General features: G+C 65.4%; 44 protein-coding genes and 3 tRNA genes (2 of these 47 running past the window's edge). 23 read left to right on the plus strand and 24 right to left on the minus strand.

The features are described 5' to 3' along the window. A protein-coding gene (locus PWP93_RS05355; protein WP_421024042.1) for a DUF6013 family protein crosses the window boundary here: on the plus strand, positions 1 to 353 show its 3' portion. Its footprint begins 205 nt before the window's first position; 353 of the gene's 558 nt are visible here — the last part of the coding sequence; its start codon lies off the left edge, out of view; its stop codon occupies positions 351 to 353. Here the strand turns inward: PWP93_RS05355 and PWP93_RS05360 are convergent. Genes PWP93_RS05360 through PWP93_RS05370 form a run of 3 tightly spaced genes read right to left on the minus strand, consistent with a single transcriptional unit; the run spans position 350 to position 2,059 of the window. Beyond that, positions 350 to 475, minus strand: coding sequence for a hypothetical protein (locus tag PWP93_RS05360; protein WP_421043732.1), 126 nt, complete (start codon positions 473 to 475; stop codon positions 350 to 352). The genes PWP93_RS05355 and PWP93_RS05360 overlap by 4 nt on opposite strands. A gap of 10 nt (positions 476 to 485) precedes the next feature. Further along, positions 486 to 1,310, minus strand: a complete 825-nt coding sequence (locus PWP93_RS05365) for an ABC transporter permease (RefSeq protein ID WP_421043733.1) — start codon at positions 1,308 to 1,310, stop codon at positions 486 to 488. After that, entirely contained in the window at positions 1,307 to 2,059 is a 753-nt protein-coding gene (locus tag PWP93_RS05370) for an ABC transporter ATP-binding protein (protein ID WP_421043734.1), read from the minus strand. Before PWP93_RS05370 ends, PWP93_RS05365 begins: the two co-directional genes overlap by 4 nt. An 88-nt stretch (positions 2,060 to 2,147) precedes the next feature. On the opposite strand from PWP93_RS05370, the gene PWP93_RS05375 reads away from it, so the two are divergent. Further along, on the plus strand, positions 2,148 to 4,544 hold the full coding sequence (locus PWP93_RS05375) for an AsmA family protein (protein ID WP_421043735.1): 2,397 nt from the start codon (positions 2,148 to 2,150) through the stop codon (positions 4,542 to 4,544). 84 nt (positions 4,545 to 4,628) lie between these two features. On the opposite strand, the gene PWP93_RS05380 is transcribed toward PWP93_RS05375, so the two are convergent. Further along, positions 4,629 to 5,132, minus strand: a complete 504-nt coding sequence (locus PWP93_RS05380) for a hypothetical protein (protein ID WP_421043736.1) — start codon at positions 5,130 to 5,132, stop codon at positions 4,629 to 4,631. Between the two features lie 425 nt (positions 5,133 to 5,557). Here PWP93_RS05380 and PWP93_RS05385 point away from each other — a divergent pair, with 425 nt between their 5' ends. The 3 genes from PWP93_RS05385 (at position 5,558) to PWP93_RS05395 (ending at position 9,959) form a co-directional block, all read left to right on the plus strand. Further along, positions 5,558 to 7,237 carry a sensor histidine kinase gene (locus PWP93_RS05385; RefSeq protein WP_421043737.1) on the plus strand — a complete coding sequence of 560 codons (1,680 nt, stop codon included), beginning with the start codon at positions 5,558 to 5,560 and terminating at the stop codon, positions 7,235 to 7,237. Between the two features lie 43 nt (positions 7,238 to 7,280). Next, positions 7,281 to 7,865, plus strand: a complete 585-nt coding sequence (locus PWP93_RS05390; RefSeq protein ID WP_421043738.1) for a response regulator — start codon at positions 7,281 to 7,283, stop codon at positions 7,863 to 7,865. 87 nt (positions 7,866 to 7,952) lie between these two features. Beyond that, positions 7,953 to 9,959, plus strand: coding sequence for a response regulator (locus PWP93_RS05395; protein WP_421043739.1), 2,007 nt, complete (start codon positions 7,953 to 7,955; stop codon positions 9,957 to 9,959). Between the two features lie 57 nt (positions 9,960 to 10,016). On the opposite strand, the gene mscL is transcribed toward PWP93_RS05395, so the two are convergent. The 4 genes from mscL to mfd form a co-directional block, all read right to left on the minus strand. Next, a complete protein-coding gene (gene mscL, locus PWP93_RS05400) occupies positions 10,017 to 10,454 on the minus strand; it encodes a large conductance mechanosensitive channel protein MscL (RefSeq protein WP_421024034.1) in 438 nt (145 codons plus the stop codon). Between the two features lie 143 nt (positions 10,455 to 10,597). Then, a complete protein-coding gene (locus tag PWP93_RS05405) occupies positions 10,598 to 11,608 on the minus strand; it encodes a threonine/serine dehydratase (protein ID WP_421043740.1) in 1,011 nt (336 codons plus the stop codon). A gap of 52 nt (positions 11,609 to 11,660) precedes the next feature. After that, positions 11,661 to 12,902, minus strand: coding sequence for an acetylornithine deacetylase (gene argE / locus PWP93_RS05410; RefSeq protein ID WP_421043741.1), 1,242 nt, complete (start codon positions 12,900 to 12,902; stop codon positions 11,661 to 11,663). A gap of 126 nt (positions 12,903 to 13,028) precedes the next feature. Continuing rightward, positions 13,029 to 16,502, minus strand: coding sequence for a transcription-repair coupling factor (gene mfd, locus PWP93_RS05415; protein ID WP_421043742.1), 3,474 nt, complete (start codon positions 16,500 to 16,502; stop codon positions 13,029 to 13,031). Between the two features lie 280 nt (positions 16,503 to 16,782). Here mfd and ispD point away from each other — a divergent pair, with 280 nt between their 5' ends. The 3 genes from ispD to PWP93_RS05430 all read left to right on the plus strand — a co-directional run bounded on the left by ispD (position 16,783) and on the right by PWP93_RS05430 (position 19,317). Continuing rightward, positions 16,783 to 17,502: a 2-C-methyl-D-erythritol 4-phosphate cytidylyltransferase gene (gene ispD / locus PWP93_RS05420; protein WP_421043743.1), complete on the plus strand. Its 720-nt coding sequence runs from the start codon at positions 16,783 to 16,785 to the stop codon at positions 17,500 to 17,502. 56 nt (positions 17,503 to 17,558) lie between these two features. Next, complete coding sequence (gene ispF, locus PWP93_RS05425) at positions 17,559 to 18,038, plus strand: 2-C-methyl-D-erythritol 2,4-cyclodiphosphate synthase (protein ID WP_421024029.1); 480 nt, start codon at positions 17,559 to 17,561, stop codon at positions 18,036 to 18,038. Between the two features lie 139 nt (positions 18,039 to 18,177). Continuing rightward, positions 18,178 to 19,317, plus strand: a complete 1,140-nt coding sequence (locus PWP93_RS05430) for an acyltransferase family protein (RefSeq protein WP_421043744.1) — start codon at positions 18,178 to 18,180, stop codon at positions 19,315 to 19,317. A gap of 88 nt (positions 19,318 to 19,405) precedes the next feature. On the opposite strand, the gene PWP93_RS05435 is transcribed toward PWP93_RS05430, so the two are convergent. The 3 genes from PWP93_RS05435 to ompR form a co-directional block, all read right to left on the minus strand. Further along, positions 19,406 to 19,954 (minus strand): peroxiredoxin, encoded by a 549-nt coding sequence (locus PWP93_RS05435; protein WP_213295396.1) that lies wholly within the window; start codon positions 19,952 to 19,954, stop codon positions 19,406 to 19,408. 134 nt (positions 19,955 to 20,088) lie between these two features. Then, on the minus strand, positions 20,089 to 21,438 hold the full coding sequence (locus PWP93_RS05440) for an ATP-binding protein (RefSeq protein ID WP_421024027.1): 1,350 nt from the start codon (positions 21,436 to 21,438) through the stop codon (positions 20,089 to 20,091). 53 nt (positions 21,439 to 21,491) lie between these two features. Continuing rightward, positions 21,492 to 22,226, minus strand: a complete 735-nt coding sequence (gene ompR, locus PWP93_RS05445; RefSeq protein ID WP_027814652.1) for a two-component system response regulator OmpR — start codon at positions 22,224 to 22,226, stop codon at positions 21,492 to 21,494. A 263-nt stretch (positions 22,227 to 22,489) separates the two neighbouring features. Here ompR and PWP93_RS05450 point away from each other — a divergent pair, with 263 nt between their 5' ends. The 3 genes from PWP93_RS05450 (at position 22,490) to PWP93_RS05460 (ending at position 25,799) form a co-directional block, all read left to right on the plus strand. Beyond that, positions 22,490 to 22,792, plus strand: coding sequence for a hypothetical protein (locus PWP93_RS05450; RefSeq protein WP_421024026.1), 303 nt, complete (start codon positions 22,490 to 22,492; stop codon positions 22,790 to 22,792). Between the two features lie 154 nt (positions 22,793 to 22,946). Beyond that, entirely contained in the window at positions 22,947 to 24,410 is a 1,464-nt protein-coding gene (locus PWP93_RS05455; RefSeq protein WP_421043745.1) for a DUF1800 domain-containing protein, read from the plus strand. A 141-nt stretch (positions 24,411 to 24,551) separates the two neighbouring features. Further along, positions 24,552 to 25,799, plus strand: a complete 1,248-nt coding sequence (locus PWP93_RS05460) for a DUF1501 domain-containing protein (protein WP_421043746.1) — start codon at positions 24,552 to 24,554, stop codon at positions 25,797 to 25,799. A 60-nt stretch (positions 25,800 to 25,859) separates the two neighbouring features. Here the strand turns inward: PWP93_RS05460 and PWP93_RS05465 are convergent, their stop codons facing one another. Then, positions 25,860 to 26,708: a squalene/phytoene synthase family protein gene (locus tag PWP93_RS05465; RefSeq protein ID WP_421043747.1), complete on the minus strand. Its 849-nt coding sequence runs from the start codon at positions 26,706 to 26,708 to the stop codon at positions 25,860 to 25,862. A gap of 297 nt (positions 26,709 to 27,005) precedes the next feature. On the opposite strand from PWP93_RS05465, the gene PWP93_RS05470 reads away from it, so the two are divergent. Further along, a tRNA-Leu gene (locus PWP93_RS05470) sits at positions 27,006 to 27,092 on the plus strand. Positions 27,093 to 27,195: 103 nt separating this feature from the next. On the opposite strand, the gene PWP93_RS05475 is transcribed toward PWP93_RS05470, so the two are convergent. After that, positions 27,196 to 27,642, minus strand: coding sequence for a MarR family winged helix-turn-helix transcriptional regulator (locus PWP93_RS05475; RefSeq protein ID WP_421024022.1), 447 nt, complete (start codon positions 27,640 to 27,642; stop codon positions 27,196 to 27,198). 213 nt (positions 27,643 to 27,855) lie between these two features. After that, positions 27,856 to 29,016, minus strand: coding sequence for a glycerate kinase (locus tag PWP93_RS05480; RefSeq protein WP_421043748.1), 1,161 nt, complete (start codon positions 29,014 to 29,016; stop codon positions 27,856 to 27,858). Between the two features lie 518 nt (positions 29,017 to 29,534). On the opposite strand from PWP93_RS05480, the gene tig reads away from it, so the two are divergent. The 7 genes from tig to PWP93_RS05515 all read left to right on the plus strand — a co-directional run bounded on the left by tig (position 29,535) and on the right by PWP93_RS05515 (position 38,403). Beyond that, on the plus strand, positions 29,535 to 30,881 hold the full coding sequence (gene tig / locus PWP93_RS05485; protein WP_421043749.1) for a trigger factor: 1,347 nt from the start codon (positions 29,535 to 29,537) through the stop codon (positions 30,879 to 30,881). Between the two features lie 169 nt (positions 30,882 to 31,050). Next, positions 31,051 to 31,704 carry an ATP-dependent Clp endopeptidase proteolytic subunit ClpP gene (gene clpP / locus PWP93_RS05490; protein WP_035533252.1) on the plus strand — a complete coding sequence of 218 codons (654 nt, stop codon included), beginning with the start codon at positions 31,051 to 31,053 and terminating at the stop codon, positions 31,702 to 31,704. Positions 31,705 to 31,965: 261 nt separating this feature from the next. Then, positions 31,966 to 33,237 carry an ATP-dependent Clp protease ATP-binding subunit ClpX gene (gene clpX / locus PWP93_RS05495; RefSeq protein ID WP_421024019.1) on the plus strand — a complete coding sequence of 424 codons (1,272 nt, stop codon included), beginning with the start codon at positions 31,966 to 31,968 and terminating at the stop codon, positions 33,235 to 33,237. 190 nt (positions 33,238 to 33,427) lie between these two features. After that, on the plus strand, positions 33,428 to 35,857 hold the full coding sequence (gene lon, locus PWP93_RS05500) for an endopeptidase La (RefSeq protein WP_421043750.1): 2,430 nt from the start codon (positions 33,428 to 33,430) through the stop codon (positions 35,855 to 35,857). Between the two features lie 267 nt (positions 35,858 to 36,124). Further along, positions 36,125 to 36,200, plus strand: a tRNA-Val gene (locus PWP93_RS05505). Between the two features lie 80 nt (positions 36,201 to 36,280). Next, a tRNA-Asp gene (locus PWP93_RS05510) sits at positions 36,281 to 36,357 on the plus strand. A 102-nt stretch (positions 36,358 to 36,459) separates the two neighbouring features. After that, positions 36,460 to 38,403, plus strand: a complete 1,944-nt coding sequence (locus PWP93_RS05515) for a SurA N-terminal domain-containing protein (protein ID WP_421043751.1) — start codon at positions 36,460 to 36,462, stop codon at positions 38,401 to 38,403. Positions 38,404 to 38,521: 118 nt separating this feature from the next. Here PWP93_RS05515 and PWP93_RS05520 read toward each other — a convergent pair whose 3' ends face one another. Both PWP93_RS05520 and PWP93_RS05525 read right to left on the minus strand, forming a co-directional pair. Then, positions 38,522 to 38,860 carry a hypothetical protein gene (locus PWP93_RS05520; protein ID WP_421024017.1) on the minus strand — a complete coding sequence of 113 codons (339 nt, stop codon included), beginning with the start codon at positions 38,858 to 38,860 and terminating at the stop codon, positions 38,522 to 38,524. 153 nt (positions 38,861 to 39,013) lie between these two features. After that, on the minus strand, positions 39,014 to 39,727 hold the full coding sequence (locus PWP93_RS05525; protein ID WP_421043752.1) for an arylesterase: 714 nt from the start codon (positions 39,725 to 39,727) through the stop codon (positions 39,014 to 39,016). A 57-nt stretch (positions 39,728 to 39,784) separates the two neighbouring features. Between PWP93_RS05525 and PWP93_RS05530 the strand changes: the two genes are divergently transcribed. Further along, positions 39,785 to 40,567, plus strand: a complete 783-nt coding sequence (locus PWP93_RS05530; RefSeq protein ID WP_421043753.1) for an ABC transporter ATP-binding protein — start codon at positions 39,785 to 39,787, stop codon at positions 40,565 to 40,567. On the opposite strand, the gene pgi is transcribed toward PWP93_RS05530, so the two are convergent. From pgi to PWP93_RS05545, 3 genes are all read right to left on the minus strand, one after another. Next, positions 40,564 to 42,183, minus strand: a complete 1,620-nt coding sequence (gene pgi / locus PWP93_RS05535) for a glucose-6-phosphate isomerase (RefSeq protein WP_421043754.1) — start codon at positions 42,181 to 42,183, stop codon at positions 40,564 to 40,566. The genes PWP93_RS05530 and pgi overlap by 4 nt on opposite strands. Before the next feature lie 214 nt (positions 42,184 to 42,397). Continuing rightward, on the minus strand, positions 42,398 to 44,026 hold the full coding sequence (locus PWP93_RS05540) for an NAD(P)H-hydrate dehydratase (protein WP_421043755.1): 1,629 nt from the start codon (positions 44,024 to 44,026) through the stop codon (positions 42,398 to 42,400). A gap of 105 nt (positions 44,027 to 44,131) precedes the next feature. Beyond that, positions 44,132 to 45,427, minus strand: a complete 1,296-nt coding sequence (locus PWP93_RS05545) for an FAD-dependent oxidoreductase (RefSeq protein ID WP_421043756.1) — start codon at positions 45,425 to 45,427, stop codon at positions 44,132 to 44,134. A gap of 369 nt (positions 45,428 to 45,796) precedes the next feature. On the opposite strand from PWP93_RS05545, the gene purL reads away from it, so the two are divergent. Further along, the gene (gene purL / locus PWP93_RS05550) at positions 45,797 to 49,873 is read left to right on the plus strand and encodes a phosphoribosylformylglycinamidine synthase (protein ID WP_421043757.1); all 4,077 of its coding nucleotides are present in this window, start codon (positions 45,797 to 45,799) and stop codon (positions 49,871 to 49,873) included. Between the two features lie 274 nt (positions 49,874 to 50,147). Here the strand turns inward: purL and PWP93_RS05555 are convergent, their stop codons facing one another. From PWP93_RS05555 to PWP93_RS05575, 5 genes are all read right to left on the minus strand, one after another. Beyond that, a complete protein-coding gene (locus tag PWP93_RS05555; protein ID WP_421024010.1) occupies positions 50,148 to 50,927 on the minus strand; it encodes a peptidylprolyl isomerase in 780 nt (259 codons plus the stop codon). 35 nt (positions 50,928 to 50,962) lie between these two features. Next, positions 50,963 to 51,274, minus strand: a complete 312-nt coding sequence (locus PWP93_RS05560) for a BolA family protein (protein WP_213295460.1) — start codon at positions 51,272 to 51,274, stop codon at positions 50,963 to 50,965. Continuing rightward, positions 51,271 to 51,804, minus strand: coding sequence for a septation protein A (locus PWP93_RS05565; protein ID WP_421024009.1), 534 nt, complete (start codon positions 51,802 to 51,804; stop codon positions 51,271 to 51,273). Before PWP93_RS05565 ends, PWP93_RS05560 begins: the two co-directional genes overlap by 4 nt. Before the next feature lie 93 nt (positions 51,805 to 51,897). Then, positions 51,898 to 52,317, minus strand: a complete 420-nt coding sequence (msrB, locus tag PWP93_RS05570) for a peptide-methionine (R)-S-oxide reductase MsrB (RefSeq protein ID WP_213295467.1) — start codon at positions 52,315 to 52,317, stop codon at positions 51,898 to 51,900. A gap of 55 nt (positions 52,318 to 52,372) precedes the next feature. Then, positions 52,373 to 53,974 (minus strand): protein adenylyltransferase SelO, encoded by a 1,602-nt coding sequence (locus tag PWP93_RS05575; protein ID WP_421043758.1) that lies wholly within the window; start codon positions 53,972 to 53,974, stop codon positions 52,373 to 52,375. 174 nt (positions 53,975 to 54,148) lie between these two features. Here PWP93_RS05575 and PWP93_RS05580 point away from each other — a divergent pair, with 174 nt between their 5' ends. Together PWP93_RS05580 and PWP93_RS05585 are read left to right on the plus strand one after the other, a co-directional pair. After that, positions 54,149 to 55,828 (plus strand): 3-(methylthio)propionyl-CoA ligase, encoded by a 1,680-nt coding sequence (locus PWP93_RS05580; protein WP_421043759.1) that lies wholly within the window; start codon positions 54,149 to 54,151, stop codon positions 55,826 to 55,828. A 250-nt stretch (positions 55,829 to 56,078) separates the two neighbouring features. Then, positions 56,079 to 57,671, plus strand: partial view of a 3-hydroxyacyl-CoA dehydrogenase NAD-binding domain-containing protein gene (locus PWP93_RS05585; protein WP_421043760.1) — the 5' portion only. The gene runs 489 nt beyond the window's last position; 1,593 of the gene's 2,082 nt are visible here — the first part of the coding sequence; the start codon lies at positions 56,079 to 56,081; its stop codon lies beyond the right edge, outside the window.

Below are 57,671 nucleotides of genomic sequence, written 5' to 3' on the forward strand. Positions count from 1 at the left end.
TGCGTTCGGGCGACACCGACGACTTTACGTGGCGCACCACGCCGCCAGGCGGCGCGGTGCCGGCGGCGCAGAGTTGTCCCGATTACGCCTCGCTGCCGCTCGACGCGAACGGCGCGATGGTGCGCCAGACTCAGGTGCGTCTCGCGCCTATCGTCGCGGCGGACGGCACGGCGAACGTTCAGGTGAGCTTCCGGGCCCAGGCGCCGCGCACGGGCAAGTCGGCCGCCGGCGCGCAATGTCCCGAAGTGGTCGCCCATAGCGAGGTGCTGCACTTTTCGATGCCGACCAACGGCACCGCCAAAACGCTCACGCTCAGCGACGGCACGCAGTTGAGCATTTCGGCGCAACGTTAGATGGCTGCGTTCAGAACCGGGCCCACGTTGCGGTAGCGCGGAAACGCACTCGCGCGCGTTGCGGCGAGCGGCTGGAGGCCCTTGACGGCACGTGCGCCGCGCGTCCCGTCAAGGCGCTTCATGCCCGGGACGTCACGCGCGCGCTTTCGTGCGGGCCGGCCGCTCGACGAGTCGCGCGGCCAGGAAGCAATGCTCGGGCGAAAAAAGCCGCCGGTACGCGAGCACGACAGCGCCCACGGTGCCCAGCGCCGACGATGCCGCGATCAGGAACATGATCACGATTTGATAGCGCACCGCCTGCAGCGGCGATTGGCCCGCGAGCACCTGGCCCGTCATCATGCCGGGCAGGCTCACCACACCCACCACAGCCATCTGGTTGAGCGTCGGGATCATGCCCGCGCGCACGGCCTCGCGCGCGCTCGCCTGGGCCGCCTCCCAGCGCGTGGCGCCGAGCGCGAGGGCGCTTTCCACGCGGTCGCGCCGCGCCGTGAGTTCCTGCATCATGCGCTCGACGCCGAGCGACACGCCCGTGAGCGTATTGCCGAGAATCATGCCGAGGATCGGTATCGCATATTGCGGCTCGTACCACGGCCGAATCCGGATCACCACGAAAAGTCCCACAGCCGCCACGAGCCACGCGCTGACCCAGATCGATACGATGCTGTCCACGCGCTGGCCGAGATAGGTGCGAGCGCCGCGCTGCGAGCCCGCGATGCCGGCGATGAGCGTCATCAGTGCCATGAGCGGCAGCACCGCGTACCAGCGGTTGAACGCGAACACCCAGCCAAGCACGTAGCCGATGGCGAGCAACTGCACGACGGTGCGCACGGCGGCCCATGCGAGCTTGCGTTCGAGGTCGAGCTTGAGCAGCACCGAAACGGCGCCGTTGACGAATACCAGCAGCGCGGCGATGGCGACGTCGCCGATGCCGAGGTTCTGCAGCACGCCGGGGCTCATCGCAGGGCCCCCAGCGTGGCGTGCGTGGCGGCGGCCTCGTCGAGCACGCCCGCGCGCATCGTGATGTGGTGCGTGCCCACGCGTTGTGCCTGCGCAGGATCGTGCGAGACCCACACGGTCGCGCGTGCGGCGCGCTCGTGTTCGAACCAGTGCGCGATCAGCGTCTCGACCGCGCGCGCCGATTCAGGATCGAGCGAGGCGGTGGGCTCATCGAGCAGCAGCGCCTCGGTATCGAGTTGCAGCACGCGCACGAGCGCCACGATCTGCGCTTCGCCGCCGGATAGCTCCGCGGTCTCGCGCGCGAGGAAACCAGCCTCCCGGCCCGCCGCGTCGAAGAGCGCACGCGCGCGCGCGACGTCGAAGACTGCATCGCGATAGACCGCGAGCGAGAATGGATAGCGCAGATTGTCCTCCACCGTGCCGTCGATCAGCGCGGGCCGCTGCCGCACGTAGGCAATGTGACGCCGGTAGCGCGGAATCTGTGCGGACGCGATCGGTTGGCCATGCCAGTGCAGGGTGCCGCCGTCGAGCGGATCGAGCAGCGCGAGCGCACGCAGGAATACACTTTTGCCCGATCCGGACGGTCCCGTGAGCACGACGCGTTGATTCGCATGAAGCGCAAAATCGGTGGGCTGTAGCAAGACCTGGCCCCGCTGGGCATCGCGGCGCGTGATGCGTCTTGCTTCGATGAGCGGCGCGCTCGACTTCGGGTCAACGCCGGCCCGGCTCGAATCGTTGTGATGAGTCATCGGAGAATTACAGACAAATAGCAGCCACCGGGCACGCAGGCTGCTGCGCCATCGTTGGCGAAACAACAACGCATAACATGGAGTACGCATGACGTCACGGCAACCCCGCGGCTTGGGCCGCACGCTCGCCAAGATCTTCGCATGGCTCGCGGCCGGTGTCGTGGTGCTCGTCGCCGGGCTGGGCGTCTTCATTTACACCTTCGACTGGAATCGCGCCAGACCCTTTGTCAACGACAAGGTGACGCAAGCTATCGGGCGGCCCTTCGCCATCGTCGGCGACCTCAAGGTGGGCTGGCGCCGGCCGCCGAACGAAACGGGCTGGCGCGCCTGGGTGCCCTGGCCGCGCTTCTCGGCCTCGCAAATCGAAGTGGCGAACCCCGACTGGACCCGGACGCCGCACTTTGCCACGCTCGATTCGATCGATTTCGATGTGGCCGTGCTGCCGCTGCTCGCGCACGACATCGTGATTCCGGCGATTCACCTCGAGAATCCGGCCGTCGATATCGAACGCCTCGCCGATGGGCGCAACAACTGGACCTTCAAGCTGGCGTCGTCGGGCGGGCCTTCCACATGGAAGCTCGATCTGCACGACATCACGTTCTCTAGCGGCAATATCGCGGTGAGCGACCAGCAGACGAAAACCGATGTGAAGATCGCCGTGAATCTGCTCGGCAAGGGGATTCCGATTGGCGAGGTGATGGCGCAGCAGGAGGCCGCGTCGCGCCAGGGTTCCGCCGAGATGATCGGACGCGCCGGCGCGAACCGCCTCGCGCAGCAGGCGGAGAAGGCTCAGGCCTCCGAGGCGGCCGCCGCAAGCGCTGCATCTGCTGCGAGCGCCGCTAGTGCAGCTGGTGCCTCCAGTGCTTCGAGTGCTTCGAGTACCTCGAGTGCCTCCAGCGCTGCAAACGCTGCAAACGCTGCAAGCGCACCTGCGGCACGCAAGCCGAACGAGCCGTTCTACGTGATCGGCTGGACCGTCAAGGGCACCTACAACAAGACGCCGCTTTCGGGCGCCGGCAAGTTCGGCGGCGTGCTGGCGCTGCAAGACGCAAAGCGGCCGTTCCCGCTCCAGGCCGACGTGCACGCCGGCGACATGCATATCGCACTGGTCGGCACGCTGACCGACCCCATGCATCTCGCCGCTGTCGATCTGCGCCTGTGGCTGCAAGGCCGGAGCATGGCGCATCTATACAGGCTGACCGGCGTGACGCTGCCCGAAACGCCGCCTTACGCAACCGAAGGGCGTTTCGTCGGCCAGTTCCATCGCGGTGCAAGCGTGTTCCGCTACGAGAATTTCACGGGCCGTGTGGGCGGCAGCGACCTGAACGGCACGTTCGTGTACACGCAGCGCCAGCCGCGCCCGCTGCTGTCCGGCGAGCTCGTGTCGAACCTGCTGCAGTTCTCGGATCTGGCGCCGATCATCGGCGCCGACAGCAAGGCGAGCAAAGCGAAGCGCGGCGACACGGCCAGGCAGCCTGCCGGCCGGGTGATCCCCGTCGAGCCGTTCAAGACCGACCGCTGGACGTCCATCGACGCCGACGTGAAGTTCACCGGCAAGCGCATCGTCAAGCAGGGCAGCCTGCCGCTCCAGGACCTCTACACGCACGTGATCCTGACTGACGGCGTGCTCGAGTTCGAGCCGCTGCAATTCGGCGTAGCGGGTGGCCGGTTCGCCACGCGGCTCTCGCTCGATGGCAGCGGCGAACCGCTCAAGGCGCGCGGCACCATCACCGCGCGCCACCTGAAGCTCAAGGAGCTGTTCCCGAAATTCAAGTCGATGCAATCGGCGCTTGGCGAGATCAACGGCGACGCTTCGCTTTCCGCGACCGGAAATTCGCCGGCGGCCCTCGCGGCTACCTCCAACGGCGAGGTGAAGGCGCTGGTCACGCAGGGCACCATCAGCCGCCTGCTGATGGAAGCGGCGGGCCTGAACGTGGCGAATGTGGTCTACGAAAAGCTGTTCGGGAGCCGCGACGTGAACATCAATTGCGCGGCCGCCGATTTCGTGGCGACCAACGGCGTGCTCGATCCGCGCGTGTTCGCGCTGGACACCGACGATGCGGTGATCAACATCGACGGCCCCATCGATCTGCGCAACGAATCGATGGACATGAAGGTGCATCCGCACACCAAGGGTTTTCGGGTGTTCTCGTTGCGCTCGCCGCTCTACGTGAAGGGCACGTTCCAGAATCCGCACGTGGGCGTGGATGCCGCGGCGCTCGCGCTGCGCGGCGGCGCCATGGTGGGGCTCGGGCTCATCAACCCGTTTATGGCACTCTTGCCGCTCGTCGCGCCGAGCAACAACAAGCCGCTGCCGTGCGATCAGTTGTTCGCGCAGATCCGCCAGCGTCCGGCCGCACCGCCGCCGGGCCAGAAGATGCGTGCCTTGCCGCAGCCCGCTAGCGGGACGAAGGCGGTCTCGCCGCCTGCGTCACATGGCGACGCTGCGCAAACCGGCATACAGAGTCTCTACAAGGGCAGTTGAGGCAGATGGCCGACGCCGACGCATTGCAGCCGCGCAGATACAACAACGCCCGACGCTTGAGCGTCGGGCGTTGTTGAGAATGGCTCAGCGCAACTGTTGGCGCGGCGCGGGATCGCCGGTGGTGTCCTGGCGGCGTGCCACGTGCCGCAAGCTGATGCCGGGCCGCGTCCCGCCGAACTCGGGCAGGATTCGCCCGCGCGCCCGGCTCGCGAACACGAGAAAGCCGAAGCCGTCGGCTTCGTACCAGTAGCCGCCGTTCTCGAGCCCCTCGATCGGCTGCTCGAGTGCATGCGCGATCGATTCGATGCAGCGCCGGCGCAATTCGCTCGTGCCGGGATAGGGCGGATGCGCACCGCGGACGCTGCATAACAGCACATCGAGCCCAGGCAGCACGTGTGCATAGAGCACTGGTTCGTCCTGCGCGCGCGCACGTGCAATCTTGGTGTCGAGTTGACCAAACGGCTTGAAGTGGCTGAGTACGGCGAGAAACGACTCGTCGCCATCCGCCCTGATGCGTTTACGCTTTTTCGGGAAGGACATAAAAATTCGCCTGAAAAAGGTGGATTGCAAAAAACGCAGCGTTCCCATGCGACCACTCCCGGACTGGTGCGCCGCACGTCGATCCCTCAAGCATACCGATCTGCCAGTTCACGAGGACTCAGGCCCGTGAGGACCCTGTCGACACCCTCGTTGTGTCAGGCAAACGCCATGCCGGACCACACGTCGCGCTCATGTAGGTATCCCGGCGCTCTCTCGCTACCATTTACTTATCTCCGGTCTCAATAATAGACCTGCACGCGCGCGCAGTGTGACGATTTCTCTGGAAAATGCCGGCTTTTCTCACTACGTGGTGCGGGTCACCACATACGTTGTAATCTCATAATCGACCGGGGATAATGATTCGGCACGGGCGGCGCGGCCTTTTCGCGGCACGCGAGGACCTGGCCTGGGGTGGCCGGGCGGGGAGGTCCGGCGCGCAAGCGCGGCCCGGAGCGGCATCTAATCAGACAGACATGAAACTGTTCGCCAAGGGGCTTTTGCTGATCGCGATACCGAGCGCAATCGAACTCGCGCTGCTCGGCCTCGTATTCGATACGCAAGGCGAGGCCGCCCTGGCCGCGAAGAGCGCCGAGAACAGCAAGCAGATTCTCTGGCAGGCCGCGGGCCTCGCCCATCCGCTGTTGCGCGAGGCCGCGCGGGTCCGCACGGCGATCGTGCTCGAAGATCCCTCGTTCATCGACCGTCGCGCTGTCTGGGCCGAATTCTCCGACCGCATCGCGCTGCTCGAGCATATGGTGAGCGACAACCCCAGGCAGCTCGCGCGCATCCAGCGCATCAACGACTATGCGCGAACGTGGCGCGCGAGCTGTGGAAAGGTGGCCGACGCGCTGCGCGGCGGTAATGCCGGGAGCTTCACGTATACGGGCGGCATCGGCCTGCCGCCGGAAATCGACGCGGTGCGCAGCGAGCTGGATGCGTTCATCGCCGAACAAACGCGCTTTGACGAAACGCGCAGCGCCTCGCTGCGCAAGAGCCGCGAGCGGCAGCAGGATGCGCTCATCTTCGCGGTCGCCGGGTCGATGTTGGTCTGGGCCGCCACCGCAGCAGTGTTCGCGCGCAATGTGAGCCTGCGCCTTGCCACGCTGAGCGCCAATGCGCAACGGCTCAGCGTTGGCGTGGCGCTCGCGCCGCCGCTTGCCGGCAACGACGAAATTGCCTCGCTCGACGCCGTGCTCAACCAGACGAGCCGGCGCCTGAACGAAGCCGAGCATGAACAGACGGCGCTCAAGGCGCAATTGCAGGAGCGCGCCGCGGATCTCGCCGCCGCCAACGACAATCTGCGCCAGGAGAGCCAGGACAACGAGATGTTCATCTACAGCGTCTCACACGACCTGCGCTCGCCGCTCGTGAACCTGCAGGGCTTTTCGAAGGAATTGCAGGTTTCGTGCAGCGATCTGCGCGAGCAGATCGATCTGGCCGATCTGCCGCCTACCGAGCTCCGGCACATGATGGAAGTGCTGGACGGCGATGTCGACGAATCGCTGCAATTCCTGCGCCAGGCCGTGGCGCGCGCGGCAGCCATCATCGACGCGCTGCTGCGCATGTCGCGCGCCGGGCGGCTCGAGTACCGCTGGCAGCGCGTAAATGTGGGGCGAATTGTCGAGCGCGCGCTCGCCGGCCTCGCAGCGGGGCTCGCGCAGCAGGCGTGCATCGAGGTGCGCGAGCTGCCGCCCGCGTGGGGCGACCCCGCGGCGCTCGAGCAGATCTTCGGCAACCTGATCGACAACGCCTTGCGTCATCTCGATCCGGCGCGGCCCGGGCATGTGGAAATCGGCGCACTGGAGCTGGGCGAGGGCGCACAGGGCCGTGCGACGCTGTCCGCCACGTCGCTCGTCACGTCTTCCGCGATTGCCGGCGCCACCGCGCGTGATGCCTCGCGCATATCGGGCACGCGCACCCGGACCTATTATGTGCGCGACAATGGCATCGGAATCCCGGCTGCGTATCTGCCCAAACTCTTTCGTGCGTTCCAGCGTCTGCACGGCGGCGAGTCGGACGGGCAGGGCACGGGGCTCGCGCTCGCGCGCCGCATTGCGGAGCGCCATGGCGGCCGCATCTGGGCCGAGTCGACGGAAGGCGCGGGTTCCACTTTCTTCGTCGCGCTGCCCGACGAGCCGCTGCGTGCAGCATGAGGGCACGACCATTGAATCGCATGAGGAAACGTCGGAGAGCGGTATGAGAGAGGGAGAGAGGGCTGAAAAGAAGGCGGACGACAGCGCGGGGACGCAGCCGGATCCGCACCCGGGCGGCGCGCGAGCCGACCTGGCGGCCGAGCCGGGCGAGCCAGGGCGGCGCGTGAGCATCGTGCTGATCGAAGACGACGATGGGCATGCCACGCTGGTCGAACGCAACCTGCGGCGCTCGGGCGTGTCCAACGGCTTTTTGCGTTTTCGCGACGGCCAGGAGGCGCTCGATTACTTCTTTGGCACGCCGGGTGCCGACGCCGTTGCAGCGTCGAATTACCCGTCGCGGGAAGAACTGGCGAATTTCGTCGTGCTGCTGGATCTGCGCATGCCGCGCGTGGACGGCTTCGAAGTGCTGCGGCGGTTGAAGGCCGATCCCGTGACCGCTTCAGTGCCGGTGATCGTGCTCACCACGACCGACGATCCGCGCGAGATCGAGCGTTGTTACGAACTGGGCTGCAATGTGTACATCACGAAACCCGTCGAATATGACGCATTCATCGAGGCGGTGCGGCGGCTTGGATTTTTTCTCCAGGTCGTCAAGCTGCCGCCGGGGCATCGCTTCTTGCGTCCTTGATGTTTTCGATTCACGCAGGATCACCACGACAATATCGATACTGCCCGCGTCAGCGGCGCGGCGCCAGCCACAAGGAATGCTCGACGCATGAGCGGCATGAACGGCATGAATGATTTGAACGAAGGGGCGCCGATGTTGGCGGGCGCGCACGTGCTCGTCGTCGACGACGACGAGGGCATTCTGCGGCTCGCGCGCAAATCGCTCGTGCGGGCCGGCGCGCGCGTGGACACGAGCACGGGCGTTGGCGAGGCGCGCGCGGTGCTCGCGGCGCGCACGCCCGACGTGCTCGTGCTCGACTACCAGTTGGACGGCGCCGAGACCGGCCTCGACTTTTTCCGCCGTCTGCGTGCCGAGGACGTGCGCGTGCCGGCGATTCTCGTCACCGGTTTCACCGACGAATCGCGCGTGATCGCCGCGCTGCGCGCGGGCGTCTCCGACGTGGTGCCGAAGTCGGGCGATTACCTCGACTACTTGCCCGAAGCGGTGGCGCGCGTGCTCGCCCAGGTCGCGCTGCAGCGCGCCTCCGACCAGGCGCTGCTTCTGCGCGATCGCGAAGAGCACTACCGCACGTTGTCCGAAGCGCTGCCGCACCTCGTGTTCACCTGCGGGGCGGATGGCGAGTGCGATTTTCTTTCGAAGCAGTGGCGCGAATACACGGGCATCGACGCCGACACGACGCACGGCCTTGCGTGGCTCGACGCCGTGCATCCGGACGACCGCGACGAGATTCGCGACACCTGGCTCAAAGCCGTGCGCACCGCCAACGACGATTACCGACACGAACTGCGTATTCTGCGCCACGACGGCGCATACCGATGGTTCGACGTCCGAATCGTTGCCATGCGCGATCCACGCGGCGGCGTCAACAAGTGGTTCGGCAGTTGCACCGACATCCATGCGCAGCGCGAGTCGAACGAAGAGCGCGAGCTGCTGCTGGCCTCCGAGCAGGCCGCGCGCCAGGCGGCTGAAGAAGCCAATCGCGCAAAGGACCGCTTTCTGGCGATGCTTTCGCACGAGTTGCGCACGCCGCTTACGCCCGTGCTGGCTGGTACGCGCCTGCTCGAGCAGATTGACGGCTTGCCCGACGCCGCGCGTGCGGGCGTGCTGATGATTCGCCGCAATATCGAACTCGAGGCGCGCCTGATCGACGATCTGCTCGATCTCACGCGCGTCGCGAACGGCAAGCTGAGCCTCACGCTCGACACGGTCGACGTGCACGAGGTGATCGACGCGGTGCTCGAACTCTTTCACAGCGAAATCCAGATCAAGCAGCAGGACGTGCACGTCGAGCGACTGGCGCAGCATCACTACGTGCGCGGCGACCGCGCGCGAATGCAGCAGATGTTCTGGAATCTCGTGCGCAACGCGGCGAAATTTACGCCCGACGGCGGCCATATTTTCGTGCGCACCCGCGATGAGCGCATGCATGTAGTGATCGAAGTCGAGGACACCGGCATAGGTATCGCGCCTGACCAGATCGGCAAGCTCTTTCACGCCTTCGAGCAGGGTAGCCACAACATGACGCGGCAGTTCGGCGGCCTCGGCCTCGGCCTCGCGGTGACGAAGGCGCTGACCGAGGCGCATGGCGGCACCGTGAGCGCGAAGAGCCCGGGGTCGCATTGCGGCGCGACCTTCACGATCGTGCTGCCGACTGCGGCGCCCGCTTCGGGCGCCGCTCGCCCTGCGGACCACAGCGGGCCGCACCGTGCGGGTGCGCTCGACATCCTCCTGATCGAGGACCACGACGACACGGCCGAGGTCATGTCGCAATTGATTCGCACGCTCGGCCACGACGTTTCAGTGGCCGCGAGCGTGGCCAGCGCGCTCGCTCTCACGGCCGCGCAGCATTTCGATCTGGTGGTGAGCGATATCGGTTTGCCGGACGGCTCGGGCATCGACTTCATCCGTGCATTCCGCAAGGAGTCGGCGGCGCCGGCCATCGCGCTCACGGGCTTCGGCACCGACGACGATGTGCGCCGCAGTCTCGACGCCGGCTTCACCGCGCATCTCACGAAGCCCGTGAATTTCGAGCAACTCGAGCGTTTGATCGAAGCGACGGTGACACAGCGCGCAGGCGATGCATCGGTGGCGTGAGCATCGCCCGCGAGATCGAAAAAAAAGCCCGCGAAAGCGGGCTTTTTTTGACTGTCCTTACTTCTTGAGCGAGTCGCGAATCTCGCGCAGCAGCAACACGTCTTCGGGCGTGGGCGGCGGTGCGGCCGGCGCGGGCGGTTCCGACTGGCGCAGCTTGTTCACGAATTTCACCATCAGAAAGATGATGAAGGCGAGGATCACGAAGTTGATCAGCGCCGTGATGAACGCACCGTAGCCGAACACGGCCACGCCGGCGGTTTGCAGATCCTTGTACGAGTCGGGATTGCCCTTGAAGGTGTCGGGAATGTGGCCGAGCCGGACGAACAGGTTCGAGAAGTCGAGGCCGCCCGTGACGACGCCGATCACCGGCATGATGAGATCCTTCACGACCGAGTTGACGATGGTGGAGAAGGCGCCGCCGATGATCACACCGACTGCGAGATCCATCACATTGCCTTTGACGGCAAACTCCTTGAACTCCTTGATGATGCTCATGAGCGGGCTCTCCTTGAACGGGGCGGCAAAGGCCGGGGGGCGTAAGGGCACAATGGCGCAATGATAGCGAACGCATCTGCAATGCGGTAGCGATTTGACACTGCATGACATTGTGTCGATGGCCGGCCCCGCGTCGCGCGGCCTCAGTGAGCCTGCTCGATCTGCTCGCTAAAGCGTTGCGGGTCGGTATTGGTCCCGCACAGCAGGACGCCCACGCGCTTGCCCTCGAGCGTGTCGCGCAGCGGCCCGTAAAGGCCCGCGGTGGCTGTTGCGCAGGCCGGCTCGACGGCCAGTTTCAGTTCGTCGAAGAGCAGGCGCATCGCCGTGCGCAGGGCGTCGTCCGAGACCGTGACGACGCGCTCGACATGGCGGCGGCATAGCGTATAGCTGTACTGCTCGGTGTGCGGCGACATGAGCGAGTCGGCAATCGTCTGCATGTGGGTCATGCGCACCGTGTGATTCGCCGCGAAGCTGCGGCTCATTACGTCAGCGCCCTCGGGCTCCACGCCGTAGACACGCACGCGCGGGTTGGCGAGGCGCAGCGCCGTGGCGACGCCCGCGGCCAGCCCGCCGCCGCCGATCGGCACGATCACGGCGTCGAGATCGGGTGCCTGGGTCGCCCATTCGTAGCCGAGCGTCGCCGTGCCGAGCACGGTGCGACAGCCGTTGAACGGGTGCACGAAGTAGCGGCCTTCCTCGGCCTCGATGCGGCGCACGATCTCGAATGCCTCGCGGTTGTCGTTGGCCCGCACGATTTCGGCGCCCAGCCTTCGGCACTGCTCGACGCGCGCTTCGCTCACGCTGCGAAAGAGCACGACCTTCACGCCGATGCCAAGCCGCTTTGCCGCGTACGCGACGGCGATCGCATGATTGCCGCCCGAGACGCAGGTGACGCCCGCACTGCGCTGCGCCGCGCTGAGCGCGAGCAGGTGCGTGAACGCGCCGCGCACCTTGAAGCTGCCGCTCGCCTGCAGCAGTTCGAACTTGAAGTTGACGTGCGTGCCGCCGAGCGAGGGCAGGTCGTGGCGGTCGAACACCGGCGTGCGCAGCACCCACGGCGCCAGCATGAAGTGCTGCGAGGCGATCTCGTCCAGGGTTGGAACGGGTTCGCCGTCGATCGTGCGATCGGTGGGCAGCGGCGTGGCGGTTGACATGGCGTTGGACCTGCGCGCGGGACGAGTGTGTTGCGGAGGATGGCCTCGGTGACTACTGTGCCCGCGCCTGAACCGAAAGGCCGTGCACGAGCTTGCGCAGGAAGCCCTCGCACGCCGCGAGCTGGTCGAGCGAGACGAATTCGTTGGGCTTGTGCGCCTGCTCGATGTCGCCCGGGCCGCACACCACGCTCGGAATGCCTGCACGCGCGAAGAGGCCCGCTTCTGTGCCGTACGCTACCTTGCGCCGCGTGCGGTCGGCGGTGAGCGCGCGCACGAGCTGGGTGATCGCGGTTTGCTCGCTGTCGTCGAGTCCCGGCGCGGCAGCGATTTTCATGAACTCGATCGCGCCCGCTGCATTTTCGCGCTGCATCTTCGGCACGAGCGTTTCGCGCGCGTATTGCTCGATGCGCGCGAAGATCGCGTCGGGGTCGAGTGTGGGCAGGTTGCGGAATTCGAAGGCGAAGCGGCATTCGGCCGGCACCGTGTTGATCGCGTTGCCGCCTTCGATCGTGCTGGTTTGCGCGGTCGTGAACGGCACGTCGTAGAGCTCGTCGAATGGGCCCTTCGCGCGGAACTCGTCGGCCATATCGCGGATGTAGCAGATCAGGCGCGCCGCGTATTCGATGGCATTCAGGCCGCACGGCGTGAGCGACGAATGGGCAGCATGGCCGCGCACGCAGCATTGATACGCGTTGATGCCCTTGTGCGCCACGATCGGGCGCATGCTCGTGGGTTCGCCAACGATGCAGCCCTCCGGTTTCACGCCGCGCTTGACGAGATCTTCGATCATGAGCGGGGCGCCCACGCAGCCGACTTCCTCATCGAACGAGAGCGCGAGATGCAGCGGCTTCGCGAGTTTGATCTGCTGGATCTCGGGCACGAGCGAGAGCGCCGTGCCGATAAAGCCCTTCATGTCGCAAGTGCCACGTCCATACAGCAGGCCGTCGCGAATCTCGGGCTTGAACGGGTCGCTGTCCCACTTCTGGCCGTCGACGGGCACCACGTCGGTGTGGCCCGACAGCACGATGCCGCCGTCGGTCGAGCCGTCGTGGGCGGGCAAGGTGGCGAACAGGTTGGCCCATTTGCCGTTGTGGCCGTAGGTGAGCGTCGCTTCGATGCCGCGCGCGCGCAGGTCGTCGCGCACGGTCTCGATCAGCCCGAGATTCGGATGGCGGCTGACCGTGTCCATCGACACGAGGCGGGTGACCCAGGGGAGCGCAGCGGGGAGAGAGGTGGATGACGATGCTTGGGAAGACGGCGTGGACGACTGCGCTGAATCAGCGGCGATGGTCATGATGGACTCCAGCTTGCTTGTCTATCCATATTACCCAAAAAGAATCGCTCAAGCCAAAACGACCCGGGCGAAGCAGCCCGGGTGTGCAATGGCGCGGTGCAACATCCGCCCCGCGCCAAGGCGCATTCAGCGTGCCGCCGCCCGCGCCGGCGCGCCGAGCGCGCGCAGGGTCTCCTTGACCGTCGCCACGCGCACCGCGAGGTCGGGGCTGCGTGTTTCGATGCGCAGCTTGTCCTGCCCCGCGAGCTTGATGTGCTTGTGCTTCTGCACCATTTCGATGATGCGCATGGCGTCGACAGGCGGATTCGGCACGAACTGCAGCCCGATCACGGCTTCGCTCGCGTCGATCTTGGTGACGCCGAGCGGCTTGGCCGCGAGACGCAGCCGATGCGTTTCGATCAGCGCGTGCGCCTGCGGCGGCATCTTGCCGAAGCGGTCGATCAGCTCCTCCTGAATGCCGTCGATCGAATCGTCGTGCTCGCAGTTCGCGAGGCGCTTGTAGAGCGACAGGCGCTCCTGGACGTCGCCGCAATAGTCGGCGGGCAGGATCGCGGGCGCGTGCAGGTTGATCTCCGTGGTTGCGGCGAGCGGCGCGTTCAGATCCGGCTCGCGGCCGTCCTTGAGCGCCTTCACGGCGTCGTTGAGCATGTCGGTGTAGAGCTGGAAGCCGATCTCGTGAATTTCGCCCGACTGCTTGTCGCCGAGCACTTCGCCGGTGCCGCGGATTTCGAGGTCGTGCATCGCGAGATAGAAGCCGGCGCCCAGTTCCTCCATCTGCTGAATCGCTTCGAGACGGCGCTGCGCCTGCTTCGTGAGCCCCTGCGGATCGTGCACGAGCAAATACGCGTAAGCCTGGTGGTGCGAGCGCCCGACGCGGCCGCGCAGTTGGTGGAGCTGGGCGAGGCCGAATTTGTCGGAGCGGTGAATGAGGATGGTGTTCGCGGTCGGCACGTCGATGCCGGTCTCGATGATGGTCGTGCACAGCAGCACGTTCGCGCGCTGCGCCACGAAATCGCGCATCACGGCTTCGAGTTCGCGCTCGTGCATCTGCCCGTGCGCGACCGCAATGCGCGCTTCGGGTACGAGCGCTTCGAGCATCGCGCGGCGGTTCTCGATGGTCTCGACTTCGTTGTGCAGGAAATAAACCTGGCCGCCGCGCTTGAGCTCGCGCAGCATCGCTTCGCGAATCACGCTGTCTTCCTCGCGGCGCACGAAGGTCTTGATGGCGAGGCGCTTTTGCGGCGCGGTCGCAATCACGGAGAAGTCGCGCAGCCCTTCGAGCGCCATGCCGAGCGTGCGCGGAATCGGCGTGGCGGTGAGCGTGAGCACGTCCACTTCGGCGCGCAGCGCCTTCAGGGCCTCCTTCTGGCGCACGCCGAAGCGGTGTTCCTCGTCGATGATCACGAGCCCGAGGCGCTTGAATTGCACATCGGACGAGAGCAGCTTGTGCGTACCGATCACGATGTCGACGCTGCCTTCGTTGATCTGCTGGATCGCGCTGCTCACTTCCTTCGCGGACTTGAAGCGCGACAGCTCGGCGATGCGCACGGGCCAATCGGCGAAGCGGTCGGTGAAGGTTTGCGTGTGCTGCTCGGCGAGCAGCGTGGTGGGCGAGAGGATCGCGACCTGCTTGCCGCCCATCACGGCAATGAAGGCCGCGCGCAGCGCCACTTCGGTCTTGCCGAAGCCCACGTCGCCGCACACGAGGCGGTCCATGGGCTTGCCGCTCGTCATGTCGCCGATCACGGCCGCGATCGCCGCCGCCTGGTCGGGCGTTTCCTCGAAGCCGAAGCTTTCCGCAAACCTCACGTAGTCGCGCGGCTCGAGCGAGAACGCGTGGCCCTCGCGCGCAGCGCGGCGCGCGTAGAGGTTGAGCAGTTCGGCGGCGGTGTCGCGGATCTGCTGCGCGGCCTTGCGGCGCGCTTTTTCCCACTGGCCCGAGCCGAGCGCGTGCAGCGGGGCGCTATCGGGATCCGCGCCGCTGTAGCGCGAGATCACGTGCAACTGCGAGACCGGCACGTAGAGCTTGCTGGCACTCGCGTATTCGAGATGGAGGAACTCGGTGTCGCCTTCGCCGAGGTCCATCGTCACGAGCCCGTGGTAGCGGCCGATGCCGTGCTGCGCGTGCACGACCGGGTCGCCCACCTTGAGCTCGGAGAGGTCGCGCACCATCGAATCGACGTTGCTCGCCTGTTCCTGGCGGCGGCGTCCCGCGCGGCGCGCGAGCGGGCCGTAGAGCTCGGTCTCGGTGATGATCGCAAGGCCTTCGCCGGGCAGCGCGAACCCGGTCGAGAGCGGCGCCACGCCCAGCGCGAAACGCTCGTCGCTGCCGAGCCAGTCTGCGTAGCTGTCCGCGGAGGCGGGGCGCAGATGGTTCTCGGCCAGCAGTTGCGCGATGGTCTCGCGGCGTCCCGCCGACTCCACCGCGAACAGCACACGGTTCTTCGTGGTGTCGAGGTACCCGCGCAGCGCGGCGAGCGGGTCGTCGGCGTGGCGGTCGATCGCGAGGCTCGGCAGCGCGTTGGCCCAGCCGCCCGCACTCGTGGCCGGCAGCGCGAGGCGCGCGAAGGGCTTGGCGAGCGTGAAGAAGTCCTCGTCGGTCAGGAACAGGCGCTGGGGCTCGAGGATCGGCCGCTCGCGGTCGTGCGCGAGGAAGGCGTGGCGCTGCTTCGTGTCGGCTGTGAAGCGGCGGATCGAGGCGTCCAGGTCGCCAGAAAACACCAGTTGCGCATGCTCGGGCAGATAGTGGAACAGCGTGGCCGTTTCTTCGAAGAAAAGCGGCAGGTAGTACTCGATGCCCGCGGAAGGCACGCCGTTGCCGATGTCCTTGTAGATGGACGCGCGGCTCGGATCGCCTTCGAACACCTCGCGCCAGCGGCTGCGAAACGCCGTGCGCGCGGCCTCGTCGAACGGGAACTCGCGGCCTGGCAGGAGGCGCACGTCCTTGACCGGATAGAGGCTGCGCTGGTTGTCCGGGTCGAAGGCGCGGATCGAGTCGACCTGATCGTCGAAAAGGTCGATGCGGTACGGCAGCGGCGAGCCCATCGGGAACAAGTCGATCAGCGAGCCGCGTACGCAGTATTCGCCGGGCCGCACGACCTGGCTCACATGCTCGTAGCCGGCCAGCGTGAGCTGCGACTTGAGCTTCGCCTCGTCGAGGCGCTCGCCCTGCGTGAACGAGAACGTGTAGGCCGCGAGAAACGATGCGGGCGGCATGCGGTACAGCGCGGTCGTGGCCGGCACGATGAGGATGTCGCAGCGGCCCTCGCCGAGGTCGTGCAGCGTCGCAAGGCGCTCGGACACGAGGTCCTGGTGCGGCGAGAACGTGTCGTAGGGCAGCGTTTCCCAGTCGGGCAACAGGCGCACGCGCGCTTCGGGCGCGAAGAACGGGATTTCCTGGGCGAGGCGCTGGGCGTCCACGGCGCTCGCGCAGATCACGGCCAGAAGCGGGGCGCTTGCACGCGCGGCTTCGCGATAGCGGGCGATCAGGAGCGCATCGGACGAGCCGTGCGTGCCGTCGAAGGCAAAGCGCTGCCCCGGCTTGACGATGGCGACCGGGGACGAAGACGGCGACTGCTTGGGTGCGGCGATATCGGACATAGGGGCAACAGAGTGGCGAGGCGCTGCTTATCGTATGCGTCAGTGATGTGTCAGTAGCGGAGCGCGCGAGGCAACGCTCATGCGATCCGGTTATCGACAGCCATTCGTAAGGCAAAAGGGCGCGCGCAGCCTTGCGAAGGGCGGCCAACGTATCCGCCACGCCGGCCAGGCAACGCAGGTTGCGGCGCTGGCCGAGGGACTTGAGCGAGCGGCTGACGTGTGGTCAAAGGACCTATTATAAAATCCGTCCTTTACTTTGACTCATGCGGCCTGCAATACCGTGACCTCACGTCTTTTTGCCCTGATCCCCTGTGCCGGCACCGGCAGCCGTTCGGGATCGGCGATGCCCAAGCAATACCGGGCGGTTGCCGGACACGAACTCCTGCACTATACGCTCGCGGCATTTGACGCATGCAGCGAATTCTCCCAGACGCTCGTGGTTATTTCTCCCGACGATAGCCATTTCGACGCGCGCCGCTTCGCCGGCCTGCGCTTCGCGGTGCGCCGCAAGGGTGGGGCGTCGCGCCAGGCGTCGGTCTACAACGGCCTGATCGCACTGGCCGACTTCGGCGCCACCGACGACGACTGGGTGCTCGTGCACGACGCCGCGCGCCCCGGCATCACGCCCGCGCTGATCCGCTCGCTCGTCGAAGCGCTCAAGGACGACCCCGTGGGCGGCATCATGGCGCTGCCCGTCGCCGACACGCTCAAGCGCGTCGCGCCCCGGCACGTGCCGGGCGGCCCGCGCATCGCGCGCACGGAAGCGCGCGATGGCCTCTGGCAGGCCCAGACCCCGCAGATGTTCCGCATCGGCATGCTGCGCACGGCGATCGAGCGCGCACAGCAAGAAGGTCACGATCTCACCGACGAAGCGAGCGCCATCGAATGGCTCGGCCATTCGCCGCGGCTCGTGCAGGGCAGCCTGCGCAACTTCAAGGTGACCTACCCCGAGGACTTCGCACTCGCCGAAGCCATTCTCAGCCGCAATCCTGGCAACTGAGCAGGAAACCGGGCCGGCAATTGAGCCGGCCAACAGAGCTACACGGAAGACCTCATATGGATATCAGAATCGGACAAGGCTATGACGTGCACGCGCTCGTGCCGGGACGTCCGCTCGTCATCGGCGGCGTGACGGTGCCTTACGAGCGCGGGCTGCTCGGCCACTCGGACGCCGACGTGCTTTTGCACGCGATCACCGACGCGCTGTTCGGCGCCGCCGCGCTCGGCGACATCGGTCGCCATTTCCCGGACACCGACAAGCAGTTCTACGGCGCGAACAGCCGCGTGCTGCTGCGCGAGTGCATGCGCCGCGTGCAGGAGGCGGGCTTCACGCTCGTGAACGTGGACACCACCGTGATTGCACAGGCGCCGAAGCTCGCGCCGCATATCGAAGCGATGCGCGCATGCATTGCGGAAGATCTGCAACTGCCGCTCGATCGCGTGAACGTGAAGGCAAAAACCAACGAGAAGCTCGGCTATCTGGGTCGTGGCGAAGGCATCGAGGCGCAGGCGGCTGTCCTGCTCACGCGGGTCTAGCAGGCCGTGTGCCTGTTGCGGTACCCAGGGCGGTGATTGCATCTGCAATCACCGCCCTGGCTTTTCTTGTCGATTAATTTCCGTTTTTTTTCGCCGCATACTCAAGGCGGATTAAGTCGTACCGGAAGCGGAAAGGTTCATGACGAGACTCGAAAGACGCGTGAAAGGCCTCGACGGTCTCCGGGCACTGGCTGTGATGCTGGTGTTCCTCTCGCACAAGGCGCACGTCGACGCAATCGACGCAGGCAAGATCGGCGTGTGGCTGTTCTTCCTCATCAGCGGTTATCTCATCATCGGCGAACTGCATCGCAACCGCCTGCGCGTCGAGCAACGCACAGCGCGCCGCGATGCGGTGCTTTATGTATTTTTCGTCAAGCGCACGTTGCGCATCTTCCCGGTCTATTATTTGCTGCTCATCGCGCTGACGATCGCACATGCGTTCTTCTATCAACGCGATGTGGATCTCGGGCTCGCCTGGCATTACGTATTCCTCTCCAATTTCTGGATCGGCATTGTCCATGATGGATGGCCGGGCTCGGTCTCGCATTTCTGGAGCCTCGCGGTCGAGCAGCAGTTCTATCTGATCGCGCCGTTTGCGCTGCTGTTCACGCGCGCTTCATATCATCTGGCGATTTGCGTCGTCATGATCTGCGGCGCGGCGCTCGCGCATCTCGTGCTCTACGCGACTGGTGCGATCGAGCCGCTCGTCTATGCGTTCTCGCCGTGGAATTTCGCCTTGCTCGCGCTCGGCGGCGTGCTGGCCATCGGCGGCGCCCGCGTGCCGATCCAGGGGAGGGTGCGAAGCGGCGCCTGGTTCGTGCTCGCATGCGCGGGTCTCGTGACATTCGCGCTGGCGCGCGCCGATTGCGACACCTGTGAAGCGGCACAACGCGCCATCTTGCCCGGCTTGCTCGATATCGGCCTGGCGCTTTCGCTCGGTGCAGTATTTCTATGGCTCGTGCGACGCCAGGACAGCCTGCTCGCGACCGCGCTGGAAGCCAGGCCGCTCGCGTATCTCGGCACTATCAGCTACGGGTTCTATCTGTTCCACAATCTGGTGCCGTCGCGTCTGGGCGAGGCGCCGGCGTTCTACGCAAGCTTGCACGTGCCGCCGCTGGCGCAGGACCTGCTGTCGCTCGTCATGCAGTTCGCGCTTTCGGTGTTGCTTGCGCATCTGTCGTGGCAGTTGCTGGAAAAGCGCGTGCTCGAATGGAAGGAGCCGCTCGCCACGGCGATCCGTAGTCGCCTGCCTGCGCGCGCGGCCGTCGGGCGGACCTGAGCGGGGCGGCGTTGAGCCGCTCTCAGTGCGCACACTGCATATGCGGCCTGCACATGCAACTGTGCACGCGGCTTTCAGCATGCGTGCCTCAAAACGTCGCGCCGCCCACCTCGCGATCGCTCGGGCAGAGTTCGCCGGTTTGCAGCCCATCGAGCACGCGCAGGATTTCGGCGGCGCTGCGCCCGACGCTCAGGTTGTTCACCGAGACGTGCTGAATGACATTGTCCGGATCGACGATGAAGGTCGCCCGCAGCGCCACGCCCGCTTCCTGATCGCGAATGCCGAGCTGGTCGATCAACTCGCCTTTCACGTCGCCGAACGCATAGTGGTTCAGCCGGTCGAGCGCCTTGTTCTCGCGCCGCCACGCGAGCTTCACGTATTCGTTGTCGCAACTGCCACCCAACAGCACGGTCTCGCGGTCTTCGAATTCCTTGTGCAATTGCGCGAATGCCGTGATCTCGGTCGGGCAGACCGTCGTGAAATCTTTCGGATAGAAGTAGATCACTTTCCACTTGTCGGGAAAGCTGCGCTCGGTGAACTCCATGAACGCGGACTCGCCGTTTTCTTCTGGCTGGTTGAAGCCGGGTTTCGCGGCGGTGACCGTGAAGGCTTCGAGTTTGTCGCCAACGGTTTTCATGGCGTCGCTCCTTGAACGCGGGGCGCACGCGCGCCCCGTGCGCGCGCCTCATGGCCCGATGTTTGGGCTAATTGTGGCAGGGGCGGAGCGCGCGTGCCACCGGCGTGCGCCGGGACCGGGGCAAAGGCTGAAACTCAGGCGCCCTTGGCGAGCGGAAACTCGATGGTGACTTCGAGACCCGGCCCCGGCGCGCGATTGCGCAGGCGCAGCGCGCCGCGATAGCGGCCCACGAGGCGCTGCACGATGGCCATGCCGAGGCCCGTGCCGTTGGCCTGGGTGCGGGCGCTGTCGACGCGATAGAACGGCCGTGTGACGAGCGGAAGCTGGTCTTCGGGAATGCCGGGGCCTTCGTCGACCACCGAAAGCTCCACGCGCGAATGCGAGACGCGGGTTTCCAGCATGATGTGAGGAATGCCGTCGGACTCGCTCAAGCCGTACTTGCGCGCATTTTCGATCAGATTGCCCACCACGCGGCGCATGTCGGTGTCGTCGGCTTCGATCACGGCCGTGGGCGCAAGACGCGTGATCAGGCGAACGCCGTCCTCGGTGGCCATGCGCGCGGCCATTTCGCTCGCGATGACCGACAGGTCGACGCGCTCGGGCATGCGCTGCACGGGCCGCGCATAGTCGAGGAAACGGCCGATGATCATGTCCATCTGCTCGATGTCGTCGATCATCGCGTCCTTGGTCGCCTGGTCGGACGGACTCATTTCCGTTTCCAGCCGCAGCCGCGCGAGCGGCGTGCGCAGATCGTGCGAGATGCCGGCGAGCATGAGCGCCCGGTCGGCCTCCAGCTGCTCGAGGTCACGCACCATCTGGTTGAACGAGCGATTGGTCTCGGCGGCCACGCCCATGCCGCTTTCGGGCAGCTTCGCGGGCGATTGGCCCGAGCCCACCATGCGCGCGGACATGGCGAGCCGCGCGAACGGCCGGTTCACGAGACTCGTGATGAATGCCGCGCCGAACAGGGAGAGCGCGAGGGCGGATACGCCCCAGCCGACCCACTGGAGGCCCGTGACGTTGTCGAGCTGGTCGCGATCGAGCGCGACCCAGTAATCGTCGTCGTCGATCTTGAAGCTGATCCACACGCCGGGAATGCCGTTCACCGACTGCGCAATCACGGTGTCGTCGCCAAGACGCCCGCGGATGTCGTGCTCGATCAGGCGATTGAGCGATTCGTCAGGCTGAAGCTTGTATTTGTCGGTGGCCTCGCGCGGATAGACGCGCACGCCCTCGTTGCTCTCCAGGTCCTGGAGCAGCGCGCGGCGCAAGTCGGGATCGGAGTAGAGGAGCGCAGTGCGCGTGAGCTTGACGACGGCGACGAGCTGCAGCGCCACGCGCTGTGCGCGCGGCTCGCGCTCGATCACGCGAAAGCTCTGGAACCACGCGGCGAGACTGACTGCGATGAGAAGGGCGATCAGCAGGAAGGTGCGCCAGAACAGATCGCCAAACGCGAGCGTCAGCAAACGCCGGTCAATCCGCATGGACCCTTCCCGTTTCAACAAAGGCAGTGCAGACAACGAGACCCCGTCGAGTATCAGGCCGCACCGTCGGGAATGAACACGTAGCCGAGGCCCCAGACCGTCTGGATGAAGCGCGGGCTGCCCGGGTCGGGCTCGATCAGCTTGCGCAGACGCGAGATCTGCACGTCGAGGCTGCGGTCGAACACTTCGTATTCCCGGCCGCGCGCGAGCTCCATGAGTTTTTCGCGTGAGAGCGGCTGGCGCGGATGGCGCGCGAACACCTTGAGCACCGAGAATTCGCCCGTGGTGAGCGGGATTTCCTGGCCGGCCTTGGTGAGCGTGCGGGTGGCGAGGTTCAGCGCGAATTCGCCGAACTCGAACACCTCCGTGGTTTCCGAAGGCGCGCCCGGCAACTCGGACGGCGCCTGGCGACGCAGCACCGCATGAATGCGCGCAACCAGCTCGCGCGGGTTGAAGGGCTTCGGCAGGTAATCGTCAGCGCCCATTTCGAGGCCGACGATGCGATCCACATCTTCGCCCTTGGCGGTAAGCATGATGATGGGCGTGCGATCGTTGCTGCCGCGCAGGCGCCGGCAAATGGACAGGCCGTCTTCGCCCGGCAGCATGAGATCGAGCACCAGCAGATCGAAACGTTCGCGCACCCACAGCTTGTTCATCGCGGGTGCGTTTTCTGCCACATAGACGTTGAAACCCTGCTCGCCGAGGTAGCGGCGCAGCAGGTCCCGCAGCCGCGGGTCGTCGTCGACAACGAGAATTTTGGACGGGTTCTTGGTTTCCATGCCTGGCATCTTAGCGCGATTGAGAAGATGTGCGAGTTTGCAGCAATTATAAGGTTACAGTCAGTTACAAAATTTACCCATGCTGTGGCACGGGCTCAAGCACTGACAGATAGACTTCTTTGCGTAAAGCGGCCATTCGTTAGATACTTCATTCGAATTTCGAACCAGTGCCCGTATCGAGCCGGGTCCGTACATGAATTCGAGGTAGCCGTTTGCCGCGTCAAGAAGGGAACAAAACGATGGGAGGGGTCAGGCCGACAATGCGCCATAACATGATTGCACTGGCGTTGGCCAGTGGCGTCGTGGCTGCATTGAACACGGCGCCCGTCCATGCCCAGACGTTCCCGGAGGGTTCCCAGGCGTCCGCCGCCCATACTCGCCGCACTGGCGCGAAGCAGCCTGCGCGCAAGATGCGTACCGATACGCCCGCTGGCCCTGCATCTGACATCACGCAGCGCGCGGCGGTTCCCTCCGATCTCGACCAGCGCCGGCGTGACGGTCATATGACGCCCGACGAGCGCCGCCTCCTGCGCCAGCACATCGAAGACGCCGTGCGCGAACTTTACAAGCGCTGATCGGGCGGCCCGCCTATGCGTCGCTAAAGACGCCTCTCTCCATCGCTGAAAAATCCTGTAGCAACGCGCCGTCAACAGATGCGTCGCATGCATCGTTAGTTCGTTACCTTCGTCTCCTGGGGGCGCGCGGGCCGAACCTGCGTGTTTCAGTCCCATGTCAGTCACGCAACGACCTGCATCGGTTCCACCGGCGCGCCGTGGGCATCGTCATGGCGCGGCAAGCGCACCGGCTGTGTCCACAGCCCCGGACAGCGCGCTCCTCGACGCCGACGACGCCACTCATCTGCTCATCCGCACGGGCTTCGCGCCGGCGCCCGCCGAGATCGCGCCTTATGTCGGGCTCACGCGCGTAGCGGCCGTCGAGCGCGTTCTGGCGACGGCGCGCACCGATGCAGTGACGCCGCTGCCTGCATGGACCGCCGATCCCCCGTTGAACCGCGCGCAGCGCGAAACCCTCACCCCCGAGGCGCGTCGCGACGTGCAGCGTCAGCATCGCCTGCACTACGACGAACTGCGCGCCTGGTGGATGCGTGAAATTCTGGTCACGCCATCGCCGCTCACCGAGCGCATGACGCTCCTCTGGCACAACCATTTCACGTCGGGCCAGGACAAGGTTGGCGAGCCAACGCTGATGGCGCAGCAAAATGCGCTGCTGAGGCGCAACGCTCTGGGCAGCTTCGCGACGCTGCTGCACGAAGTCGCGAAGGATCCGGCGATGCTGCTGTATCTCGACGGCGCCAGCAACCGCAAAGGCAAGCCGAACGAGAACTTCGCGCGCGAGGTCATGGAGCTCTTCACGCTGGGCGAAGGGCAGTATTCGCAGCAGGACGTGACTGAGGCAGCGCGTGCATACACGGGCTGGGGCGTCGATCCCGACACGCGGCGCTACGTCTGGCGCCCGGCGCAGCACGACGAAGGCGTGAAGACCGTGCTGGGCAGGAGCGGCCCCTTCGACGGCGACGCCGTGCTCGATATCCTGCTGGGCGAGCCGCGCACCGCGAGTTTCATCTCGGCCAGGCTATGGCGCGAATTCGTTTCGGATACGCCGGACCCGGCTCGGCTCGGCATGGTGGCAGCACGCTTTCGCGCGAGTGGCTACGACGTCAAGGCGGCGCTCGGCGCGCTGCTCGTCTCGCCCGAGTTCTGGTACGAGCGCAATCGCGGCGTGCTGGTGAGCTCGCCGGTCGAATTCATCGCGGGCACCGTGCGCCGCTTCGGGGTGAGCTACGCGAATTCGACGATGTTCGCGCGCACTTCGGCGGCGCTAGGCGAGAATCTGTTCTATCCGCCGAACGTGAAGGGCTGGCCCGGCGGCGCCATGTGGATCAACAGCGCGACGCTGCTGGCGCGAAAGCAGTTCGTCGAGCAGCTTTTTCGCGCCACCGAGACCGCGCGTCCGCCCATGGGCGGCGCGATGCATGGTGGCATGCGCTTCGATCTGGACGGCTGGCTCGGGCACTTCGGCCTGACGGCCGACGCCGTGCCCGGTTTGTCCGCCCAGTTGCAGATGCAGCACGCCGTGCTGCCGCTCGCGCCCGTCGACGCGATTGCGGCGGGCAGCAGTGCGGGCGCGTATCTCGAAGCACTCCTGATGGACCCGGTCTATCAGTTGAAGTGACCCGGTAGAAGTGATCCAATGACGCCAGCGTCGAGCGATTGAAATGAACGCCAGCAATCACGATAGAAGCATCGGTAGCAGCATCGATTACCACGACAACCGCGGCGCGGCACGGCGTCGCCTGGACCCGCGAGGCCCGGCATGAAGCGGCGAGACTTTCTGGCCGCCGCAGCCGCGATGACGGCCGCGGGCGCTGCATCGTGGCTGCCCGCGGCGGCGCATGCGCAAGGCAACATGGCCGCGCAGCGTCGCGCTAGCGGCTACGACAATCTACTGATTCTCATCGAGCTCAAAGGTGGCAACGACGGGTTGAACACCGTCGTGCCATTCGCGGATCCGCTCTATTACCGCTATCGCGCGAACATCGGCGTGCGTCGCGATGATGCGATCCAGCTCGACGAACGCTCGGCGCTGCATCCCGCGCTTGGGCCGCTCATGCCGATGTGGCGCGAACACGAACTCGCCATTGTGCAGGGCGTGAGCTATGCGCAGCCGAATCTCTCGCATTTCCGCTCGATCGAGATCTGGGACACGGCGTCCAATGCCGACCAATACCTGCGCGAAGGCTGGCTTACCCGCGCGTTCGCAAGCGCGCCCGTGCCGACGGGCTTTGCGGCCGATGGCCTCGTGCTCGGCAGCGCCGAGATGGGGCCGCTCGCGAATGGCGCGCACGCTGTTGCGCTCGTCAATCCCGCGCAGTTCGCGCGCGCTTCGCGGCTCGTCACGCCGGTTGCGCTCAAGGAGCGCAATCCTGCGCTCGCCCATATCCTCGATGTCGAGAACGAAATCGTCCGTGCCGCCGACCAGTTGCGGCCGCGTCCCGGCCAGTGCCAGTATGTGCTGAAGACTGCGTTTCCGGGGGGCGCCTTCGGCACTTCGGTGAAAACTGCGATGCAGGCACTGGCCTCGGGCGCAACCATGACCGGCGCGCAAGAAGGGCCCGCGCCGGTGCCGGGGCGGGGTGTGGCCGTGATCCGGCTCACGCTCAACGGTTTCGATACGCATCAGAACCAGCCCCAGCGGCATGCGGATCTGTTGCGCCAGTTCGCGGCGGGGATGGTGGCGATGCGTTCGGCGCTGGCCGAGATGGGGCGCTGGGACCGCACATTGATCGTCACCTATGCCGAGTTCGGGCGACGCGTGCGCGAGAACCAGAGCCGTGGCACGGATCACGGTACGGCCTCAGCGCATTTTGTCGCGGGCGGGCGGGTGGCCGGCGGGCTTCATGGCGAGGCGCCGCAGCTCGCGCGCCTCGACGGCAACGGCAATTTGCCGGTCGCCGTCGACTTCAGGCAGATTTACGCGACGGTGCTGGCGAACTGGTGGGGGCTCGACGCGCAGGCGGTGCTGCAGCAACGCTTCGACACGCTGCCGCTGCTGCGCGCATAGCGCAAGCGTTCCAGCGCCGGCATCGGCATCGGCATCAGCGCCGGTCGGCGCATTGGGCAATCAGGCGCGGCGGGCGGCGCGCCAGGCGATCCAGAGCTTGCGAATCGGCGTGATCACGATCTGCTGGTGCAGCACCTGAAAGCCTTCGCGCTCCACTTCGTCGAGCAAGGCAAGCTCGAGCGCCGCGAGCGCACGCAAGGTGCGCTGATGGCCGCGCTCCGCAACGGGAATCGCCTCTAGCGCTGCGTTCACGGCTTCGCGCGCGCGGGCGGTCTGGAACTGCATGAGTTCCGTGAATTCACCGCTATAGCGGCGATTGATCAGATCGGCCGCGGTGACGTTGTAGCGCTGCAATTCATCGATTGGCACGTAGATGCGGCCATGGCGTGCATCGTTGCCGATCTCGGGCACGAATTGCGCCAGCATCAGCGCATTGCCGAGCGGCGCGGCCCAGCGCGCGGCGCCGGCGCGGGCTTCATCCGTGCGCGCGCCAACTTGGGCCACGAGCGTCGCGAAGGTGCCGCCCACACCATCGATATAACGGCGCAGATTCGGCAGGTCGAGATAGCGTGCCTGCTCGAAGTCCATTTCGAAGCCGGCGAGCAACTGCTGAAGCAGCGAATCGATCGCGATCGCGACCGTGCCGTCCAGATGGTGCGCGAGCGCCTGGGTTACGGGGTGCGATGCGTTGCCTGCAGCGAGCGCCGCCAGTTCCTTTTGCCACCATGCAAGCTTGGTGCGGCCCACCGTGGGGTCGCTCGTTTCCTTGGCGGTTTCCTCGAGCTCGCGGCGCAGCGCGAACAGGGCGGTGAGCAGCGGTTGACGGGCGGCGCTGGCCTGGCGCAGCGCGTAGTAGGTGCTCGATCCGGGCGGGGCCGCTTTTTGCAGGCAGTATTCGTCGAAATTCACGGCGTTCGGGGGCGAGGAAGGGCGGATTCGCCGGCGTCCCAACGGGGCGCGCGGAGCAAGTCGCTGCGGAGCGGCGATTCTAGCATCGGCACTTGTTTGCGGCGGGCCGATCGGAGGCGGCCGGATGCGCAGCCAGGGTGCAGACAAGCGCAAGGCAATCGGTTAGAATCTCGCGCTTGCGCTTTGCGGGTGGCTTATCCAGCCGTCGGAGGCGCAGTGCAGGTTTGTATCGCACGCGATGGATCCCACGTCCCACACTCACGTGAGCTCGCAGCGGTCCCGCCATGCAAGGAATTCGCGTGAGTGGCGAAATTGGTAGACGCACCAGGTTTAGGTCCTGACGCCCGCAAGGGTGTGCCGGTTCGAGTCCGGCCTCACGCACCAAAAGCAAAGGCCACGTACTTCCGGGTACGTGGCCTTTTTGTTCGACGCCCACGCGCTCGATCATGCGCACGGGCCATCTATTCCGTTTATCGCGCGTGCTGCATCACGATTCTTCCTGGGCTGCCGCAATGACTTTCTCCAGCGCGCGGTTGAGCAACTCGCGTTCCTTCTCGTCGAGACAGGCGAACAGGTCCACGTTCCACTTGCGCGCAACGGGCATGACCTTGCGATAGAGCGCGCGCCCGTCGGTTGTGAGCGAAACGAGTACGAGGCGTCCATCTTCCTCGCTGGCGTCGCGTTGCATGAGGCCGCGGCGCATCAATGCCTCTGCGGCGCGGCTGGCCTGGCTCTTGTCGAGATTCGCGTGACGCGCGAGTTCCATCACGGAAAACGGGCCGAACGCGCCCACGGCGGCAATGAGACGTGCCTCCGGCAGCGTGATGCCGAGCTTCGCCTGGTAGCGCTCGCTCGCACCGCGTTCGGACAGCTTGTTGAGGACATGGAGCCGATAGGTCAGAAATTGTTCGAGTCCGGCTTTGCTTGCCTTCATGGTCGTCCTGGTCTGGTCGCGTGAGGTCCGCGCGATCATGCCGCGCGTATCATGATTGTTGCCTCAACCAGCGCCCGGGTCAACGCGCAAGAACCCTCGTAGGCCCGTCCGGAATGGGCCTACGAATCTATTAATCCCTTACTGCGAAACCCGGCGAAAACGCGTACTAAAGTCAGACAAAACTTCGGGCTTGCGGCGCGTTATGGTGGTGCGTCAGCAGGCGTCGCGCGAACCGTACTTGAGGCGCGTGAGTTGCTCCGCTTCGTTCGCGAGCAGCGTGGCGGCTTCGCGGATGGCCGTGTCGAGCGTGATCGGGCCCGGCGCAGGCGAGAAGCAGCCGCTGAAGTGTTCGGCGAGACGCGGCAGGGCAGTGGGATCGACCGCGCCCGACAGCAGCGTGGCCGGCACGCCGGCGGCCTGCGCATGGCGGCATGCGATGAAGGGCGCCTTGCCGTGCAGCGTCTGCACGTCGGAACGGCCTTCGCCGGTGATGAGCCAATGCGCGCCCGCGAGCGCTGCGTCGAGGCCGATCGTGCGCGCCACGACTTCGGCGCCGGGCTCGAAGCTCGCGCCGAGCATGCGCAGCGCAAAGCCGAGACCGCCTGCGGCGCCCGCGCCGGCTTCGCTGCGCGCGCTGCGGCCGAGCGCCGCTTCGAGCAGATCGGCGAAACGCACGAGGGCGGCGTCGATCGTTGCGACCTGTTCGGGCTTCACGCCTTTTTGCGGGCCGAACACCGCGGTTGCGCCGTGATCGCCATTGAGCGGATTGTCGACGTCCGACATCGCAACGAAGCTGGCTTCGCCAAGCCGTGCGTCGAGCCCGGAGACGTCCACCCGCGCGAGCTGCGCCAGCGCCTGCGGCGTGGGTGCGAGCGCATTGCCGTTGGCGTCGAACAATTGCAGGCCGAGGCCGACCAGAAGGCCCGCGCCGCCATCGTTCGTGCTGCTGCCGCCGAGCGCGACATAGAAGCGGCGCACGCCTTCGTCGAGCAGTGCGCGAATGGCTTCTCCCATGCCGCGCGTGCTGCGTGCGTTGACCGGCACGCCCATGCCCACCGGGTCGGTAATACCGACGATCTCGGCGGTTTCGACGACGGCGCTGCCGTCGTGCAGCAGGCCGACGGCAGCGTCGCGCCGTGTGCCGGCCGCGCCTTCCACATTGATCACGCGGCGCTCGCCGCCTACGCTGAGCATCGCGTCGAGCGTGCCTTCGCCGCCGTCCGCCATCGGGCAGATGCGGATATCGGCGTCGGCGCGGGCGCGGCGAATGCCATCGGCGATCGCGGCGGCGACCCCATCCGCGCTGAGCGAGCCTTTGAAAGAATCGGGAGCAATGACGACGACGGGTGCGTCAGCAAACGACTGGTTGGGCATGGTGTCTCGACTGGAAGAGTTGTGTTGGCAGAGGCTGTTGCCGGCGGGGCGTCCGGCGCGAGCGCTAGCTTACCAGTGGTCGGGCGCCTGCTGGATACCTCAGGCGAGATAGCACGCATCGCAGCCACGTACCCACGCGCGAAATCCGGCCGTTTCATGGCCGCTTCATGGTCGCTTCATGGCCATCGTGTGGCTGTTTTGCGGCCGTTTTTGCGTCCCGGTCAGCGCCATCGTCCTGCAGGAACGGCAATTCCATTTGAGTGCGGCAATAGTTTGCTAAAATACCGGGCTCTTTTGACGGAACCGCACCGCAAACTGCTCGATCCGGCCCAATTTGGCCGATTGATAGCGGGATGGGTCTCGCGGATCCCGCAAAGGGCGCCGCCCCGTATCCCGGTCGGGCGCAAGCCGGCGGCGCCGACGAGGCACAGGCGAGACGCAAGCGATGCGGGTGACCCATCGGACTGCGGCAGCAAAGATTACTGAAACGCTCGAACAATTTTAGGACGATTGAAGCCATGGCTAACGTTGTAGAAAACCTCGGCAAGCTCGAACGCCGCGTGACGATTTCCCTGCCGAAGGACGCCGTGCAGAAAGAAGTCGACTCGCGCATCCGCCAACTCGCGAAGAACGTGCGCATGCCGGGTTTCCGCCCGGGCAAGGTGCCGCTCAAGATGGTCACGCAGCAGTACTCGGGCCAGGTCGAAGCCGAAGTCCTGAGCGACAAGGTCGGCAAGGAGTTCTTCGACATCAGCCGCGCCGAGAACCTGCGCGTTGCGGGTCAGCCGAGCTTCGCGCCGAAGGCCGAAGCTGCTGAGGGCGATTACGCGTTCGATGCGACTTTCGAGGTCTATCCGGAAGTGGCGCTGGGCGACGTCGCGAGCGCCGAAATCGAGCGCACGACCACCAGCATCACCGAAGCGGAAATCGACCGCACGCTGGACATTCTGCGCAAGCAGCGCGTGCACTACCACGCACGTGGCGAAGCAGGCGAGCACGGTGACGGCGGCGCCGACACCGCAGCGAAGGAAGGCGACCGCGTGACGGTCGACTTCGTCGGCAAGATCGACGAAGTCGCATTCCCTGGCGGCAGCGCCGAAGGCTTCGCATTCGTGCTGGGCGAAGGCCGCATGCTGCCGGAATTCGAAAAGGCGGCGATCGGCCTGAAGAAGGGCGAGTCGCGCGAATTCGACCTCGCATTCCCCGAGGACTACCACGGCAAGGAAGTCGCCGGCAAGACCGCGAAGTTCACGATCACGATGCAGCAGATCGAGTGGCCGCACCTGCCGGAGATCGACGCTGAATTCGCGAAGTCGCTCGGCATCGCCGACGGCGACCTCGTGAAGATGCGCGCCGAGATCAAGGACAACCTCGAGCGCGAAGCGAAGCGCCGCACCCAGGCCATCGTCAAGAACCAGGTCATGGACGCGCTCCTGAAGATCGCCGAACTCGACGTGCCGAATGCGCTCATCGAGCAAGACCAGCAGCGCCTCGTCGAAATGGCGCGCGCCGACCTCGCGCAGCGCGGCGTGCCCAACGCGAAGGACGCCCCGATCCCGGCCGAAATGTTCAAAGAACAAGCCGAGCGCCGCGTGAAGCTCGGCCTCGTGCTGGCCGAGCTCGTGAAGGCGAACAACCTCGAAGCGAAGCCGGAGCAGATCCGCGCTGAAGTCGACGAATTCGCGAAAAGCTACGAAGACCCGAAGGAAGTCGTGCGCTGGTATTATTCGAACCAGCAGCGCCTGGCCGAAATGGAAGCCTACGTCGTCGAATCGAACGTCGTGGACTTCGTGCTCGGCAAGGCCAAGGTGACGGACAAGCTGGTGAGCTTCGAAGAACTGGCAAGCGCAACGGCGCAGGCTTAAATCTGCCCGCTACGGCGTGCCGGCTGTCGGAGCGACCGACGGCCAGCACGCCGTTTTTGTATCCGCAGAATTTGGCCCCACTCGAGTTGTGGTTGATTTTTGCAGGGTCCGTCGCCATTGAGCATTATCAGGGTTACCAGAACAACTCTTCCAGACAAGGATGCACCGCATGACCATTCGCGCTCAATCGCTGGACACGTTGACCTCCCACGCCTCGCGGGATTTCGATCCGCAGGCGCTCGGGCTCGTGCCGATCGTCGTCGAGACGAGCGGCCGCGGCGAGCGCTCTTATGACATCTACTCGCGCCTGCTCAAGGAGCGTGTGGTGTTCCTGGTCGGCGAAGTGAACGACCAGACCGCGAATCTCGTTGTCGCGCAGTTGCTGTTTCTCGAAAGCGAAAACCCTGACAAGGACATCAGCCTGTACATCAATAGTCCGGGTGGCTCGGTTTCTGCTGGCATGGCGATCTACGACACGATGCAGTTCATCAAGCCTGATGTTTCGACCCTTTGCATGGGCCTCGCGGCCAGCATGGGTGCGTTCCTGCTTGCGTCGGGCGCGAAGGGCAAGCGCTTTGCGCTGCCGAACTCGCGCGTGATGATTCACCAGCCGCTCGGCGGCGCACGCGGCCAGGCGTCCGACATCGAAATCCAGGCGCGCGAAATCCTGTACCTGAAGGAGCGCCTGAACCAGTTGCTCGCCACGCACACGGGGCAGCCGGTCGAGCGCATCGCGCGCGACACCGACCGCGACAACTTCATGTCGGGCGACGACGCGCAGGCGTACGGCCTCGTCGACCAGGTGCTGCACAAGCGTCCCTGATCCGGTGCGCGTTTTTGCTGGCATTTTTGGTGCCAGTTAATGGTGCCAACTGAGGGTGCCAACCGAGGGCCCGCTCGCATCGTGCGCGATCCCAGTGAAAAACGGGATAGCCACGGGCGCGCGGACCATGTGAAATAATCGGCAAACGCGCTTCGCGGCCTGCGGCCCAACGCCGTCACAGCAAGCGGTTCACGCGCCCCCCGGCGGCGTCCGGGGGAAACGGCGTATCATGTAACAGAGTGTCCGGAGGCTCATTTATTCATGGCGGACAAGAAAGGTTCTAACAGCGAAAAGCTGTTGTATTGCTCGTTTTGCGGCAAAAGCCAGCATGAAGTAAAGAAACTGATTGCTGGTCCGTCGGTATTCATCTGCGATGAATGCATCGACTTGTGCAACGAGATCATTCGCGACGAGGCTGCCGGTGCCGGCATCGACGCTGCGCTGTCGCGCTCGGACCTGCCGAGCCCGCAAGAGATCCGCGACATTCTCGACCAGTACGTGATTGGTCAGGAGCGCGCGAAGAAGATCCTCGCGGTGGCGGTGTACAACCACTACAAGCGTCTGAAGCATCTCGACAAGAAGGACGACGTCGAGCTCTCCAAGAGCAACATCCTGCTGATCGGGCCCACGGGCTCGGGCAAGACGCTGCTCGCGCAGACGCTCGCGCGTCTTCTGAACGTGCCGTTCGTGATTGCGGACGCCACCACGCTGACCGAAGCCGGCTACGTGGGCGAAGACGTCGAGAACATCATTCAGAAGCTGCTGCAGAACTGCAATTACGAGGTCGACAAGGCCCAGCGCGGCATCGTCTATATCGACGAAATCGACAAGATCAGCCGCAAGTCGGACAACCCGTCGATCACGCGCGACGTGTCGGGCGAAGGCGTGCAGCAGGCGCTGCTCAAGCTCGTTGAGGGCACGATGGCGTCAGTGCCGCCGCAGGGCGGTCGCAAGCACCCGAACCAGGATTTCATCCAGGTCGACACGACCAATATTCTGTTCATTTGCGGCGGCGCGTTTGATGGTCTGGAAAAAGTCATCACGGATCGTACCGAGAAGACCGGCATCGGTTTCGGCGCGAGCGTGAAGAGCAAGCAGGAACGCGACACGGGCGAAGTGCTGCGCGAAACGGAACCGGAAGACCTGATCAAGTTCGGCCTGATTCCGGAGCTGATCGGCCGTCTGCCGGTGGTCGCGACGCTCGGCAAGCTCGACGAAGCCGCGCTCATGAAGATTCTGGTCGAGCCGAAGAATGCGCTCGTCAAGCAGTATCACAAGCTCTTCAACATGGAGCGCGTGGAACTCGAGATTCGCCCGGCTGCATTGCAGGCCGTCGCCCGCAAGGCGATCCGCCGCAAGACGGGCGCCCGGGGGCTGCGCTCGATCCTGGAGCAGGCATTGCTCGATGTGATGTACGAGCTGCCGGCCATGAAGGGCGTGAGCAAGGTCATCATCGACGACAACGTGATCGACGGCGACGGTAAACCGCTGCTGATCTACGAAGACGCACCAAAGGTTGCTGGCTCGAACTGATGGTGATGATCGGCTAAAGAGTTCCGGGAAAAAGCCGTTCATGCAATGGGATGAACGGCTTTTTCGTTTATCTTGTGGTCGATGGCGCACTTTTTTGGAGTCACTGAACTTTTCCCACTTGCGCGAGGCTTGCAATCGACTCTTGTGGCCTCACTTACCGAACAATTGATTCCACTCATGGGGAAATGAAATGTCAGGAACCCAACTCCTCCCGCCGGAACGCACCACGCTCCCGCTGCTGCCGCTGCGAGACGTCGTAGTCTTCCCGCATATGGTGATTCCCCTTTTCGTGGGCCGGCCCAAATCGATCAAGGCCCTCGAAGCGGCAATGGAAGGCGGCAAGCACATCATGCTCGTCGCGCAAAAGACTGCCGCCAAGGATGAACCCACCGAAAAAGACATGTACGAAGTGGGGTGTATCGCCAACATCCTGCAAATGCTCAAGCTGCCCGACGGCACCGTGAAGGTGCTCGTGGAAGGCTTGCAGCGCGCGAAAACGCTTTCCATCGAAGAGCAGGAAACGCAGTTCTCGTGCGAGGTCATGCCGCTCGAACCCGACCACGCCGATAGCGCCGAAACCGAAGCGCTGCGCCGTGCGATCGTTTCGCAGTTCGACCAGTACGTGAAGCTGAACAAGAAGATCCCGCCGGAGATCCTGACCTCGCTGTCGGGCATCGACGAGGCGGGTCGTCTTGCCGACACCATCGCCGCGCATCTGCCGCTCAAGCTCGACCAGAAGCAGCACATTCTCGAGATGTTCCCGGTGGTGGAGCGTCTGGAGCATCTGCTCGCTCAGCTCGAAGCCGAGATCGACATTCTCCAGGTGGAGAAGCGCATCCGTGGCCGCGTGAAGCGCCAGATGGAGAAGAGCCAGCGCGAGTACTACCTGAACGAGCAGGTCAAGGCGATCCAGAAGGAACTGGGCGAAGGCGAAGAGGGTGCCGATCTCGAAGAGCTCGAGAAGCGCATCACCGCGGCGCGCATGCCGAAGGAAGCCAAGAAGAAGGCCGACGCCGAGCTCAAGAAGCTCAAGCTGATGTCGCCGATGTCGGCCGAAGCCACCGTCGTGCGCAACTACATCGACACGCTGATCGGCCTGCCGTGGCGCAAGAAGAGCAAGGTCAACAACGACCTCTCGAACGCCGAAACCGTGCTCGACGAAGACCACTTCGGTCTCGAGAAAGTGAAGGAACGCATTCTCGAGTACCTCGCGGTGCAACAGCGCGTGGACAAGGTCAAGGCGCCTATCTTGTGCCTCGTCGGGCCTCCGGGTGTGGGCAAGACCTCGCTCGGCCAGTCGATTGCGCGCGCAACGAACCGCAAGTTCGTGCGCATGGCGCTGGGCGGCGTGCGCGACGAAGCCGAGATTCGCGGCCATCGCCGTACGTACATCGGCTCGATGCCGGGCAAGATCCTGCAGAGCCTGGCCAAGGTCGGCGTGCGCAATCCGCTTTTCCTGCTCGACGAAGTCGACAAGATGGGCATGGATTTCCGCGGCGATCCTTCTTCGGCGCTGCTCGAAGTGCTCGATCCGGAACAGAACCACACGTTCGCCGACCACTACATCGAAGTCGATTTCGACCTGTCGGACGTGATGTTCGTCGCTACGTCGAACTCGCTGAACATTCCGCCGCCGCTGCTCGACCGGATGGAAGTCATCCGCCTCTCGGGCTACACGGAAGACGAGAAGGTCAGCATTGCGCAGCGTTATCTTCTGCCCAAGCAGAAGAAGAACAACGGTCTGAAGCAAGGCGAGATCGAGGTGACCGAAGGCGCGATCCGCGACATCATTCGCTATTACACGCGTGAAGCGGGCGTGCGTTCGCTCGAGCGTGAAATCTCGAAGATCTGCCGCAAGGTCGTGAAGATGCTGCTGCTGAAGAAGGCCGACAAGGCCGTCACAGTGGACAGCGCGAACCTCGACACCTTCCTTGGCGTGCGCAAGTACGACTTCGGTCTGGCTGCGAAGGAAAACCAGATCGGCCAGGTGACGGGTCTCGCGTGGACGGAAGTCGGCGGCGATCTGCTGACGATCGAAGCGGCGGTGATGCCCGGCAAGGGCAACGTGATCCGCACGGGTTCGCTCGGCGACGTCATGAAGGAGTCGGTCGAAGCGGCACGTTCGGTGGTGCGTTCGCGTTCGCGTCGCCTTGGCATCAAGGACGAGGCGTTCGAGAAGCAGGATATCCACATCCACGTGCCGGAAGGCGCGACGCCGAAGGACGGCCCGTCCGCAGGCGGTGCGATGACCACGGCGCTCGTGTCCGTGCTCACCGGGATTCCGGTGCGCGCCGATGTCGCGATGACGGGTGAAATCACGTTGCGCGGCGAAGTGCTGCCGATCGGTGGCTTGAAGGAAAAGCTGCTCGCGGCGCATCGCGGCGGTATCAAGCTCGTCCTGATTCCAGAAGAGAACGTCAAGGATCTCACCGAGATTCCGGACAACGTGAAGAACTCGATCGAGATCGTGCCGGTCCGCTGGATCGACAAGGTGCTCGAACTCGCGCTCGAACGTGTGCCGCAGCCCCTGCCGGAAGAAGAGGTGAAGGCCGACGACGCCAAGGCGCCCGTTGCTGCTGAAACGAAGGAAGCCGGCGCGACCGAAGTAGTCAAGCATTGAGCTTTATGTGAACCGTGTTGATGGCGCGGTTCGCCGGAATGCTTGAGAATCCCAAAAACCCGCGGCAGCGTCCGCGGGTTTTTGTTAGACGCGCGTCCGTTAGATTCGTTGACGTTGAGCGGATCGAGATCATAATCGCACCCGTTCCTGAATTGGGGCTTGGAAAAGTGCCCGAAGATGCGTTAGACTTATGGGCTCGCTGCTTGATGATGAGCGGCGCAGTAAAAAGCGCGGCAGAGATATGCGATGCGCGAGGGTCATGAAGCTGGGTGCTTAGCTCAGTTGGTAGAGCGGCGCCCTTACAAGGCGTAGGTCGGGAGTTCGAGCCTCTCAGCACCCACCACAGCTTCAGATTCGCATGACGCATCTTGCGGCACGCAAGATGCAGCGCAGTAAAAGTGCAGCGCGGCAGTACACCAGCACGGAGCGGTAGTTCAGTCGGTTAGAATACCGGCCTGTCACGCCGGGGGTCGCGGGTTCGAGTCCCGTCCGCTCCGCCAGATCTATCAGCAAGAAGGCGAACTCCGGTTCGCCTTTTTTGTTGGCCGCTGTTGTAATATCGGGCGTTCCGTTTTTAGGCGCCCTCCAACGCTTGGTCACGCATGCTCGACTTTTTCCGCAATCACAAACGACTGATGATGATGATGCTGATGCTGGTGATTCTGCCAGGTCTCGGCTTCGTCGGCATTCAAGGCTTCCGCGGCTTTTTTGACGAAAGCGCGAACGTTGCGAGCGTCAACGGTCACAAGATCACTCGCGCCGAATTCGACGGCGCCGCGCGTCAGCAGATGGACCAGGCGCGGCAGATCATGGGCGCACGGTTCGACGCGAGCACGTTCGATACGCCGCAGCGCCGCAAGGACATCCTCGACGGCCTCATTCAGCAGCGCGTGCTCGTGGACGAGGTCCAGCGCCTGCATCTGACGGCCTCGGATAACGCAGTGCGCCGCACCTTGCTGTCGGATCCCGTCATCTCGTCGTTGAAGAACCCCGATGGTTCGATCGACCTCGACAAGTACAAGCAGTTGCTCGCGATGCAGGGCATGACGCCGGAGCAGTACGACGAGCGCGTGCGCTATAGCCTCGCCATGCAGCAGTTGCCTGCGGCGCTCGTGAACAGCGCGTTCACGCCGAAGGCGCTGGCGCAGCAACTCACCGAACTCTCCGAGCAGCAGCGCGAAGTGCAGGGCCTCGCGTTCCGGGCGAGCGACTTCGCGCCGAAGATCAATCCGACCGACGCACAGCTGCAGGCGTACTACGACGCGCACAAGAACGATTTCGCCACGCCGGCCACGGCGCAGATCCAGTATCTGGTGCTGTCGGCCGCAACCGTTGCGGCTTCGGTCAATCCCAGCGACGCCGATCTCAAGAAGTACTACGACGAAAACATCGCGCACTTCAAGACGCAGGAAGAAGTGCGGGCGAGCCATATTCTGATCACGGTCGCGAAGGACGCGAGCGCCGCCGATCGCACGGCCGCCAAGCAGAAGGCCGAGCAGATTCTGGCTGAAATCAAGGCGCATCCCGACCAGTTCGCACAGATCGCCCAGAAAGATTCGCAGGACCCGGGTTCGGCCTCGAAGGGCGGCGATCTCGGCTACTTCGGTCCGGGCATGATCGCGGGCGGCCAGGCGTTCGACGACGCGGTCTTCAAGCTCAAGAAGGACGAAATCAGTGGTGTGATTCAGTCGGACTTCGGCTATCACATCGTAAAGGTGACTGATATCAAGCCGTCGGTGACGAGGTCGTTCGACGAAGTGAAAGGCCAGATCACCAACGACGTGAAGGCGCAGCAGGCCGCAAAGCTGCTTGCCGACGCGACCGAGGGTTTCACGTCGACTGTCTACGAGCAGTCGAAGAGCCTTCAGCCGGCCGCCGACAAGTACAAGCTCACGCTTCAGACGGCCACGGTCACGCCGAAGCCGAACCCCGCGCTGCCGCAGGACAACCCGTTGAACAACCCGAAGTTCCTCGACGCGGTGTTCGCGACCGATTCGGTGAGCCAGCACAACAACACGCAAGCGATCGATGTCGGCAGCAACACGCTGATCTCCGCGCGCGTGACGAACTACCAGCCGGCCGCCGTGCCCGCGTTCGCAGCGGTCAAGGACGCCGTGCGCGGGAAGGTGGTCGCGCAGCAGGCGGGCGAGCAGGCGCGCAAAGATGGCGAGGCGAAGCTCGCGGATCTGCAGAAGTCGAAGGCGACCGATGGCTTCTCGTCGGCGCTCAAGGTTACGCGCAACGATGCGCAGGGCCTGCCGCCTAACGCGCTTTCGGCCGTGTTCAAGGCCGACCCGAAGAAGCTGCCCGCTTATGTAGGCGTCGATCTGGGCGACAATGGCTACGCGATCTATCGCGTGAACAGCGTGACCAATGGCCCGGCCGCCGACGGCCCGCGTCTTGCAGCCGCGCAGCAGCAACTCGCGGGCGTGAGCGGCCAGTCGCAGACGCAGGCTTATCTCGATGCGCTGCGCGATCGCTCCAAGGTCAAGCTGTACGGCTCCCTGAACGCAGCCAGCCAGTCTGGCGATGGCGACGGGCAGTAAGTCCTGCGGCCGGCTTCAAGCCAGGACGCGCAAATGCAAAAAAAGCCCCGCGAATGCGGGGCTTTTGCTTTGGGCGCTCGCAACGCGACTGATGCGTTGCGCGTGCATGCACCGGCATTTAGAGGCAGCCGCTGATATCGCTCGACGCATCGCCTCCGGCGCCACGCATTCCCACCCAGGTTTTCGCGTTGGCGTTCCATGCCGGGCGCACCGTTGCGGCCGCACCATTGGGCGGTTGCTGGCCGGGCACGTACACGTCGACAGCCTGGCCGTTCGCGAGGACGCTCTGCTGGACGACCTGCTGCTGCGATTTGTCGGCCCACTTCTTGGCGATGCATTGCGCAACGGCGGCGGGCGGTTGCTGGCTGGTGCCCACCGATTGCGTGCCGCTCGGTATCGGCTGATTGGCGCAGGCTGCAAGGGTGGCCGTAATGGCAATCAAAGGTAAAAATTTCACGTTTTCTCCCTTCAGTCGGAGTCAGTCGAGAAACAGACGAAAGCCGCTCGTCCGTTGCAAAGTCGTGGCCCGGCACGCGGCGAGGGTAGCGGCAACACGCACACCACACGAAAAGGCCTTTGCGTGCCCTACAGATGTGTAGGTGTTGTGCTGTCAGCGCTTCGCGCCGCCGCCGAGTAGCGGCTTGAGCGTCGGCCACACGTTTTCGAGCAGCAAGGGCTGTGCCTGCTCGTTCGGGTGCATCTGATCGGACTGAAAGAGATTGGGCTTGTCGGCGAGGCCGGCCAGCAGGAACGGCACCAGCGGCACGTGCAACTCGTTCGAAAGCTGAATGTAGAGTCCGTGGAACGCGCGGGTATAGTCGGGGCCGTAATTGGGCGGCACGTACATGCCCACTAGCACGGGCTGCGCGTTGCCCTTGCGGATCTGCTCGATGATCGCGCGCAGATTGCCTTGTGTCGTCGCGAGCGGGACACCGCGCAGCGCGTCGTTCGCGCCAAGCTCGACCACCACGATCGAGGGTTTCATCCGCCGCATCACGAGCGGCAGGCGGGCGAGCCCGCCGCTCGTCGTGTCGCCGCTGATGCTCGCATTCGCGACGTTATAATCGATTCGCTCGCTGGCAAGCCGCTGGCGCAGCAGCGCGACCCAACCCGTATCGCGCGGCAGGCCGTATTCGGCCGAGAGGCTGTCGCCCAGCACGGCGATCACAGGCTTCGCGGCGGCGGGCTGAACCGCAGGCGCCGTCGCTGCGAGGGCATCGTGTGAGCCGCCGGGCAGCACGGCGGTAGCGGCCAGACCGAGCATTGCCGCAGCCGCGATAGCAGCGAAGCTGACGACCGTGGTATCGAGGGTGGCGCGAGCCATCGCGGTCGCCGTGCCGTGCCGCGCCCAGGCGGCGAATCTTTGCGTCATCATGTGCGAATGAATAGCGATCCAGTCATCGAAGTGCGTGGCCTGTGCAAGCGGGTCACCGATGCGACCGGCGAACTGACGATACTCGACGGCATCGACCTGACCGTGTACGCGGGCAGCAGCGTGGCGATCGTCGGCGCGTCGGGTTCGGGCAAGTCGACGCTGCTCGGCCTGCTGGCCGGATTGGACAGCGCGAGCGCCGGCTCGGTTCGCCTGCTCGGTCATGAGCTTACCGGCATGGCCGAGGATCAGCGCGCCGCGTTGCGCAATGGTTCGGTGGGCTTCGTGTTTCAGTCGTTCCAGTTAATGCCGCATCTGAGCGCGCTGGAGAACGTCGCGCTACCGCTCGAACTGCAAGGCGGCATCACCACGCGCGAGGCTTTCGCGTGCGCCGGCGCGCTGCTGGAGCGCGTCGGGCTTGGGCAGCGCACCGCTCACTATCCCAAGCTGCTGTCGGGCGGCGAGCAGCAGCGCGTGGCGCTGGCCCGGGCGTTCGTCACGCAGCCGGCCGTGTTGTTCGCCGACGAACCCACCGGCAGTCTCGATGCCGCGACGGGGCATGCCGTCATCGACCTGATGTTCGAGCTCAATCGTTCCAGCGGCGGCGCTGGCCTTGGTGCGAGTGGCGGCGCGACGCTCGTGCTCGTCACGCACGACGTCGATCTCGCGCGCCGCTGCGATGCCATGGTGACGATCGAAGCGGGCCGCCGCGTGCCGAATGCGCTTCATGCCGACAGTCCGGAGGACGTGCGCGAAGCGCCGGACGCAGGCGGCGTCCGGGTGCGCTCTTAACGTTTGAGCGCGGCGCGCGCCCGCGCAATCAGCGCGGCCGTCGACGAATCGTGCGTTTTCACGTTGGCGCTCGCGGCCGTGAGGTCGGCCTCGACCACCTTGCCGAGAATCTTGCCGAGCTCCACGCCCCACTGATCAAACGGATTGATGTTCCAGACCGATGCCTGCACCAGCACCTTGTGCTCGTACAGTGCAATCAGCGCGCCGAGCGAGCGCGCCGTGAGCGCATCGACGAGCAGCGTCGTGGTCGGGCGGTTGCCGGGGAACATGATGTGCGGCACGAGTTCGGGCTTGTCCGGACCGGCGATCTTCTTCGCTTCTTCCTCGGTGCGTCCGAGCATCATCGCCTCGCTCTGCGCGAAGCAGTTGGCGAGCAGCTTCGGGTGATGATCGGCGAGCGGATGCTCGGGCGTGAGCACGGCGATGAAGTCGATCGGCACGATCGTCGTGCCCTGGTGCAGCATCTGGAAAAACGCGTGCTGGCCGTTCGTGCCAGGCTCCCCCCACGTGATGGCCGAGGTGGCGTAATCGACGAACTTGCCGTCCAGGCGCGCCTGCTTGCCGTTACTCTCCATTTCAAGCTGTTGCAGGTACGAGGGCAAGTAGTGCAATGCTTCGGAGTACGGCGCGACCAGATAGCTCTGCGAGCCGAAGAAGTTGCGATACCAGATGCCGATCATGCCGAGCAGCACGGGAAGATTCTTTTCGAGCGGCGCGGTGCGGAAATGCTCGTCCATGTCATGGGCGCCCGCGAGCAGTTCGTCGAACTGCTGCGGCCCGATAGCGATCATGATCGAGAGGCCCACCGCCGACCACAGCGAGTAGCGGCCGCCAACCCAGTCCCACATCTCGAAGACGTTGTCCTTGGCAATGCCGAACTTCACGACTTCGGCCGGGTTCGCGGAGACGCCCACGAAGTGCTTCGCCAGCGCGCTTTCCGGGCAGCCGTGCTGGATGAACCAGTCGCGCATCGAATGCGCATTCGTCATGGTTTCGAGCGTGGTGAAGGTCTTCGAGACGATGATCGCGAGCGTTTCCTCGGGATCGATGCCCTCGATCACGCGCCAAAGGTCGGCGCCATCGACGTTCGAGACGAAGTGCGAGCTGATCTCGGGCGTTTCGAGGTGCTTGAGCGCGTGCACGACCATCTTGGGCCCGAGGTCCGAGCCGCCGATGCCGATGTTGACCACGTGGCGGATGCGCTTGCCGGTGTAGCCGGTCCAGGCGCCGCTGCGCACGGCGTCGGCGAACTTCGCAATCTTTGCTTTTTCGGCGAGGATCTGCGCGTGGAACGGCGCGTTCGGCTCGGTGGCGCGCAGCGCCGTGTGCAGCGCGGCGCGGCCTTCGGTCGGATTGACGACCTCGCCCGCGAACATCGCATCGCGGCGCTTTTCGACGCCGGCCTCGCGCGCGAGTCGCACGAGCAGCTTCAGCGTGTCGTCGTTGATGCGGTTCTTCGAGAAGTCGGCTGCGAGGCCGCCGCCCGCGTAGGTGTAGCGTTCGGCGCGGGTCGGCGCGGGGTCGTTGGCGGGTGCGAACCAGTCGCGCATCTGTTCGTTGCGGATCTGTTCGTAGTGCGTCTGTAGCGCGGACCAGGCAGGAAGCGGATTCGTCATGTTCGTCTAGCGAGGGAAAACGAATGGAGGGCGGCGGAGGGCGCTGCGCCGGTCGGGCGCGACGCGCGCATCGCGCGCTGCGGGGATGCGTGCTGCCGGTGAGCAGCGCGCGAGGGACCAGTATAGCGGGGCAGCACGTTGCTGAGCAGCAACGCGCGGATCGGCAGAAACAGTAGCAAGCCGCGTGCCTCAGGCTTCCCGCGAAACCCCTTCATCAATCTTTTGCGGCGTAAAACAGGCGGTTCATCAGGCGCCGAATCACGGGAGCGAGCTCGCCCGCCGCGAGGCCGACGGGGCCTTCTCCCTCGGCAACGAGCGTATCGGCAGCGAGCCCGTGCAGGTAGACGCCCGCCAGCGCCGCTTCCCAGGGAGGCAGGCGCTGTGCAAGCAAGGCACCGATCAGGCCGCCGAGCACGTCGCCGGTGCCCCCGGTGGCAAGCGCCGCGTTGCCGGTGGGGTTCACGGCAAGGCGGCCATCGGGCGCGGCAATGACCGTGCCGCTGCCCTTGAGCACGACGACTGCCGCGTAGTGCGTTGAGAGTGCACGCGCGGCGGCCAGGCGGTCGCGCTGCACTGCTGCCGTCTCCGTGCCCAGCAGGCGCGCGGCTTCGAGCGGGTGCGGGGTGAGCACGCATGGCGCGCCATGCGCGCGCAGGTGCTCGGCCACGCGTCCGGCCAGGACCGTGTCGCGGGCGACGAGATTGAGGGCGTCAGCGTCGAGCAGCACCGGGACGTCGAGTTGCAGGATCCGGTCGACGAGCTGCCGCGCCGAAGCGCTCCCGCCCATCCCGCAACCCGCCGCGACCGCGCTCATCTCATCGAGCGCGAGCTTGCCCGCGGTGTGCAGCATCAACTCGGGATGCGGCGCGTCGTAGGGTGGCGCGTCGTGGCCGAGGAAGCCCACATGGACCTTGCCCGCGCCCGCGAGCAGCGCGGCGCGCGCGGCGAGGATCGGCGCGCCGCACATGCCGGTATCGCCGCCCACGACGGCGAGCGTGCCGAAGCTGCCTTTGTGGGTGGCGAAGTCGCGTGCGGGCATGGCTGCGCCGAACAGCGCCGGTGCGTTGAGTCTCGCGGAGCGTGCTCCATTGGGCGTGTCGATGCCCGTATTCAGCCCCTCATTCAGCCCCTCATTTAGCCCAATCGGCGCCACACTCACCGCGCCGGCGCAATCGCGGCCCGCGCCCGTATAAAGCCCGGGCTTCGCGGCAATGAAGGTGACGGTATGGGTTGCCCGCACGGCCGGGCCACTGCCGACCGGGTTGCCGGTGTCGCTGTCGAGGCCGCTTGGCACGTCGAGCGCGAGCACATGGCCGTGGCTGCGCGCTCGCGCAGCGAGCCGTTGCGCGAGCGCGCCGAACACGCCGTCCAGCGCGCGGGCAAGGCCGATGCCGAACAGACCGTCGACAAGCCAGCCGTACGTATCGAACTGCTCGGGCGGCGTGGCCGTGATCGGCACGCCCGCCGCGCGCGCCTCGGCAAGCGCCCAGCGCGCGTCTGCGGGTTTCACTTCGAGCGGCATGCAGACTTCGACGGCAATTCCCGCGCGCTTGAGTTCGGCAGCGGTCACGAGCGCATCGCCGCCGTTGTTGCCGGGGCCGGCGGCGAACCAGACGGGCTTCACGCTCGCCGGCGACGGCGCATGCGCAATCTGCTCGCGCAGGAAATGCGCCGCGGCGGCGCCCGCGCGCGCCATCAGCGTGTGCGCGGGCAGGGCGGCCTGAGCGGCGGTTTCGGCTGCGCGCAACTGCGCGACCGTGAGCAGCGGCGCGGCCCGATCATGCGGATTGACGAGCGTGGGAGCCGGAATAGGAAGCAGCGAGCTATGCGTGGCGTCTGTCATGGTGGCGATGGCGGCCGCAAGGGACTGCGGCGCGTGCGGGAGTTCGACAGTGCAACGATACCCGAGCGGCGCGCGCCCGGCGCTGGCTCGTGCTTTAGTCGTGCTTTAGTCGCGTCCGGGCCAGAGCGCCTCGACGGTCTCGGCGGGCAGATCGGGCGCGGTGCCCGAAATCTGTGCGGCGATCAGGCGCGCCGAGCCCAGCGCCAGCGCCCATCCGGCCGGACCATGGCCCGCGTTGACATAGAGGCGAGGATGCCCGGCGTTGCCTGCTGCCGGCATGCCGTCGGCGGAGAGCAATTTCATGCCTTCCCACGCGAGTGCTGCCGAAATGCGCGCGGCGCCCGGCGCCCAATCGCGCGAAGCCTCGCCTAGCAGGGCGAGGGCTTCTTCGGTGAGCGCTTCGGGCAGCGCCTCGTCGAGTTCCTTCACGCGCTGGAGCACCGCGCCGCCCGAAATGCGCAGCCGGTGGTTCGTGCGCGTGATCGCAATGCGCCGCGCCACATCGATCAGCGTCGAATGCGGCACGCATTCCTCGTGCGCGACCGGTGCGTTTAGTGTGTGCACCCGCACGGGATAGAACGGCAGCTTGATGCCGAGCGGCGCAAGCAGCTTCGGTGCTTGCGCGCCGGCCGCGACGACCACGGCATCGGCGGAAATGACTTCGACTTCGCGCTTGTGCGCCGTGTCATCGGCGAGCGGAGCGAGTTCCACGGCTGCGCGCGTGCCTTCGAGACGGATCGCGCTGACGGTGCGCCCGGTCTGGAATTGCACGCCGCCCATCGTATCGAGCACCTGCTTGAGCTGCTTGACGAACAGCGGGCAGTTGGCCACGCGCGCCTGGTCGAAACGAATGGCGCCCGCGAACGGCGGATCGGCGGGAATCGTATGTTCGGACGCCACGCACTCGTGCGGCGTGAGCACGTGATGCGGGGTCTCGAATTGGCGCAGCAGTTCGAGCGCGGGCTGCGCAAGCGACCACTCGTCGCTGCCGCGCACGAGATAGAGCAGGCCTTCGCGCTGCTCGTATTCGAGCTCGAAGCGGCCTTCGGCCTCGTCCAGCGCGTTTTGCGCCGATTCGATCAGCGGACGCAGGAGCGAATAACGCGCGGCGAAAGCTTCGGAGCCGTGCAGGGACGCGAGACGCTTCACGAAGCTGCGTGCGTGTCCGGTGAAGCCGGTCTTGCAGATCACCCCGCCCGACGACTGCCGGCCGTTGCGCAGGAAGGTGGGCCCGAACCAGACGTCGAGCGGCGTAGGCAGCACGACGCCGCTATGGCCGTAGCTCGCGCCTTGCGCGACGGTGGCGTGGCGCTCGACCACGCAGACGCGATGGCCCGCCGCGCGCAACTGATAGGCGGTGGCGACGCCGGCGATTCCGCCGCCAATGACGATGACATCCATGACGATTTGATCTGCTGGCAGACGGCGCGCCGAGGGGCGAAGGCACCCTGCCGAAGGGGGTGAGGCATGCGGCGCGGGCTATTGCGCCGATCGGGTGAAACGCGCAATCATAGCAGCCAAACCGGCCCGCTTGCCATGCGCGTTGCCAGGGCGCCTTTGCGCGGGCGCCGCTGACATCGGCGCAGGCGCTTCGCGGCTGCCTCGCGGCTCGGCCAGGCGGGGTCTTCCGGGTTATAATCGCGGTCTCCTCATCGCCCGACGTCGGCACGACGTCATCGCCTGCATGCGACGCTTCGCCACTCCGCGAGACGCCCGTGAGGCGATGGCGCAACGCAACTCCGACGCAACCTCGACGCAACGCCCCAGTCCATGGCCCACTTCTCGTGTTTCCCCGGTGCTTCGGCCCTTTCCGACTTCCGCCAGGCCCGCCTGCTCGAAACGCTCCAGCGTATCGACGCCAATATCGTCGGCGTGCACGGCCAGTATCTGCACTTCGTCAACTCGGCCACGCCGCTTTCCGCTGACGACAGCGCGAAGATCGAAGCGCTGATGCACTACGGCGCGCCGTTCGCGGCCCCGCAGGAGCGCGGCAGCGCGGTCACGTTCCTCGTCGTGCCGCGCTTCGGCACGGTGTCGCCGTGGGCGAGCAAGGCCACCGACATCGCGCATCACTGCGGCCTTGAGCAGGTGCGCCGCATCGAGCGCGGCGTCGAGTACACGGTCATCCTCAAGAGCGGCCTGCTGGGCGGCAAGAAGACCTTGTCGGACGAAGCGCACGCCGCTGTCGCGGCTGCGCTGCACGACCGCATGACCGAGAGCGTGGCGGCTTCGCGCGACCAGGCGCTGCATCTGTTCGACGAACTGCCGGCGCGCCCGATGCAGACCGTCGACGTGCTCGGCCACGGCCGCAAGGCGCTCGAGACGGCCAACGGTGAACTGGGCCTCGCGCTCGCCGACGACGAAATCGACTATCTCGTCGACAACTTCACGAAGCTCGGCCGCAACCCGACCGACGTGGAGCTGATGATGTTCGCCCAGGCCAACAGCGAGCACTGCCGTCACAAGATCTTCAACGCGAGCTGGACGATCGACGGCCAGGACCAGGACCTGTCGCTCTTCGCGATGATCCGCAACACCGAGAAGGTGAGCCCGCAAGGCACGATCGTCGCATACTCGGATAACTCGTCGATCATGGAAGGCGCGGTGGCGGAGCGCTGGTTCCCGCGCAAGAACGGCGCGGACGGTGCGCCTGGCGAACAGTACGGCCGCCACACCGAGCTCACGCACACGCTTATGAAGGTGGAGACGCACAACCACCCGACCGCGATCTCGCCGTTCGCGGGCGCGGCCACGGGCTCGGGCGGCGAAATCCGCGACGAAGGCGCCACGGGCCGCGGCGCGCGTCCCAAGGCCGGTCTCACGGGCTTCACGGTCTCGAACCTCGATTTGCCGGATGCGCGCGAAACGTGGGAAAACGCCCGCGACGCGGCCACCCCGCTCGCGCACCGCAATCCCGCCGATAAGGCCCAGACCTATGGCCGCCCGGACCGCATCGCCTCGCCGCTGCAGATCATGATCGATGGCCCGCTCGGCGGCGCGGCGTTCAACAACGAATTCGGCCGCCCGAACCTCGGCGGCTACTTCCGCACCTACGAGCAGAACGTCGCCGGCACCGTGCGCGGCTACCACAAGCCGATCATGATCGCGGGCGGCATCGGCAACATCAGCGCGAAGCTCACGCACAAGCAGGACCTGCCCGCGGGCACGCTGCTGATCCAGATCGGCGGTCCCGGCATGCGCATCGGCATGGGCGGCGGCGCGGCCAGCTCGATGGCCACGGGCACCAACACGGCCGAGCTCGACTTCGACTCGGTGCAGCGCGGCAACCCGGAAATCGAGCGCCGCGCGCAGGAAGTCATCAACGGATGCTGGCAGCTCGGAGAAGCCAACCCGATCCTCTCGATTCACGACGTGGGCGCGGGCGGCCTCTCGAACGCGTTCCCCGAACTCGTCGACGGCGCCGACAAGGGTGCGCGCTTCGAGTTGCGCAAGGTCCAGCTCGAAGAATCGGGCCTCTCGCCGCGCGAGATCTGGTCTAACGAGTCGCAGGAGCGTTACGTCCTCGCGATCCCGCCTGCCGATCTGCCGATGTTCGAGGCGATCTGCAAGCGCGAGCGCTGCCCGTTCGCCGTAGTGGGCGTGGCGACCGACGAACGCGAGCTGAAGCTGATCGACACCGACGAAGCCGCGCTGGCCGCGAACGGCGGCCACCAGCCCGTCGACATGCCGATGGACATCCTGCTCGGCAAGCCGCCGCGCATGCACCGCAACGTCGAGCACGCGAGCGTGCCGCTCACGCCGGTTGAAGTCACGGGCATCGCGTTCGACGAAGTCGCGAAGAGCGTGTTGCGCAATCCCACTGTGGGCAGCAAGTCGTTCCTCATCACCATCGGCGACCGTTCGGTGGGCGCCACGAGCGTGCGCGACCAGATGGTCGGCCCGTGGCAGGTGCCGGTGGCCGACTGCGCGATCACGGCGCTCGACTACGCCGGCTACAAGGGCGAAGCGATGACGATGGCCGAGCGCACGCCGCTCGCCGTGATCGATGCGCCCGCGTCGGGCCGCATGGCCGTGGGCGAGGCGATCACCAATATCGCCAGCGCGCCGATTCTGTCGCTCGACAAGCTCAAGCTCTCAGCGAACTGGATGGCCGCATGCGGCGCGCCCGGCGAAGACGCCGCGCTCTACGACACGGTGAAGGCGATCGGCATGGAACTGTGCCCGGCGCTCGGCATCGGCATTCCGGTGGGCAAAGATTCGCTCTCGATGCGCACGAAGTGGAACGAAGAAGGCGTGGCGAAGGAAGTCGTGGCGCCGGTTTCGCTGATCATTTCGGCGTTCGCGCCGGTCGAGGACGTGCGCCGCCACCTCACGCCGCAACTGCGCCGCGCCGACGAAGTGGGCGAATCGGTGCTGATCGCGATCGATCTGGGCCGAGGCAAGAACCGCCTCGGCGGCAGCATCTTCGCGCAAGTCACGCAGCAGGTCGGCGACGCCGTGCCGGATGTCGACAGCGCCGAAGACCTCAAGCAGTTCTTCACGGCGATCCAGCAACTGAACGCGAACGAGCAACTGCTCGCGTACCACGACCGCTCGGACGGCGGCCTGTGGGCGACGGTCTGCGAAATGGCGTTTGCGGGCCATACCGGCGTCACGCTGAACATCGACATGCTCACGCTCGACGGCGAGCACGAGTCCGACTATGGCGACGCGAAGGACTGGGCGAAGCAGACCAGCGGCCGCCGCGAAGACCGCACGCTGCGCGCCCTGTTCTCCGAAGAGCTGGGCGCCGTGATCCAGGTGCCGGCGCAACAGCGCGACGCCGTGTTCGCGGTGCTGCGTCAGCATGGTCTCTCGGCGTGCTCGCATGTGATCGGCTCGCTGAACAACCGCGATTCGATTGAAATCTATCGCGACGCCAAGCGCATCTACGAAGCGCCGCGCGCTGAACTGCATCGCGTGTGGAGCGAAGTGAGCTGGCGCATCGCCCGTCTGCGCGATAACCCCGCTTGCGCCGACGCCGAATACGATGCGCTGCTCGACGCCGCCGATCCTGGCATGCAGCCGCATCTCACATTCGATCCGGCCGAAGACGTGGCCGCGCCGTTCGTCGCGAAGGGCGCGCGTCCGCGCGTGGCGATCCTGCGCGAGCAGGGCGTGAACTCGCACCTCGAAACGGCCTATGCATTTGACCGTGCAGGCTTCGATGCGCACGACGTGCATATGAGCGACCTGCTCGAAGGCCGCGCCACGCTCGCCGACTTCGCGGGCGCGGTGGCCTGCGGCGGCTTCTCGTATGGCGACGTGCTGGGCGCGGGCGAGGGCTGGGCCAAGACGATCCGCTTCAATGCGAAGCTCGCGGACATGTTCGCGGCATTCTTCGCGCGCGAGGACACCTTCGCCCTCGGCATCTGCAACGGCTGCCAGATGCTCTCGAGCCTCGCTTCGATGATCCCGGGCGCCGAAGCCTGGCCGAAGTTCACGCGCAACAAGTCGGAGCAGTTCGAAGCGCGCTTCTCGCTGGTGGAAGTGCAGAGTTCGCCGTCGATCTTCTTCAACGGCATGGAAGGATCGCGCATTCCGGTCGCGGTCGCGCACGGCGAAGGCTTCGCCGACTTCTCGCAGCAGGGCGACCTCTCGAAGGTGGCCGTGGCGATGCGCTACGTCGACCACCGTGGCCAGGCGACCGAAGGCTATCCGTTCAACCCGAACGGCTCGCCGCAGGGCATCACCTCGGTCACGACGCCCGATGGCCGCTTCACCGTGTTGATGCCGCACACCGAGCGCGTGCAGCGCACCGTGACGATGAGCTGGCACCCCGAAGGCTGGGGCGAGGCGAGCCCGTGGCTGCGTGCGTTCCAGAACGCACGCAAGTGGCTCGGTTAAGCCGAAACCGCGCTGCCGTTCGGCCGAAACGCTGACGGCACGGTCGAGGTCGAGAGGCCCCGGCCACGCCCAAAAGTGGGGCGCGGCCGGGGCCTTCGCGTTTGGGCGGCCTCAGGCGTCTGTCGGCTCGGCTTGCGGCGAATCCCGCCGTTATTCGCCGCATATTGTGCGGTGGATAACTCGAACGTTCAGCGAGCACCGGCAACAAAAAACCCCGCGCCTTCGCAGATCGCGGGGTTTTTCTTTTCGCAGCAAGGAAGCCGCACAACGGCCCTTACTGGATCTTCGCCTTGTCGCGCAGTTGCTTCTCGAATGCGAGCAGCTTTTGCTGCTGCAGTTGCTGCATGATCTGCGGGCGCACCTGTTCGAGCGGCGGCGGCGCGATGTCGCGAATGTCGTCCACGCGGATGATGTGCCAGCCGAACTGCGTGTGCACCGGCGCATCGGTAATCTGGCCTTTCTGCAGATGCGTGGCGGCATCGGCGAATTCCGGCACGTAGGCCTTCGGGTCCGACCAGTCGAGATCGCCGCCGTTCTTCGCCGAACCCGGATCCTTCGAGAATTGCTTCGCGAGATCTTCGAAGCTCGCGCCTCCCTTGATCTTCGCGATCAAGTCCTTCGCCTGCTGCTCGTTGTCCACGAGGATGTGATGCAGGTGATATTCCTTGCCGGCCGCTCCTTGCGTGAGCTTGTCATACATGGCCTTGACTTCGGCGTCGCTGGGCGGGTTGCTCTTGAGGAAGTCCTCGATCCACGCATGCAGGACGACCTGCTGCTGCGCCATCGCCAGTTGGGCCTTCACGGCCGGACGGTTCGGAATGCCGACGCGCGCCGCTTCCTGCATCAGCACCTGGCGATTGATGAGTTCCTCACGCACGGCCTTTTCCAGGTCCGGCGTGTCTTGCTGGCCCTGGGCCACGACCTGGGCGATGAGCGCGTCGGCCTGCGACTTCGGAATCGGCGTGCCGTTCACGACGGCGACGTTCTGCGCAAAGGCGGGAGCCGCCGCGAACGCAGCCAGCAACACCCAGAGACGGGTTTTCTTCAAGGTCATCGAAAAATCCTGAGGGGCGAACTAAAAAGTGGGGGTTAGCGGGGCTGCGCTGCCGCCTCTTCGGGCGTGAGCGCGGTGATTGCGAGCGCGTGAATGCCGCGCTGCATGGCTTCGGCCAGCGCATCATACACCATGCGATGCCTTGCTACGCGGGCCTTCCCCGCGAATGCGGCCGCAACGATCGTGACGTGATAATGGCCGCCCGCGGCGGCGCCGGCATGGCCCGCATGCTGTGCGCTGTCGTCGCGCACGGCGATCGATTCGACGGGCGCGAGCGCGGCCGAAAGGCGGGTTTCGATCAGCGCCATGCGCTCCGCAGGACTCGCATGGAGAAAAACGTCGCTCATTCTTCTTCCTTCATGTAACGCGAGAGCCACAGGCTCTGGCCGACGATGAACACGACAAGAATGCCCGTCGCGCCAAAGAGCTTGAAGTCGACCCACGCATCGGTGGAGAAGTGGTACGCGACGAACAGGTTGAGAATGCCGAGCAGCGCAAAGAAGATCGACCAGATGAAGTTCAGTTGCGTCCAGATGCGCGGCGGCAGGGTGATCTGCTTGCCCATCATCGCTTCGATGAGGTTCTTGCCGAACACCACCTGCGAGACCAGCAGCACGACCGAGAAGGCCCAGTAGAGGACCGTGGGCTTCCACTTGATGAAGGTCTCGTCGTGCAGCATGAGCGTGGCGCCGCCGAACACGACGACGATGCCCAGACTCAGCCACAGCATGGGGTCGACCTTGCGATGGCGGAAGGCGACCCACGCGATCTGCGCGAGCGTTGCGACGATCGCAACGGCCGTGGCCGTGAAGATGCCCCACACCTTGAAGGCGACGAAGAACAGGATGATCGGGAACAGATCAAACAGAAATTTCATATCGGCCTGGAAGTTGACAAAATGAGCCGCAAAAAGAGGGTGCGACGCGCTTGATCCTGCGTCACACCCCGCGCGAGCGTGCCTCGCTCGCGTTCACTTGGGCTCGAATTGTAGCGCAGCCGAATTGATGCAATACCGAAGGCCGGTCGGGGCCGGGCCGTCCTCGAACACGTGCCCCAGGTGCGCGCCGCAGTTCTTGCAGCGCACTTCGATGCGCAGCATGCCGTGCGAGCGGTCGGTGCGCTCCTCGATCACCTCGCCGTCGATCGGACGGAAGTAGCTGGGCCAGCCGCATCCGGCGTCGAATTTCGTGTCCGACTCGAACAGCGGCGTGCCGCAGCACACGCAGTCGTACACGCCGCGCTCGGTGTGATCCCAGTACTTGCCCGTGAAGGGGCGTTCGGTCGCTGCGTGGCGCGTGACCTGGTATTGCGTGTCCGAGAGCTGCTTGCGCCATTCGGCGTCGCTCTTGTGACCGGGGTACGCGTCGGAGTTGTGATCGTCCTGGCTCATGTCGGTTTCCTGTGGGTGACAAATGCGGGGGGCAATTGCGCGGGGAAATGCGATGTCACGAAGAGCAACTGACTTCGAGCGAGCTCGCCCAGTCGGGCGGCAACGCGGCGTAGCCTTCGTGCTCGGGCTGCTCGTCGAACGGGTGCTTGAGCACGCTTGCGAGCCGTTCGACTTCGCTGAAATCTTTCTGCGCGGCGCGCTCGATCGCGGTTTGCGCGAGGTGGTTGCGCAGCACGTATTTCGGGTTCACGCGATTCATCGCCGCGGCGCGTGCGGCGTCGTCGCGCGTTTCGCGTGCGAGGCGCGCGCGATAGTCGAGCGCCCACGCATCGAACGCGGCGCGATCGAGAAACAGGTCGCGCACGGACGTGTCGCCGTGCGCATCATGCTTCGAAACGCGCGCAAGGTGGCGGAACGTCAGCGTGAAGTCGGCGCGGTTCGCATGCATGATTTCGAAGAGGCGATCCGCGAGTGCGTCATCGCCTTCGTGCGCGTGCTCGAGGCCGAGCTTGGCGCGCATGCGCGTTTCCAGTGCGGGCGCGAAGTGCCCCTTGAAGCGCTCGAGCACTGCTTGCGCGTCGGCCACGCAACGCTCGCCGCGCGCTTTTTCGTCGGCGATTTCGTAGTGCGCGCCAAAGAGCGGCAGCAGCGCCTGCGCGAGGCAGAACAGGTTCCAGTAGCCGATCTGCGGCTGCATGCGATAGGCGTAGCGGCCCTGCGAATCGGAGTGATTGCAGATGTGGTTCGCGTCGAAGCCGTCGATGAAGCCGAACGGGCCATAATCGATGGTGAGGCCGAGGATCGACATGTTGTCGGTGTTCATCACGCCATGGCAGAAGCCCACGGCCTGCCACTCGACCATCAGCGCAGCCGTGCTGCGCACCGCTTCGTCGAGCAGCCCGAGATACGGATCGTCGGTTTCGCGCAGATGCGGGTAAAAGCGGCCGATCACGTGATCCGCGAGCGCGCGCAGCGCTTCTACATTGTCGTGCGAATAGAAGTGCTCGAAGTGGCCGAAGCGCACGAAGCTCGGCGACACGCGCGTGACGACCGCGGCCGTTTCGAGTTCTTCGCGCCGCACCAACTGATCGGAACCGGTCACGGTCAGCGCGCGCGTGGTGGGAATGCCGAGGTGATGCATGGCCTCGGAGCACAGGAATTCGCGGATCGACGAGCGCAGCACCGCGCGGCCGTCGCCCATGCGCGAATACGGCGTGCGTCCCGCGCCCTTGAGTTGCACTTCGTGGCGCTTGCCCGCGTGCTCGATCTCGCCGAGCATGAGCGCGCGCCCGTCGCCTAGCTGGCCGGCCCAGACGCCGAACTGGTGTCCCGAATAGACGCTCGCATACGACATCGTCGTAGGCGTGCGCTCGCGCGTGAAGTTGCCGCTGAAATACTCGGCGAATGCCGGATCGCCCACCACTGAGGCATCGAGTCCGAGCAGCGCGGCCGTCTCTTTCGAGAAGCCGACCACGTAGGGCGCTGGCAGCGGCGCACCGGGCAGCCGGGTATGGAAGGTCGCGCCAAGGGCCGCGAACGTGTCGTCGCGCGGCACGCCGAGCGCGCGTTCAAAGTCGGCGAGCGGGCCGCTTGCCGGCGCGCGCGCGGCGGTCGAGCCGCCATGTGAGGAATCGGTTTGGCCTGGTGAAAACGACATATTGAGCGCCTGTTGAATAGCCGATATTGTAAGTCCGCGCCCGCGGGCGTGCAGGAGACGGCCGGAACCCGTGCCGCACGCGCTTTTGCGGCTTCCGGCATGCTGCGCCAAGACCGCGAGCACTGCGCCATCCCATACAAAATTCTGGCATTCGAGTCGAGGAGACCGCTGACCATGACCGCGACGAACGCGCCGTTGCTGGGACGCATGATGGACGTGCCGCTTCTCGTGTCGTCGTTGATTGCGCACGCGGCGCGCCATCACGGCAGCACGCCGATCGTGTCGCGGCGCATCGAAGGCGATCTGCATCGCTATACATACCGCGAATGCGAAGTGCGTTCGAAGCAGCTCGCGCAGGCGCTCATCGCGCTGGGTGTCGAGCCGGGCGAGCGTATCGGCACGCTGGCGTGGAACGGCTATCGGCACCTCGAAGCCTACTACGGTGTGGCTGGCTTCGGCGCGGTGTGCCACACCATTAATCCGCGCCTATTTCCCGAGCAGATCGCGTGGATCGTCAATCATGCCGACGATCGCTACGTGCTGTTCGACATCACCTTCGCCGCGCTCGTCGACACGCTCGCGCCGCAATGCCCGCAGGTGCGCGGCTGGATCGCGCTGTGCGACGAGGCGCACCTGCCGGCGATGCAAACGCCGGTGCTCAGGTACGAAACGCTGCTCGCGGCGCAGGACGGCCGCTTCGCATGGCCCTTGCTCGACGAGCGCAGCGCGTCGAATCTCTGCTACACCTCGGGCACCACGGGCAATCCGAAGGGCGCGCTCTATACGCACCGCTCGGCGGTGCTGCACGCTTATGGCGCGTCGATGCCCGATGCAATGGGGTTTTCCGCGCGCGACGCCATGCTGCCCGTGGTGCCGATGTTCCATGTGAATGCATGGGGCGTACCGCATGCGGCGCCGCTTGCCGGCACGAAGCTCGTGCTGCCCGGCAAGGATCTCGACGGCAAATCGCTCTACGAACTCATGGAAGCGGAGGGCGTGACCTGCTCGGCCGGCGTGCCGACGGTGTGGCTCGGCCTGCTCGCGTACATGCGCGAGGCGGGCGTGAAATTTTCCACGCTCAATCGCACGGTGATCGGCGGCTCGGCTTGCCCGCCCGCCATGCTGCGCAGCTTCGAGGACAACTACGGCGTGCAGGTGATCCACGCGTGGGGCATGACCGAGATGTCGCCGCTCGGCACGCTCTCGAAGCTGAACTGGGAGCAGACGCAGCGCCCGCTCGAGGCGCAACGCGCGTTGCTCGAAAAGCAAGGGCGCGCGATTTTCGGCGTCGACATGAAAATCGTCGGCGACGATGGGCGCGAGCTGCCCTGGGACGGCGTGGCGTTCGGGGATCTGTACGTGCGCGGACCCTGGGTCATCGAGCGCTACTTCAGGCAGGAAAGCGATTCGCCGCTCGTGGACGGCTGGTTCCCGACCGGCGATGTCGCGACCATCGACCCCGATGGCTTCCTGCAAATCACCGACCGCAGCAAGGACGTGATCAAGTCGGGCGGCGAGTGGATCAGCTCGATAGAACTCGAGAACATCGCGGTGTCGCATCCGGCCATCGCGGAGGCGGCCTGCATCGCCTGCGCGCATCCACGCTGGACCGAGCGGCCGTTGATCGTCGCGGTAAAGAAACCGGGCGCCGACATCACGCGCGAGCAACTGCTGGCGTTTTTCGAAGGCAAGGTGGTGAAGTGGTGGCTGCCCGACGACGCCGTGTTCGTCGACGAGCTTCCTCACACGGCCACCGGCAAGCTGCAGAAGCTCAAGCTGCGCGAGCGGTTTCGCGATCATGTGTTGCCGAGTGCCCTCGAGTCGGGCGGCCAGTGCCCGGCCGAGCCGCTCTAGCGCCCCGGATGCACCCGAACGAAACGCAGCCTCCGGCTGCGTTTTTTGTTGGCCGGTCGATTTCGCATGGGGCAGAGGATTGGTATAAACCCCGATGCCTTGTGCGCAGCAAAAAATTGAACGAACGTTCTTTTTTGGGTATTCTGCGTGTGAACCGGGAATGCCGGACAATGAAGCGGCCGGCGCATGTGCGGCGAGTCAGGCGACTCCCGCGAGACGCAACGCGGTCCGCAAGCACGGAGGCAGGCAAATGGCAGTGGATTACACGACTCGCGACGGCGTTGCCGTCATTACGCTCAACAATCCGCCCGTCAACGGACTGGGGCATTCGACCCGGGTCGGCATCGTCGAGGGACTGGCGCGCGCCAACAGCGATCCGGCCGTCTCGGCCATCGTGATCACGGGCGCCGGCAAGGCCTTTTCGGGCGGCGCCGACATCACCGAATTCAACACGCCCAAGGCGACCCAGGAGCCCACGCTCCACACGGTCATCAAGGAAGTCGAGAAGAGCGCCAAGCCTGTGGTGGCCGCGATTCATAGCGTGGCGATGGGCGGCGGTCTCGAACTCGCGCTCGGCGCGCACTACCGCGTCGCGGCGCCCGGCGCGCAGATCGCGCTGCCCGAGGTGAAGCTCGGCATTCTGCCGGGCGCGGGCGGCACGCAGCGCCTGCCGCGCGCGATCGGCCTGGAAGCCGCGCTCAACATGATCGTGAGCGGCACGCCGGTGCTCTCGGAAAAGCTCGCGAATGCCGGCCTTTTCGATGCCATGGCTCAAGGCGATCTGCTCGATGAGGTCATCGCCTTCGCACGCCAGGCCGCCAGCAAGCCGGGCCCCCATCCGCTCGTGCGCAACCGCAAGATCGAGCATGCGAACGCCGAAGGCTTCCTGCAGTTCTCGCGCAATACCGTTGCGGCGATGTCGAAGAACTATCCGGCTCCGCTGAAGTGCGTGGACGCCATCGCCGCGGGCGTGAAGCAGGGTTTCGATAAAGGCCTCGCGTTCGAGCGCGAATGTTTCGTCGAACTCGTGCAGACGCCCGAGAGCCGGGCGCTGCGCCACGCGTTCTTCGGCGAGCGCGCCGCGAGCAAGATCCCCGACGTGCCTTCGAACACGCCCACGCGTGAGATCCAGAAGGTGGCAGTGATCGGCGCGGGCACGATGGGCGGCGGCATCGCCATGAACTTCCTCAACGCCGGCGTGCCGGTCACGTTGATCGAGACGAAGCAGGAAGCACTCGATCGCGGCCTCGCGACGATACGCAAGAACTACGAAGCTCAGGTCAAGAAGGGCAGGCTCACGGCGGAGAAGCTCGAAGCGCGCATGGCGCTGATCCGCCCGACGCTGACCTATGACGATCTCAAGGAAGCCGACCTCATCATCGAAGCCGTGTTCGAAGAACTCGGCGTGAAGGAGCAGGTGTTCAAGCGCCTCGACGAAGTCGCGAAGGCCGGCGCGATTCTCGCGTCGAACACCTCGACGCTCGATGTGGACAAGATCGCGGCGTTCACGAAGCGTCCGCAGGATGTGGTGGGTCTGCACTTCTTTAGCCCTGCCAACGTGATGAAGCTGCTCGAAGTCGTGCGCGGCAAGGAAACGGCCAAGGACGTGCTCGCGACCGTGATGCAGGTTGCGAAGAAGATCCGCAAGACGGCCGTGGTGTCGGGCGTGTGCGACGGCTTCATCGGCAACCGCATGATCGAGCAGTACATCCGCCAGGCGCTTTACATGCTCGAAGAAGGCGCGCTGCCCGCGCAGGTCGATCGCGCGATCGAAAAATTCGGCTTCGCGATGGGCCCATTCCGCATGAGCGATCTCGCGGGCAACGACATCGGCTGGGCGATC

The sequence above is a fragment of the Paraburkholderia sp. A1RI-2L genome, assembly GCF_048957375.1.
Classification (GTDB): domain Bacteria; phylum Pseudomonadota; class Gammaproteobacteria; order Burkholderiales; family Burkholderiaceae; genus Paraburkholderia.

Coding starts and splice junctions, on each gene's coding strand:
- PWP93_RS05360 (WP_421043732.1), bottom strand. CDS start 475: ATGAAGCGCCTTGACGGGACGCGCGGCGCACGTGCCGTCAAGGGCCTC.
- PWP93_RS05365 (WP_421043733.1), bottom strand. CDS start 1,310: ATGAGCCCCGGCGTGCTGCAGAACCTCGGCATCGGCGACGTCGCCATC.
- PWP93_RS05370 (WP_421043734.1), bottom strand. CDS start 2,059: ATGACTCATCACAACGATTCGAGCCGGGCCGGCGTTGACCCGAAGTCG.
- PWP93_RS05375 (WP_421043735.1), top strand. CDS start 2,148: ATGACGTCACGGCAACCCCGCGGCTTGGGCCGCACGCTCGCCAAGATC.
- PWP93_RS05380 (WP_421043736.1), bottom strand. CDS start 5,132: ATGGGAACGCTGCGTTTTTTGCAATCCACCTTTTTCAGGCGAATTTTT.
- PWP93_RS05385 (WP_421043737.1), top strand. CDS start 5,558: ATGAAACTGTTCGCCAAGGGGCTTTTGCTGATCGCGATACCGAGCGCA.
- PWP93_RS05390 (WP_421043738.1), top strand. CDS start 7,281: ATGAGAGAGGGAGAGAGGGCTGAAAAGAAGGCGGACGACAGCGCGGGG.
- PWP93_RS05395 (WP_421043739.1), top strand. CDS start 7,953: ATGAGCGGCATGAACGGCATGAATGATTTGAACGAAGGGGCGCCGATG.
- mscL (WP_421024034.1), bottom strand. CDS start 10,454: ATGAGCATCATCAAGGAGTTCAAGGAGTTTGCCGTCAAAGGCAATGTG.
- PWP93_RS05405 (WP_421043740.1), bottom strand. CDS start 11,608: ATGTCAACCGCCACGCCGCTGCCCACCGATCGCACGATCGACGGCGAA.
- argE (WP_421043741.1), bottom strand. CDS start 12,902: ATGACCATCGCCGCTGATTCAGCGCAGTCGTCCACGCCGTCTTCCCAA.
- mfd (WP_421043742.1), bottom strand. CDS start 16,502: ATGTCCGATATCGCCGCACCCAAGCAGTCGCCGTCTTCGTCCCCGGTC.
- ispF (WP_421024029.1), top strand. CDS start 17,559: ATGGATATCAGAATCGGACAAGGCTATGACGTGCACGCGCTCGTGCCG.
- PWP93_RS05430 (WP_421043744.1), top strand. CDS start 18,178: ATGACGAGACTCGAAAGACGCGTGAAAGGCCTCGACGGTCTCCGGGCA.
- PWP93_RS05435 (WP_213295396.1), bottom strand. CDS start 19,954: ATGAAAACCGTTGGCGACAAACTCGAAGCCTTCACGGTCACCGCCGCG.
- PWP93_RS05440 (WP_421024027.1), bottom strand. CDS start 21,438: ATGCGGATTGACCGGCGTTTGCTGACGCTCGCGTTTGGCGATCTGTTC.
- ompR (WP_027814652.1), bottom strand. CDS start 22,226: ATGCCAGGCATGGAAACCAAGAACCCGTCCAAAATTCTCGTTGTCGAC.
- PWP93_RS05450 (WP_421024026.1), top strand. CDS start 22,490: ATGATTGCACTGGCGTTGGCCAGTGGCGTCGTGGCTGCATTGAACACG.
- PWP93_RS05455 (WP_421043745.1), top strand. CDS start 22,947: ATGTCAGTCACGCAACGACCTGCATCGGTTCCACCGGCGCGCCGTGGG.
- PWP93_RS05460 (WP_421043746.1), top strand. CDS start 24,552: ATGAAGCGGCGAGACTTTCTGGCCGCCGCAGCCGCGATGACGGCCGCG.
- PWP93_RS05475 (WP_421024022.1), bottom strand. CDS start 27,642: ATGAAGGCAAGCAAAGCCGGACTCGAACAATTTCTGACCTATCGGCTC.
- PWP93_RS05480 (WP_421043748.1), bottom strand. CDS start 29,016: ATGCCCAACCAGTCGTTTGCTGACGCACCCGTCGTCGTCATTGCTCCC.
- tig (WP_421043749.1), top strand. CDS start 29,535: ATGGCTAACGTTGTAGAAAACCTCGGCAAGCTCGAACGCCGCGTGACG.
- clpP (WP_035533252.1), top strand. CDS start 31,051: ATGACCATTCGCGCTCAATCGCTGGACACGTTGACCTCCCACGCCTCG.
- clpX (WP_421024019.1), top strand. CDS start 31,966: ATGGCGGACAAGAAAGGTTCTAACAGCGAAAAGCTGTTGTATTGCTCG.
- lon (WP_421043750.1), top strand. CDS start 33,428: ATGTCAGGAACCCAACTCCTCCCGCCGGAACGCACCACGCTCCCGCTG.
- PWP93_RS05515 (WP_421043751.1), top strand. CDS start 36,460: ATGCTCGACTTTTTCCGCAATCACAAACGACTGATGATGATGATGCTG.
- PWP93_RS05525 (WP_421043752.1), bottom strand. CDS start 39,727: ATGGCTCGCGCCACCCTCGATACCACGGTCGTCAGCTTCGCTGCTATC.
- PWP93_RS05530 (WP_421043753.1), top strand. CDS start 39,785: ATGAATAGCGATCCAGTCATCGAAGTGCGTGGCCTGTGCAAGCGGGTC.
- pgi (WP_421043754.1), bottom strand. CDS start 42,183: ATGACGAATCCGCTTCCTGCCTGGTCCGCGCTACAGACGCACTACGAA.
- PWP93_RS05540 (WP_421043755.1), bottom strand. CDS start 44,026: ATGACAGACGCCACGCATAGCTCGCTGCTTCCTATTCCGGCTCCCACG.
- PWP93_RS05545 (WP_421043756.1), bottom strand. CDS start 45,427: ATGGATGTCATCGTCATTGGCGGCGGAATCGCCGGCGTCGCCACCGCC.
- purL (WP_421043757.1), top strand. CDS start 45,797: ATGGCCCACTTCTCGTGTTTCCCCGGTGCTTCGGCCCTTTCCGACTTC.
- PWP93_RS05555 (WP_421024010.1), bottom strand. CDS start 50,927: ATGACCTTGAAGAAAACCCGTCTCTGGGTGTTGCTGGCTGCGTTCGCG.
- PWP93_RS05560 (WP_213295460.1), bottom strand. CDS start 51,274: ATGAGCGACGTTTTTCTCCATGCGAGTCCTGCGGAGCGCATGGCGCTG.
- PWP93_RS05565 (WP_421024009.1), bottom strand. CDS start 51,804: ATGAAATTTCTGTTTGATCTGTTCCCGATCATCCTGTTCTTCGTCGCC.
- msrB (WP_213295467.1), bottom strand. CDS start 52,317: ATGAGCCAGGACGATCACAACTCCGACGCGTACCCCGGTCACAAGAGC.
- PWP93_RS05575 (WP_421043758.1), bottom strand. CDS start 53,974: ATGTCGTTTTCACCAGGCCAAACCGATTCCTCACATGGCGGCTCGACC.
- PWP93_RS05580 (WP_421043759.1), top strand. CDS start 54,149: ATGACCGCGACGAACGCGCCGTTGCTGGGACGCATGATGGACGTGCCG.